This is a genomic window from Komagataeibacter xylinus (genome assembly GCF_031081985.1).
Classification (GTDB): domain Bacteria; phylum Pseudomonadota; class Alphaproteobacteria; order Acetobacterales; family Acetobacteraceae; genus Komagataeibacter; species Komagataeibacter xylinus_E.
The window spans coordinates 114,770-171,938 of the sequence record NZ_JARWSK010000007.1 but is presented as its reverse complement, the minus strand read 5'-3'; the positions used below and the strand labels follow the sequence as shown (position 1 = coordinate 171,938).

Here is a 57,169-nt window from a genome sequence, read left to right as displayed (position 1 = left end):
TGCCCGGCGTGGGGCTGTGCTGCTGCGCACTGTGGCTGATCTTTGCCAAGGTCACGCGCATTTCATCAGCAGGCGCGATCATCGCCTTCGCCGCCCTGCCGCTGCTCATGATCCGGCCCGGCCACATTGACTTCAACTCCCCCGCCTATCTGGCCGGGGTGCTGATTGCGGTGATGATCCTCATCCGCCACCATGCCAACATTACCCGCCTGCTCAAGGGCACCGAGCCCAGAATCGGCCAGAAAAGCACATGACCCGCCCCGATGCCGAAACGGCGCTGGCCTGCCTGCGGCTGGCGCGAACGGACGGCATCGGCCCGGTCAGCTACCGCAAGCTCATCCGCACCCATGGCAGCGTTGAAGCCGCCCTTGCCATGCTTGAGCGCGGCGCCACACGCATCAGCCGCACCATCGGCCCGCTCTATGCGCGTGATGACGGCCTGCGCGAGCTTGAGCGCCTGCAGGCGCTGGGCGGCACGCTGCTGGTGCATGGCCAGCCCGGCTACCCGGCCCTGCTGGCCGCCCTGCCTGACGCGCCGCCCGTGCTGTCGGTGCTGGGCGACGTGACCCTTCTGTCCGCCCGTATGGTGGGCGTCGTGGGTGGGCGCAATGCGTCATCAGGCGGGCTGCGCATGGCCGAAAGCCTGGCCGCCCTGCTCGCGGCCCAGGGCGTGCACACCGTATCGGGGCTGGCGCGCGGCATTGATGGCGCGGCCCATCGCGGCGCCATGACAGCAGGCCGCACGGTTGCCGCCATTGCAGGCGGGCTGGACTGCCCCTACCCGCCCGAACATGCCGCCCTGCAGGCCGAGATTGCCCGCACCGGCGCGGTCGTGACCGAGGCCGCGCCGGGCACGGTGCCGCAGGCCCGGCACTTTCCGCGCCGCAACCGGCTGATTGCGGGCCTTGGCCTGGGCTGCGTGGTGATCGAGGCTGCACTGCGCTCGGGCAGCCTGATTACCGCGCGCATGGCGCTTGACTACGGGCGCACCATCTTCGCCGTGCCCGGTTCGCCGCTTGATCCACGCTGCCGCGGCAGCAACGACCTGCTGCGCCAGGGCGCGATCGTGACTGAAACCGAGCGCGACATATTGCGCGAACTCCCTGAAACAATAGAGGAAAACGACCTGTTCTCCGCCCTGCCCCTCCGCGTGCGCCACAATGCTGCCCCATCGGGCGGGCAAGCCTTGGCCCCACCACGCGCAGACCCGGCCGCGCCCCCATCCGCCCAGGGCGACCTGCATGAAATGGTGGAAGGTTTTCTATCTTTCACGCCATCACCTGTTGACGATCTTGTACGGCGCTGCCAGTTCTCGACAGCAGCAGTCCTGACCGTCCTGTCGGAAATGGAGATTGCGGGCACGATCGAATTCCTTGCGGGGGATCTGGTCGTGCGGCGTCCACCCCCGGCCTGAGCGCGGGATAGAGCAAGGTTTTGAGAATCGTGATCCGGAGACAGAATGACTGACGTCGTGGTGGTCGAATCGCCAGCCAAGGCGAAAACGATCAATAAGTATCTGGGTGATAACTATACGGTTCTGGCCTCGTTCGGACATGTGCGCGACCTTCCGCCCAAGGATGGCAGCGTCAAGCCCGACGAGGGCTTTACCATGGTGTGGGAAACCGACGAGCGCGGCAGCCGCCAGATCGCGGCCATCGCCAAGGCGCTGCGCGGGGCGACACACCTGTATCTCGCCACTGACCCCGACCGCGAGGGGGAAGCCATTTCGTGGCATGTGCGCTCGATCCTGGAGGAGAAGAAGCTCCTAAAGGGCATCGAAGTGCAGCGCGTCACCTTCAACGAGATCACCAAAAGCGCCATCAAGGCCGCGATGGCCCATCCGCGTGAACTCGACTTTCCGCTGATCGAGGCCTATCTCGCCCGCCGCGCGCTCGACTACCTCGTGGGCTTCACGCTCTCGCCGGTGCTGTGGCGCAAGCTGCCCGGCTCGCGCAGCGCGGGGCGCGTGCAGTCGGTGGCACTGCGGCTGATCTGCGAGCGCGAAGCCGAGATCGAGATTTTCAAGCCGCGTGAATACTGGTCGGTGCTGGCCCGCATGACCACGCCGGCGGGGGCCGCCTTTACCGCGCGGCTCACGCATCTTGATGGCCACAAGCTCGAGCAGTTCGACCTCAACAACGAAGCCAGCGCCATGGCCGCCAAGGCCGCGGTCGAGGCCGGTGACTTCGCGGTGGACAAGGTCGAGCGCCGCAAGGTGCGCCGCAACCCGCCGCCGCCCTTCACCACATCGACCATGCAGCAGGAGGCCTCGCGCAAGCTGGGCATGGGCGCACAGGTAGCCATGCGCACGGCCCAGCAGCTTTATGAGGGCATCGACATCGGTGGCGAGACCGTGGGCCTCATCACCTATATGCGAACCGACGGCGTGCAGATGGCGGGCGAGGCGATCAGCGCCATCCGGGGCCATATCGGCCACAGCTTTGGCGCGGAATACGTGCCCGACAAGCCGCGCATATACTCCACCAAGGCCAAGAACGCGCAGGAAGCCCATGAGGCCATCCGCCCGACCGACGTGCGCCGCACGCCTGCCGACATGGCGCGCCATCTCTCGCCCGAGCAGAAGAAACTGTATGACCTGGTGTGGAAGCGCTCGGTCGCCAGCCAGATGCAGTCCGCCGAACTCGACCAGGTGGCGGTTGACATGGTGGACCGCCAGAAGCGTGTGATCCTGCGCGCCACCGGCTCCATGATCGCGTTTGACGGCTTCCTGAAGCTTTATAGCGAAGGCCGTGACGATTCGCCCGCAAAGGCGGAGGACGAGCAGGACCGCATGCTGCCCGCCATGAAGGAGCACGACGCCATCGGGCGTGGCGAGGTCACGGCGGACCAGCACTTCACCCAGCCGCCGCCGCGCTATTCGGAGGCCTCGCTGGTCAAGAAGATGGAAGAGATCGGCATTGGCCGCCCTTCCACCTATGCCTCCATCCTGACCGTGCTGCGCGACCGCAATTACGTGCAGCTTGAGAACCGCCGCTTCATCCCCGAGGATCGCGGGCGGCTGGTCACGGCCTTCCTCACCTCGTTCTTCGAGCGCTACGTAGACACGCAGTTCACCGCAGGGCTTGAGGAGCAGCTTGATGACATTTCAGGCGGGCGGGCCAACTGGCGCGATGTCATGTCCGCCTTCTGGTCCGACTTCTCGCACGCGGTGGACCAGACCAAGGACCTCAAGATATCCGACGTCATCACGGCGCTGGACGCGGACCTTTCGCCCTATTTCTTCCCCGCGCGTGAGGACGGGCAGGATCCGCGCCTTTGCACGGCGTGCAATACCGGCAGGCTGGGGCTGAAGCTGGGGCGGTATGGCGCCTTCATCGGCTGCTCGAACTACCCCACATGCCAGTACACCCGCAAACTCGTGGTGGACCCCAAGGAAGGCGATGACGCCGCCGCCCTGAAGGACGGCATGCGCGTGCTCGGCGCTGCGCCCACCGGCGAGGAAGTGACCGTGCGCCGTGGCCCGTGGGGGCTGTACGTGCAGCAGGGCGAACCGGACCCCGAGGACAAGAAGGCCAAGCCGAAACGCGCCACCATTCCGCGCGGGCTCGATGGCGACAAGATCACGCTCGAGCAGGCGGTTGGCCTGCTGTCGCTGCCGCGCATCGTGGGCATTCACCCCGAACTCGGCGAGCCGATCGAGGCGGGGCTGGGCCGCTTCGGGCCGTATGTGAAGATGGGCGCGGTCTATGGCTCGCTGGACAAGGATGACGATGTCCTGACCGTGGGGCTGAACCGCGCGGTCGATGCGCTGGCCAAGAAGCTGGCCTCCATCCGCACCATCGGTCCGCACCCCAAGGATGGCGAGCCGGTCATGGTGCGCAAGGGCCGCTTTGGCCCGTACGTTCAGCACGGTTCCATCGTGGCCACCGTGCCACGCGGGCAGGACATGAACGACGTGACCATGGAGGAAGCCCTGACGCTGCTGGCCGAAAAGGGCAAGCCGCTCAAGGCCAAGGGCAAGAAAGCCACCACCACCCGCAAGCCCGCAGCCCGCAAGACAAAGGCCAAGGCAGCGGAAGGCGAGGACGCCGCGCCCAAGAAGGCTGCACCGAAGAAAAAGGCAGCCCCCAAGAAGACGGCGGCCAAACCGGCGGCCAAAAAAACCACCACCCGCAAGAAGGCCACCCCGGCCAAGACTGAAAGCGAGACGGACTGATCATGAAGCGGCAGCGTCCAGCAACTCCCGAGATGCCGGACCGCCTGCCCACGGGCACGCCGCCAGCCCGTACGGGGGGCCTGCCCGATCGTGAGCAGCTCCGCGCGTTTATCGAAGGGGCGACAGGGCGCATCGGCAAGCGCGAGATCAGCCGCGAATTCGGCCTTGGGCCGGAGCACAAGGCGGCGTTGCGCGAGATGCTGCGCGACATGGCGCTTGATGGCACGCTGGCCCCTGCGGGCGCACGGCGCTTTCGCGTATCGGACCGGCTGCCCGAATCCATGGTGGTTCAGGTCACCGGCACCGATGCCGATGGCGACCCGATCGCAAAACCCGTGCAGTGGGATGGCGAAGGCCCGCCGCCGACCGTGTTCATGCACCCCGAACTGCGTGGCCGCGCGGCTTTGGCACCGGGCGAACGCGTGGTGGCCCGCCTGCGCCGGGTAGGGCCTGGCAGATATGAAGGCCGCACGCTGCGCCGCGTGAGTGATGCGCCCATACAGATCGTGGGCCTGTTCCGCACCCTGCCGCCTGATGACCCGGCAGCCAGCACGCCTGCCCGATTCCGCCCCGCAGGTCGCCTCACCCCCGCCGACCGCCGCGCCAAGGCCGAATGGGCCATCCCCGCGGGCGAGGATGACGGCACGCCGGATAACGAAATTGTCATCGCCACCCCCCTGCCCCAGTCCGGGCCGGGGCTGCACCCCGCGCGCATCATCGAGCGGCTTGGCCCGCAGGGCGATGCGCGGACCATCAGCATGGTGTCTGTCGCCATGCTGGGCATTCCCCACGTCTTCCCCACCGAGGCGCTGGCCCAGGCAAAAGCTGCCCGTGGCGTTGCCCCCACAGGCCGCACCGACCTGCGCGAGATGCCACTGGTCACCATTGATGGCGTGGACGCACGCGATTTTGATGATGCCATCTACGCCGAACCCGATGGCGAGGACTTCCGCATCACCATCGCCATTGCCGACGTGGCCTGGTACGTGCGCCCCGGCAGTGCACTCGACCGCGAGGCCCGGCTGCGTGGCAATTCGGTCTACTTCCCCGACCGGGTGATCCCGATGCTGCCCGAGGATCTCTCGAACGGGTGGTGCTCGCTCCGCCCCGATGAGGACCGGGGCTGCCTGTTCGTGACCATGACCGTGGCGCCTGATGGCGCGGTCAGCAATGCCCGCTTCGGGCGCGGCATCATGCGCAGCGCTGCCCGCCTGACCTACGAGCAGGTGCAGGCCGCGCGCGATGGTGCGCCCGACACCACCATGCAGGCCCTGCCACCGGGCCTGCTCGACAGCCTGTTTGGCGCGTGGACCTGCCTCACCCACGCCCGGCGCGCGCGCGGCACGCTGGACCTCGACCTGCCCGAGCGGCTGGTGCGGCTGGGCGATGGGGGCGAGATCACGGCCATTGCGCCACGAATCCGACTCGACAGCCACAGGCTGGTCGAGGAATTCATGATCGCGGCCAATGTCGCCGCCGCCCGCTGCCTTGAGGCGCGGCATATCCCGTGCCTGTACCGCATCCACGCGCCCCCCACGCCCGAGCGGCTGGAAAGCCTGCGCCGCACGCTCGACCTGATGGGCCTGAAACTGCCGCCGGTGGGCAGCCTGCGCGCCGCCGACCTTGACCGCGTGCTGGAGCAGGTGCGCGACACCGATCAGGCCGGTCTGGTCAATGAACTGATCCTGCGCGCGCAGAACCAGGCGGAATACAGCCCTGAGCCGGTTGGTCATTTTGGCCTCTCTCTTGCGGCCTACGCGCATTTCACCAGCCCCATCCGCCGCTATGCCGACCTGATGACCCACCGCGCGCTGCTCGTGGCGACCGGACTCGAACCCGGCCCGGCACCCGGCCATGAGGCACTGGAAGAAGTGGGCGAGGCCATTACCCGCACCGAGCGCCGCGCGGCCCAGGCCGAGCGCGAGACGCTGGAGCGCTACGGCGCGACCTGGCTTGGGGCGCGGATTGGCACCGAAATGGACGGGCATATTTCCAGCCTGTCCCGATTCGGTATTTTTGTCGTGCTGGATGCAACAGGAACCTCCGCCCTACTGCCCATGTCTGCCCTGCCGGAAGATCAATGGCATCACGATGAAAAAACGCAGACATTGCACGCACGCGACACGACCATGGCATTCCGCCCCGGTCAGGCTCTGCGCGTACGGATAGAAGAAGCATGCGCCATCCGGGGCACCGTCCTTCTGGCCCTGCCCGACGTGGCACCCCGCCTGCGGAAACGCAGGCCGTGAAACGCGCCCTGTTTCCCGTCATCATCGCCCGGCCCATGGGGCTGGCCGGCGAAGGGGCGGGCACGTGGCGGCGGCGCATGGCCACGCTGGGCCACCTCCCGCGTGATACGTTCATCCTGCTGCTCATCATCGCCCGGCTCACCACCGCCGCCTGCGCCGATGACCTGCCCGCCACCCCGCGCGCGCCCACGCCCCAGCCCCCACTGCATGAAGACAGCATGGAAAACCCGGACATGCCCGGCATGGACCTTGCCGTGCTGTCATCGGTCATGCAGGCGAGTCTGTCCTTTCTCCAGCCCCGCACGCTGGAAAGCCACACGATTCACGATTTCGCCCTGTGGGGGCTGAACGGGCTGAGCGCGCTCGACCCCTCGCTCAGCATTGACGAGCAGCACGGCTTCCTGCAACTCGCCGCCACCCAGAAAACGGTGCTCGCCCTGCCCGTGCCCGCACCGGATGATGTGGCGGGATGGAGTGGTGCCATCACCCGCATTCTCGACGTGGCGTGGCAGCACTCGTCCGCCATGCGCAACACCGGGCAGGAGGGCGTGCTGCAGGGTTTTTTTGATGAGCTGTTCAATCATCTCGATCCCTATTCACGCTATATCCCGCCCGGCGCCGCCGTATCGGACCGCAGCACCCGCACCGGCGGCGAGGCCACGGCAGGGCTGACCCTGGGGCTGGACCACCACGCCATCAGGATCACGGCGGTCAATGCCAACGGCCCGGCCTGGCCCACCAGCCTGGCGGCGGGGCAGATCGTGCGCGCGGTCAATGGCCGCTCCACCGAGTCCCGCACGGTCGATACCGTAACCTCATGGCTCGATGGCCCGGCTGGCAGCCTCGTGCGCATTACGGTGGAAGCCAAGGGGCGGCAGACCACGGTTAGCCTGCACCGCGCCTCCACCCCACCCGAGACGGTGTTCGCCTATACCAGCGGCAAGCATGTGGTGCTGCACATCACCGCCTTCTCCGCCAACACGGCGGAGGAAATGAGCCAGTACCTCGACGAGGCCATGAACGTGCCCGGCATTGCGGGCCTGATCCTTGACCTGCGCGGCAACCGGGGCGGCGTGCTGCAACAGGCGGTGACCACCTCGGCCCTCATGCTCGACCACGGGGTTGCCGCCATTACGCAGGGGCGCGACCCGCAGGCCAACCATGTCTGGGCCGTGCAGGGCGGTGACATGACCAATGGCCTGCCCATTATCGTGCTGGTTGATGGCCGGACCGCGAGTGCCGCCGAAATTCTCGCCGCCGCCCTGTCCGACCAGAAGCGCGGCGTGGTGGTTGGCAGCGCAACACTGGGCAAGGGGCTGGTGCAGACCATTGGCCAGATGCCCAACGGGGCCGAACTGTTTGTCACATGGAGTCGCGTGCTCGCACCGCTGGGCTGGCCGCTGCAGGGGCTGGGCGTGATGCCGCAGGTGTGCACCAGCCGGGGCGAAAGCGAACTCGAACGCCAGTTGCAGAACCTGGCCGAAGGCACGGCCGACAGCGCGCAGTGGGTGGTGGCGGCACGCCAGGTCCGCTCACCGGCCGATCTGGCGCATGTGCTGGCCATCCGCAAGGCCTGTCCTGCCGCCATCGGCACCGATAGCGACCTCGATGCCGCGCATTCCCTGCTCGACAACCCTGAGGAATACCGCGCCGCCCTGTCGGCCATACCGGAAGAAGACGCACCCCTCCCTAACGGGGGATGAGTCGCCCGCGCGGGTGCAAACTGTGCTATTCCTGCATGCCACCCTGTGTTTTTATGCATTACCGGAGAAACCAGACCCCATGGATGAACCCCGCCTGAAAACCGGCCTGTGGGTCCGGGCAATGCTGCGCCAGGCTGGACAGAAGGGAAATCCGGGCATGGTGCTGCACCATGGCGATGATGATGCGGGGGGCGTTCTGGTCGTGCTCATGGGGCGGCAGGGGCGGATGTGCGTGCTGGCCCAGACCCGTACCCCCGATGGACGCCGGGCATGGTTCCGCGCTACAGGGGAGACGGATGTTGATCAGGCTGGTGTTGACGCCTATGTCACACGGCAGATGGAACGCGACCCCGACTTGTGGGTTGTTGAGTTCGACGCCCCTGATCTGGCGCCGCCGTTTGAAGCAAGATTGATATGAAAGACGTGATTCCACGGGTTTGAAAGCAGGGAAACCGATCCGGCCGGCAAGGTGTGGCATCTGGCACACAGTCAGCCATGCCAGTGGGCCACACACCCCCAAGCGGCGGGTTAAGGTGGGGGCAATGGATTGTCAGGGGCGGTTTCTTTCAGCAAAAGAATGCGGATGCTGATCAGTCCAGGGAATATGGCACGTGCACCCGACCGGGCCTATATGCCGGAAGAGGCCCGTCGAAGGGAGAAAAAGAGTATGAATCTGCGGTACGGATTGCTTGCAGGGTCTTTATTGGCTGCCTCGGTTACCCTGGGCTCCGTGCTGGTCTCCGCCCCTGTATTCGCCCAGCCTGTCCAGGGCCTGTATATGAGCGGTGAAGGTGGTGCGACCTTCAACCAGGGCCAGGTCATACGGAATTCTTCGGCACGTGATCAGTTTCGCACCGGTGCCATCGGCCTCGGCGCGATTGGCTGGGGGCTTGGCAATGGCTTCCGCGTCGAACTTGAGGGCCATTATCGCAACAACGACCTGAAAACCGTGGGTGGCAATGCCGCCTATCATGCCCATGCCGATGGCCGGCAGCAGGAATCGGGGCTGATGGCCAATGCGCTGTTCGACCTTGATATCGGCAAAAGCTGGCTGTTCCCGTATTTTGGCGCGGGTATTGGCTATGGCTGGCAGAACATGAACACCACCATCACGGGCAACGTGAACGGGGCGAGCTACAACCAGCACGTGAGCGGCAGCTACGGCAACTTCGCCTATCAGGGCATATTCGGCCTCTCCTTCCCCATGCCATGGGTTGTGGGCCTGTCGGCTACGGCGGAATACCGGTTCTGGACCATGCTTGGCCCGCAGTCGCACCACTCGGTGGTAACAGGCAGCGAGACCACGCTTGCCGCCATGAACGGCGATTACGGCTTTCGCAACGGCAACCGCGACAGCCGCACCGACTTCAACCATTCGCTGATGCTCGGCCTGCGCTACGAGTTCAACCCGGCCCCCCCGCCGCCGCCGCCGCCGTCAACCAACGCCGTGCCCGCCCCCGCCGAGAACCGGACCTATCTCGTGTTCTTTGACTGGGACCGTAGCGACCTGACCGACCGCGCCCGTTCCATCGTGGCCGTCGCGGCCCAGGCCTCGACCAACACCCAGACCACGCGCATCGAGGTCAATGGCTATACCGACAACTCGGCGGCCCATCCCGGCCCGCAGGGGGAAAAGTATAACCAGGCCCTCTCGCTCAAGCGTGCGCAGGTCATCAAGGCCGAGCTGGTGCGTGACGGCGTGCCCGGCCCCGCCATCGACATTCACGGCTATGGTGACGCCAACCCGCTGGTGCAGACCGCCGCCAACACGCGCGAGGCCCAGAACCGCCGGGTAGAAATCATCCTGCACTGATTGGACATTTTCACGTCCGGGCATGAAAAAAAAGCGGCACCGCAAGGGAGCCGCTTTTTTCATAGGAAGGTGCCTGAACTAGACCAGTCCGGTGAACAGGGATGTGGACAGGTAGCGCTCGGCAAAGGAGGGCGCGATGGTCACGATGGTCTTGCCTGCATTCTCTGGCCGCCCTGCAAGCTGTATGGCCGCATGCAGCGCCGCCCCCGATGAGATGCCCACCGGCACCCCGTCCAGCCGCGCGCAGCGGCGGGCGGCGGCAATCGCCTCGCGCTCCGATACCGGCAGCACGCCCGCCAGCGCCGCAAGGTCGAGCGTGCGGGGGCAGAAACCCGGCCCGATTCCCTGAATGCCATGCGGCCCCGGCTCATCGCCGTTGAGGATGGCGCTTTCCATCGGCTCCACGCCATAGACCTCGATGCCTGGCTTGCGGAGTTTGAGCCCATGGGCAATGCCGCTCGCCGTGCCGCCCGTGCCCAGGCCCGCCACGACAATATCAACCTCACCCGCCGTATCGACCCAGATTTCCTCCGCCGTGGTGGCGGCATGGATTGCAGGATTGGCCGGGTTGTCGAACTGGCGCGGCATCCAGGCATTCGGGGTTTTTTTCAGGATTTCCTCAGCGCGGGCGATGGCGCCCGCCATGCCCAGGCGCGAGGGCGTAAGCTCAAGCTGGGCATCGAGCAGGCGCAGCATCTTGCGCCGCTCGATCGAGGCGCCCTCCGGCATGGTCACGATCAGCCTGTAGCCGCGTGCCGCCGCCACAAACGCCAGCGAAATGCCGGTATTGCCCGAAGTCGGTTCCACCAGCGTGGTTTTGCCGGGATGGATCTCGCCACGCGCCTCGGCATCCTCGATCATGGCAGCGCCAATCCGATCCTTGACCGAGGCGAGCGGATTGAAGAACTCCAGCTTCATCAGCACGCGGGCGGCCAGGCCATCCTCGCGGGTCAGATGCGGCAGCGCGACCAGAGGCGTACCCCCCACGGTCTCGACAATGGAGTCGTATATCCGCCCGCGCGGGGCGGCAAAACCGTACGTGCGATCGGGCGGGGTGGTTTTCGTCATCCGGTATCACTCCTTGGTGCGGTATGGCCTATTCACGCGTGCAGTCTGACATAATCCACCATCCTCCTGAACAGAAGCGTGGAACAATCACCCAATTACTGATAAATGGGGAGAAACCGGTTTTTCATCGAGGCAAGGCGAGGCTGAACGATATGCTGCTGCGGCGTGACAGGACCATGATTGCCATACTGATCATGCTTGACGTGGCCTTTCACGCAGGGCGGAACGGCACCATCAGTGCTGCCGACATCGCCGAGCGCGCGGGTCTGGCCCGGCGCGGGATCGAGCCACTGCTCCAGACCCTGTCACGCTCGGGCCTGCTGGAAAGCGTGCGCGGCCCCCGTGGCGGCTACCGCCTCGGCCGCCCGCGGCGCGATATCATGCTTGCGGATATCCTTGCGGTCATCACGGCGGAGGACAACACGGATGACGGCCCGATTGGCGGCCTGTTCCAGAAAGTTGTCGAGCCATGCTGGCAGGAATTCGATACGATGATCGATGAACAGTGCCGCAAGATCAGCCTTGATGACCTTGTGCGCCGGGCCGAGCATGCGGGCATGCGCCGCCCACTGCCCGAACCGATCACGTTTTCAATCTGATCTGACCCTACCTGCCAGCCCTGCCGCGGCAGGGCTGGCAGGCCGCCGGGTTATTTCGCGGCGGTGACGGTAGCGGTCACATCCATGTATTCACGCGGCTTGCCCCCACCGGGAATCAGCACCACACGGAACTTGTCCGGGCCGGAATAGGCGGTATTGGCCGTGTACGTCACATAAGTGTGATCGTTGTAGTTATAGATGAACACCTTGCCGTGATCGGGCGCCGGAGAGACGCCAAACGAGGCATAGGGGTGGCCAGCCGCGGCCCGCGTCTCGATGGCGCAATAGCCATCATCGCTACGCACCTGCATGGTGGTGGACTTCGTGTTCTTGCCCGCATCGGCAAGGCTGCCCACCTGACACTGGCCGGAGGCCTTCATGTAGTTGTAGGGATTGGGGGTTCCGGCAATGCCACCAAGGTTTACCGCCGGTTTGTTGTCACATCCGGCGAGCAGAATGCCCGTCGTCATCATGATTGCAGACAGTCGCAGTCGCACTCGTCAGCTCCGCTGTGTTTGATACATCACCCGTTAAGGACCATTGCGCCTGCGCCGCCCCGTAACGGTCAGGATTGGCGCACGGGCCAACCACCGTGGCATACGCTGTAGAACAACGCACCAACGCGGGAAAGCCCCACCCGCCAGCTTTTGCGCAGGCATGCACGCCCTGCCCGTGTGGCATACCCGGCTCACGGGGCGCTGTCATCCCATCGTGCATTCATAACGCATGTTTTTGAACGCGGGTCTGCCGCGCGCCCTTTTGGCCGCAGCCTGTTTGCGCTATAGACCTGATCCGGATTTCATCGTGCCGGAATATGCGGGGTCCGTGCATTACCCCCATTGGCAACCGCCCCACTACCTCTGGAGAACCCGTCCTGATGTCCATGTCGATCTGGCGCGCTGGCGCTGCAGCTCTTGCCCTTGTGGGGCTGGTTAATGGCGGGCAGGCACTGGCTGCCGGTCCGTGCTCCCCCTCGCCCGCGCATGAGGCGTTTGACGTGCAGGGGCTGAAGAGCCAGCTCATGGTCACCGCGCTGTCCTGTGGCGTGCAGGACAAGTACAACAACTTCGTCGGCAAGTTCCGCCCCAAGCTCGCGGCCGAGGAGCATGTGCTCAACGGGTATTTCTCCTCCACCTATGGCCGCAACGCCCAGCGCCAGCATGATGACTACATCACGCAGCTCGCCAACGTGCAGTCCGAGCGCGGCCTGCAGGCGGGCACGGCATTCTGCCAGCAGCATGTCTCCATGTTCGATGAAGTGCAGGAACTCGAAAGCACCGCCGACCTGTCCGCCTACGCCCAGGCCAAGGACATCATCCAGCCCGCTTCCTACCTGACCTGCACGGCCCCCAACCGCCCGGCCGCAGCCCCCGCCCGCCCGCGCACGCCCGCGCGCCGCACGGTGCGGAGCTGACGCCCGCGCCAGCCTGCACGGCAAAGAGCTGAAGAAAAATCGGGGCCGGGCTTTGTCCGGCCTTTTTCATGCCTGCAAGTGCGGGCATAGTCAGCGCTAAGGAGACAGGCCGCGCAGCTTGACAGGACGTGACCTGACAGAACAAAGAACGCTTCATGAACGACGATCTTTTTTCCACGCCTGCGCCCCCTGCCCGGCCCACCCCGCACAAGGTTCCCCCCGCCGCCATGCCAGACCCCGCAAAAAACGGTCCCGATTCCTATGACGCCAGCGCCATCGAGGTACTGGAAGGACTCGAACCCGTACGGCGGCGGCCGGGCATGTATATCGGCGGCACGGATGAGACAGCCTATCATCACCTCGCCTCCGAGATCCTCGATAACGCGATGGACGAGGCCGTGGCAGGCCATGCCACCACCATCGATGTAACCCTCGAGGCCGGTGACTACCTGACCATCCGTGATAACGGGCGCGGCATTCCGGTGGACGCGCATCCGCGCTTTCCCGACCGTTCGGCGCTGGAAGTGATCCTGACCACGCTGCATGCGGGCGGCAAGTTTTCGGGCAAGGCCTATGCCACGTCGGGCGGGTTGCACGGGGTTGGTTCATCGGTCGTCAACGCGCTGGCCTCACGCATGGAAGTCGAGATCGCGCGTGATCGCGCCCTGTGGCGGCAGGTCTATGAGCGCGGCCGCCCGCTTTCAGGCGTGGAGAAGGTTGGCCCGGTCAATAACCGGCGCGGCACCCAGATCCGCTTCACCCCTGACCCCGAGATTTTCGGGCGGCTGCATTTCTCGCCCGCGCGGCTGTACCGGCTGTGCCGCTCCAAGGCGTTCCTGTTCCGTGGCGTGACCATCCGCTGGTCGTGCGATCCGGCGCTGATCAAGGACCATGACATCCCCGCCGAGGCGGTGCTGCACTTCCCCGGTGGCCTGGCTGACAGCCTGCGCGATGAACTGGGCGAAAAAGCCGCCCTGCTGACCGACCTGTGGGCCGGTGATGCCGACCTGCCCACAGGGCCTGATGGGGCCGATACGGGGCGCATGGAATGGGCCATCGCCTTCCTTGAGCAGGGGCCTGCGGCGCTGGCGTCGTACTGCAACACCATTCCCACCCCCAATGGCGGCACGCACGAGACCGGGTTTCGCAACGCGCTGGTCAAGGGCCTGCGCAACTGGGGCGAGCAGCGCGCCAACAAGCGCGCGGCCAACATTACCGCCGATGACATCATGGGCTGCATCGCCGCCAAGCTCTCGGTATTCATCCGCGACCCGCAGTTCCAGGGCCAGACCAAGGAGAAGCTGACCAGCGGCGAGGCCAGCAAGCTGGTCGAGACCGCGCTGCGCGACCGCTTTGACCACTGGCTCGCGGGCAACCCGCCGCAGGCCGACAACCTGCTGGCCTTTGTGGTCGAACGCGCGGAAGAGCGCCTGCGCCGCAAGGAGCAGAAGGACACCCCGCGCAAGAGTGCCACCCGCCGCCTGCGCCTGCCCGGCAAGCTGACCGACTGCACGCGCGAGAACGCAGCCGAGACCGAGATCTTTCTCGTCGAGGGCGATTCGGCCGGCGGCTCCGCCAAGCAGGCCCGCAACCGCGAGACGCAGGCCGTGCTGCCGCTACGCGGCAAGATCCTGAACGTGGCCAGCGCCTCGAATGAAAAGCTGCGCGGCAATCAGGAACTGCGTGACCTTGTCGAGGCACTCGGCTGCGGCACGGGCGAGCGCTTTGATGCGAGCAAGCTGCGCTATGGCCGCATCATCATCATGACCGATGCCGATGTGGACGGCGCGCATATCGCCTCCCTGCTCATGACGTTCTTCTACCGCGAACTGCCCGGCCTGATCCGGGGCGGGCATCTGTATCTTGCCCAGCCGCCGCTCTACCGCCTGACACAGGGCAGCAAGAGCGTTTACGCCATGGATGACGCCGATCGCGAGCGCAAGCTGAAGAAGGTGTTCAAGCCCAACAGCAAGGTCGAGGTCTCACGCTTCAAGGGGCTTGGTGAAATGCCGCCCGCCGACCTCAAGCAGACCACGATGGACCCCAAGCACCGCACGCTGCTCAAGGTCATCACCCCACCCGAGGACCGGGCGTTTACGCTCGAGCGCGTGGAACACCTGATGGGCCGCAAGGCGGAACTGCGTTTCCGCTTCATTCAGGAACACGCCAATCAGGTCGATAACCTCGACGTATGAAAAAACCCGGCCTCCAGATGAGGGCCGGGCTTTAAAAACAGACGTTTTTGGTAAAGCTTTTTTCAAAAGCTTCAGAAGAGCGCCGCCTTAAAAAAGGCGGCGCCCAAAACCTTTATCCTGCCACATGCGTGATCTGCGTGGGCTCGACTGCCGCCACGGTAGCCAGCGGGTGCAGCAGGTAGGTCACGGCGGGGTCGAACACGCGCAGGAACGAGTTGGGATGCACCCCCATCCACACCGTAACGATCGCCAGCGGTACCAGCACGGCCAGTTCCTGCCCGGTCAGGTCGCGCAGCAGTGCCACGATGCCACCCCGATCCGCGCCAAACAGCACGCGGCGGTAGAGCACCAGCATATAGACCGCCCCCAGGATCATGCTCGTGCCGCCGAGGAAGGCCAGCCAGAACGAGACATGCAGCGCGCCGACCATGACCAGGAACTCACCCACGAACGCCCCTGTGCCCGGCAGGCCGATATTGGCCATGACAAACAGCATGGCCAGCGTAGCCAGCACCGGCATCTTGTGGGCAACACCTGAGAATGCGCTGATCTCGCGCGTTTCCGCCCGCCAAGACACGGCAGAGACACAGAAGAACAGCGCTGCAATCACGATGCCATGCGACAGCATCTGGAAAATCGCACCATCAATCCCCTCAGGCGTGAGCGTAAACAGCCCGATGGCGATCACCCCCATATGCGAGAACGAGGAATAGGCGATCACGCGCTTCATATCGGTCTGCGCCAGGGCGATGATGGCGGCATAGATCACCGCAATCACCCCCAGCGTCAGCACCACGGGGGCGAACAGCCGCGCCGCATCGGGGAACATCATCACCCCAAAGCGCAGCAGCCCGTATGCCCCCGCCTTTGACAGCACGCCAGAGAGCATGACCGAGGCCGGGGTCGGTGCCTCCGTATAGGCATCGGGCAGCCAGGCATGCAGCGGGAAGAGCGGCAGCTTGACGCCAAAGGCGATGATGAAGCCCGCCAGCAGCCAGCACTGCATGCCGTGGCCAAAACCGTGATGCTGCAGGGCCACGATGTCGGTGGTGCCGGTGGCGTTCCACATGGCCAGCAGTGCCAGCAGCATGAACAGCGAGCCGCCAAAGGTGAACAGGAAGAACTGCAGCGAGGCCCAGACCCGGCGCGGGCCGCCCCATACGCCAATCATGAGGCTGGCGGGCAGCAGCGTTGCTTCATAGAACACATAGAACAGCACCAGATCGAGCGCCGAGAACAGGCCGATCAGCGTGGTTTCCAGCACCAGCATGGCCACCATGTAGTCACGCACCCGCCCCGTGACCTGCCGCCACCCGCCAATGATGGCCAGCGGCGTGAGGAAGGCGGAGAGCAGCACGAACATGAGGCTGATGCCATCAACCCCCACATGGTAGGACATGCCCGCGCCACTGGCCCAGCCCACCTGCTGCTCGAACTGGATGCCGGGCCTTGCGGGGTTGAACTGCGCCCACATGACAACAGCCAGCACGAACACGATGCTGCTGGTCCACAACGCCACCCAGCGCGCGGCGGTCTCGATACTCTGGGCCGTGCCGCGCGTGAGCAGGATGGCCGCAGCCCCCACAAGGGGCAGATACGTAACTAGGGAGAGCAGGATCGGATGCACATTCGGTCTCACATCATCCATGAATGATGCGCTGACCCTAGGAGCGTTGGATGGAGAGAATCCAGCCACGCCCCGCTCACATTATGCCGAGGAACCCCGGCATGCCTGCCGCCGCCACACCCCTGCCCCTGTGCTTGCAGGCCCTGTTGCGCGGCCTAGCGGCGGCCGAACATCCGCTCAAGATCGGCCTTTTCCAGCTTCAGCCAGGTGGGGCGGCCATGCGAGCAGGTGCCCGCGCGCGGGGTGCGTTCCATGTCGCGCAGCAGGGCGTTCATTTCCTCGTGTGTGAGCCTGCGGCCCGCCCGCACACTGCCATGGCAGGCCATGCGGGCAATGATCGCATCCATGCGGCTGTCCAGCGCATCGGCCTGGGCGGGGGTGGAAAGCTCGTCCGCCTCCAGTTCCTCGGCCAAGTCGCGCAGCATGGAAGCCGGGTTTTCCTTGCCCAGCAGCGCAGGCAGGGCGCGCACCAGCACCGCCGTGCCGCCAAAGGGTTCGATCTCGATGCCCAGCCGCGCCAGCGCGGGCGCGAAAGGCAGCAGCACGTCCACCTGCCGGGCGGGCAGGTCCACCACCTCGGGCAGCAGGAGTCGCTGGGCGCGGATCTCGCCGCCCAGATACTGCGCGCGCAGGAGCTCATGCGTCAGGCGCTCATGGGCGGCATGCTGGTCCACCAGCACCAGCGCGCCATCCGCCGTCTGTGACAGGATATAGGTGCCCAGCACCTGCGCCACCGCCGCCCCCAGCGGATGCGCCATGGCGGCCGTGGTGTCCGTATGCTCAAGCACGGCGTCAGGCACCGCCTTGCGGGCGGCGGGCAGGGCCGCGAGCGGCAGCGACGACTCGGCAAAACCGGGAGGCAGGCCCGGATCGGCCTGCGGGGTAGGCACCAATGGCGCTGCCATGCGGGTGGACAGGTCCGCCGCGTCATTCCCACGCTCGGGCGGGTACCAGATGCGGGCGGAGGATGGCCCGCGCGACTGGAGCAGGTCGGGCCGCACGCCCGCAATACCCGCCCCGGTGCCCAGAACCCGCCCCAGCGTGCCAATGACCAGCGCCCGCACTGCAGCCGAGTCGGCATAGCGCAGTTCGGTCTTGGCGGGGTGCACGTTCACGTCCACCTGCTCGGGCGGAATTTCAAGCGACAGCGCCACCACCGCATGCCGCCCGTGCTCCATCACGTTGCGATAGGCCACGCGCACCGCCGTGCGCAGCACGGGATCGACCACGGGCCGCCCGTTGACCAGCAGCATCTGCCCGTTGGCCGTGGCCCGGTGCACCGAGGGCGCGCAGATATAGCCGCTCAGCTTCAGGTCGCCACGCTGACCTTCAACCAATAACAGGCCATCGGCCTGACCGGCCTCGAGAATGGCCGCGACGCGGGCGGCCCGGTCCTGCGCGGGCAGGTCAAGGACCACGCGCTGGTCGAATTCCAGCCGGAACGCCACATGCGGGGCAGATAGCGCCAGCCTGCGCACCACGTTCTCGGCATGGCTGGATTCGACACGCGGGCTCTTGAGGAATTTGCGCCGCGCGGGCGTGGCAAAGAACAGGTCTTCCACCAGCACGCGGGTACCCGCAGGCCCAGCACAGGGTTCAGGCTGGCCCACAGCCCCCCCTTCCACACGGATCGACCATGCCGAATCCGCTCCACGTTGCCGCGACATGACCGTAAGCCGCGCCGCAGCGCCAATGGAGGGCAGCGCCTCGCCCCTGAAACCAAGGGTGGAAATGCGCACCAGCGTCTCGTCACGCAGTTTGGAGGTGCAGTGCCGCTCCACAGCCAGGCACAGATCATCGGGCGACATGCCGCAGCCATCATCAGTCACTTCGATGCGGTCGATCCCGCCCCGGTCGAGGCGGATGCCGATGCGCCTTGCCCCCGAATCCAGCGCGTTTTCAACCAGTTCCTTCAGGGCTGCGGCCGGGCGCTCGATCACCTCGCCCGCGGCAATACGATTGACCACCTGCTCTGACAGGCGACGGATAACCGGCAATTCAGGCGTGGAAGACGTGTTCATGCGGATAAACCGGGGTTGTGGAATACGCGGATGCCGCACCCGTGCGGGCCAGCCCGCATGGGGCGGCCAGAAAAGCCCCTCCAGCAAACATCCCGTAACCATAAGGGACGTTGCCGGTGGCGCCATTTCAAAAAACTTCAGCGCGTGCCGCTTTTTAAAAAAACGGCAGCTGGAAATCTCTTATTTGGCCGGGCCGCTGACGGTGGGCGTAGCCCCCTGGGTCAGGTTGCGGCCAAGGGCCGAATCCTCGCGCAGGCGGGCGTTTTCCGCCTTGCCATTGACCAGGTTCCCCGCCCCGCCACCATGCCAGAACATCAGCTTGTCCACAAAGCTGGTGTCAGCCCGGCCCATCTCGCCCTTGTCGGGCTCGTTCGCGGCTTCCTGCGCCTGACCCACAAGGGCGGTCTGCCCTGCGCTGTCCGTGCCATCAGCCCCCTGCAGCGCCACGTTGGGCGAGAGGGTTTCAAGCGCCTGCATGCGCGGGTTGGTGTCCTGCGCGCGCTGGACCGCATTGCTGTTGGGCGCGCCGAGTTCATCCGATGGCGGCATGGACAGGGGCGCGCGGGTGGTGACGGTGTATTCGTCGGGCAGGCTGCGCTCGAGCCCGAAAGCGCGCGAAACATCGGCACCCGTGCACCCCGAGAGCATGAAGCCACTCGACACAAGCAATGCACATGAAAGGGGTCTGAGAGCTGAAATCGCCATATCTCGCCTATTACCGTGAGTGGAACGGTTCGGCAAGCATGTGCGCGCCGCGCCCGACCTAGTTTGCATCGCGATCACGCAGGTTGTCGATAATCAGGATCGCAACGCCACAATCTATCAGCGCATCGGCGATGTTGAACACCGGCCATGACCAGCCATGGGCGTGCAGATGGATGAAATCGACCACCGCGCCAAAGCGCAGCCGGTCGATCACGTTGCCAATCGCCCCCCCCATGACCATGCCCAGCGCCACCGCCACCCAGTGCCGCCGGGTGCGCGCCATCCATACGCCCAGTCCCGCCACGATCAGCAGGGCTGCGACCGAGAAAATGATGCGGCCAGCAGCCCCCGCGCCCCCCAGCATGCCAAAGGTGATGGCGTGGTTCCACACCATGGTCAGGTTCAGGCCGGGCAGCACCGGCACGCTTTCACGCACCGGCAGGTCGTAGATGTTGAGGACCCAGTATTTGCTGGCCTGATCGGCCACCAGCGCGCCGAGCAGGCAGCCAGCACCCAGAACGCGGTTGTTCATCGCGGCTATGCCTTGCCCTGCACCACATCGACACAGCGCAGGCACAGTTCGGGGTGGTTGGCGTCGCGCCCCACTTCATCGAGCACCTTCCAGCAGCGCGCGCATTTATGGCCCGTGGCCACGCTGATGGTGGGAATGCCGTGGGGTGTGCCTTCCTGGGCCTCGTCCTCGCCCAGATAGATCGAGCCGCTGCCCGCCACCACGGTCACATCCGCCTGCGAGACAATGCTGAGTTCCGCCCAGTCCACGCCCGCAAACCGCGCGGCTTCCGCCTCCGACAGGGGCAGTTCAAGCGCTGCCTGCAGCGAGGACTTGACCAGCCCGTCGCGCCGCGCGGTCTCGATCTCGGTGGTGATGATGCGACGCACGGCGCGCAGCATGGCCCAGCGCTCGCCCAGTTCGGGGTCGTTCCACTCGGTGGGCAGTTCCGCAAAGGATTGCAGGTGCACGCTCTCGGTATTGCCGGGGCGGGCCAGCCAGGCTTCCTCCGCCGTAAACACCAGCACCGGGGCCAGCCACGCGCACAGGTTGCGATGCAGGTGGTCGAGCACGGTGCGGGCCGCGCGGCGCTTGAGGCTGTGCGGGCCATCGCAGTAGATGGTGTCCTTGCGCACGTCGAAGTAGAAGGCCGAGAGGTCAGCCGCGCAGAAGCCATGCAGCGCGGGGTAAACACCCACCCATTCATGCGTTTCCACCGCGCGGGCCACGAGGCCACCGAGTTCGGTCATGCGGTGCAGCACCCAGCGCTCAAGCTCGGGCAGTTCGGCGTAGGGCACGCGCTCGGCCTCGGTAAAGCCGTCGAGTGCACCGAGCAGCCAGCGCAGCGTGTTGCGCAGGCGGCGGTAAAGCTCGCCCTGCTGCTTGAGGATTTCCTTGCCGATGCGCAGGTCCTCGTTGGTGTCCGAGTTCATGACCCACAGGCGCAGGATATCGGCGCCAAGGCTGTCATTGACATCCTGCGGCGCAATGACGTTGCCCAGCGACTTCGACATCTTGCGGCCCTGCTCATCAAGCACGAAACCGTTGGTCACCAGCGCCTTGTAAGGGGCTACGCCGCGCGTGCCGACACTTTCAAGCAGCGAGGACTGGAACCAGCCACGATGCTGGTCCGAGCCTTCAAGATACAGGTCGGCGGGGAAAGGCATGTCGCCATGGCCGAGCACGAAAGCATGGGTCGAGCCACTCTCGAACCACACATCCACGATGTCGAACACCTGCTCGTAATCATCGGGGTTGCGGCCCTCGCCCAAGAAGCGCGAGGCAGGCGAGCTGTACCACGCATCCGCCCCTTCAGCGCGGAAGGCGGCAACAACGCGCTCCATCACCTCCTTATCGCGCAGCACCTCGCCGGTGCGCTTTTCCACGAACACGGCAATCGGCACGCCCCAGGCGCGCTGGCGGCTGATGCACCAGTCGGGCCGCCCTGCCACCATAGAGGTCAGGCGGTTACGCGCCTGCGCGGGCACGAAGGTCACGTTCTCAAGCGCTGCCAGCGCACGGTCGCGCAGGTGGCCCTCGCCATCCATGCGAATGAACCATTGCGGCGTGGCGCGAAAGATGATCGGCGCGCGCGAGCGCCATGAATGCGGGTAGGAATGCACAAGCGTCGCCCGCGCCACCAGCCCGCACGGCGCGGTGCCCGCACTCACGGCACGCTGCATGGCCTCAAGCAGGGCCTGGCACACCGGCTCGGCGGCCTTGAACACATGCCCACCGGCAAAGAGCGGCACGTAATCGGCGTAGCGGCCATCATCCATCACCAGTTCGGTGATTTCCAGGCCATGGGCGCGGCCAAGGTTGAAGTCGTCCTCGCCATGGGCGGGGGCTGTGTGCACGAGGCCGGTGCCCGCCTCGGTCGTCACGTGCTCGCCGGGCAGCAGCGGCACGTCAAAATCGTAGCCCTGCCCGCGCAGCGGATGGGCGCAGATCGCGCCTTCCAGCGCACTGCCCGGCAGGGTGTAGAGAACGTGGTGGGCCGTAACGCCTGCAGCCTCGCAGAACGGGGCGATCAGATCCTCGGCCACCAGCACCTTTGCTTCGGGCTCCAGGGTCGCGTTCTCGCTCACGCCATCAACCCGCACCACGGCATAGGTGATGTCGGGGCCGTAAGCGATGGCGCGGTTGGCGGGGATGGTCCACGGCGTGGTGGTCCAGATCACGGCGCCCACGTCTTCGAGCGCCTTCGCAGGCGTCGGGTCGGTCACGAAGGGGAAGGCCACGTGGATGGCGGTAGACTCGTGATCGCGGTATTCGATCTCGGCCTCGGCCAGGGCGGTCTTTTCAACCGGGCTCCACATGACCGGGCGCAGGCCACGATACAGCAGGCCGTTGAGCAGGAACTTGCCGATCTCGCCCGCGATTGCCGCCTCTGACGAGAAATCCATGGTGGCGTAGCGGTTCGCCCACTCCGCCTGCACGCCCAGCCTGCGGAACTCGGCAGCCTGCGTGTCGAGCCATTTCTGGGCATAGGCGCGGCACTCGGCGCGGAACTGCAGCACGGGCACGCTGTCCTTGTCCTGCCCGCGCTTGCGGTATTCTTCCTCGATCTTCCATTCGATCGGCAGGCCGTGGCAGTCCCAGCCGGGCACGTAATGGATGCCGTAGCCCGCCATGCGGTGGGCGCGGTTGATCACGTCCTTGAGGATCTTGTTCAGCGCGTGGCCGATATGCAGGTGGCCGTTGGCGTAGGGCGGACCATCATGAAGCATGAACACGTCACGCCCCTTCGCCTGCTCGAACAGGCGCGCATCGAGCTTTTCGCCGTCCCACCCCGCCAGAATCTCGGGTTCCCGCCGGGGCAGGTTGCCACGCATGGGGAAGGAGGTCGTCGGCAGGAAGACCGTCTCCCGATAGAGATCCTGTGGTTTTGACTCGGACATGGCCTGTTCTGTTCTTCTGGCAGGGGAAAGTTCAACTGGCCCCCAGGGGCGCAATGTCAGGGGGCGCAACGTTATGGGTGCGGCGGCGCGGCGCGGTCAAGCCTTGGCAGGTGGGCCGCCTGTCTGGTGCAGGGCAAGCCAGGCGCTGGCCTGCGCGGAATCACGCGCGATCTGGGCCTTGAGCGCATCAAGCCCGTCAAACCGGCGCTCGGCGCGCAGCAGCGTGTGCAGCGCCACCGACAGGGTCTGGCCATACAGGTCGCCATCAAAGCCGAGCAGGTGCACTTCGAGCCGGCTTTCCTGCCCGTCATTGATGGTGGGCCTGCGGCCGATATTGGCAACGCCGGGGCAGACCCGGCCATCAGGCAGGCGCACGCTCACGGCATAGACCCCGCGCGCGGGTTCAAGGTGGCGGCCAAGGGCGATGTTGGCCGTGGGGAAGCCAAGCAGGCGGCCACGCTTGTCGCCATGCTGCACCACGCCGCGAATCGACCACGGCCGCCCGAGTTCCTCCGCCGCGCGCTCGGGGTAGCCATCCTGCAACAGTCTGCGGATGCGGCTTGAGGAATACGGCCCCAGCGAATCGGAAAGCGGCGGCACCACGGTCAGCCCGATGCCCAGCGCCTCGGTCTGCGCGGTCAGGAAATCGACATTGCCCTGCCTGCGGTGGCCAAAGGCGAAATCCATGCCACAGGCGACATGGCGCAGGCCCAGCCCTTCATGCAGCACGCGGGTGACGAAATGCTCGGCGCTCATGGCGCTGAATTCGGGGTCAAACCCGATCTGGAACACATGCCTGACCCCGAGGGCGGCAAGGGCGGCAAAGCGCTCCTCAGGCAGGGTCAGGCGAAAGGGCGGGTCCTGCGGGCGGAAGAGTTCGCGCGGGTGCGGCTCGAAGGTAACCACCGCCAGTTCGCGCTCGGGGCGGGCGGCATGCAGCGCATGGACCAGGTGGGCATGGCCCAGATGCACGCCATCAAAATTGCCCAGCGCCGCCACGCATCCCCGCGCGCTATCGGGGGTGTGCCGCCAGTCGGTATGCAGCCGCGCCTTCATGCCACCTCCGGGTGCGGCAGGCCGAAACGCTGCGCCACCTCGGCCAGCGAGCCTGCCACCGGGTGCGTGGTGCCGGGCTGCGTGCCGTCCTGCGCATGCACGATCTGGCAGGTGCGCAGGCCCGCTTGTGCCGCCGCGTCAAGCTCGGCCACCACATCGGACAGGAACAGGACATCGCCCGCCTGCCAGCGCGCGGCGTCAAGGATGCGGCGATAGCTTTCGGCATCGCGCTTGCCGCCCATCTGCAGGTCGTAAAACCCCACGAACACGCTGCTCAGGTCGCCTTCGGTCGTATGGCCATAGATCAGCTTCTGGGCTGCTACCGAGCCGGAGGAATAGACCGCAAGCGACAGCCCCGCCGCCGCCCAGCAGCGCAGGGCGGGCACCACGTCAGGGTAGAGGGTCGCCTTGAGCGCGCCCTCGGCATAGCCCTGCGCCCAGACCATGCCCTGCAACGCCTTGAGGGGGGCTACCTTGGCATCGGCGTCCATCCATGCCTCAAGCTGGTGCAGGGGGGGCACGCCGGGGGCAAGGCGCGCGATTTCCGCGATCTGGGCCTTGACCGCGGGGTCATCCGCATGGGTGCGCAGCAGGGCGGGCAGCGCCTTGCGGGCATAGGGAAACAGGGTCGCATGGACGAAGGAAACCGGAATGGTCGTCCCCTCGATATCCAGCAGCACCGCGCGTACTGGCGGCTGCGTGGCCTGGGTCACGGTCTTGTTCTCCTTCGGTGCGGCTCAGGCTTCGGCGGGGAAGCGGACGGCGATGTCACTGCCGGTATAGCACGCGATCCAACCATCGGGGTTGGTGAAGATGCGCAGCGTTACGAAATCGGGCGCCTCGCCACCATCAAACCAGTGCGGCGTGCCCGCGGGCACCGAGATCAGGTCGCCCGCCGTGCAGCGCACGTCATATACGCGGCCGTTTACATGCAGGATGAAATCACCCTGCCCGTGCACGAAAAACCGCACCTCGTCCTCGCCATGCGTGTGCTCGGACAGGTATTTGCGCCGCGCCTCTGCCCAGCCCTGCGTTTCCGGCCCCACGCGCAGCACATCGGCGGAACCTGCTCCCGTCTCGCCCATAAGCTGGTCAAGATAGGGGCGGTAGGCGGCCAGCACCTCGGCCTCGGGGGCTGCGCGGTCGGGGGTGACCGGGCTGTTCCAGCGCTCGAAGCGCACGCCGAGGGGGGCGAGTTCGGATGCGATGCGGGCGGGGTCGGTCAGGTGAATGATGGGCGTGCCGGGATTGTTATCGGCAAAAACGTTCAGGCGGCTCATGGGAGCTTCCTTTTTTCCAGTTCGCAGGCGAGCAGGAACTCAAGCCCTTCAAGCCGCGCAAGGGCCATGTCCATGTCCGCCCCCCACACATACACCCCGTGCCCACGGATGATGTAGCCCGCGCGCATGCCATCAAGATGCGGGGCCACCACGCGCGCGAGGCGGGCGATATCCTGGTCGTTGTCGAATATGGGCACGGTTACGCGGGCGGCATGCGTGTCCTGCCCGGCAAAGACCTTCTGCACCTCGTAGCCTTCAAGCACCAGCGCGTCGCCACCTGCCATCGACAGCACGGTGGAGGCGACGGAGTGGCCATGCAGCACGGCGCCTGCCGCGGGGTCATGCGCATAGACCTGGCAGTGCAGCAATGTCTCGGCGCTGGGCCGGTCGCCTGCCGTGAGCGGGCGCCCCTGCGGATCGACGCAGATCACCCCGTCGGACCCAAGCAGCCCCTTGTGCCCGCCCGAACGCGTGATGGCGAGATTGCCATCAGGCAGGCGGATGCTGATATTGCCCGCCGTGGCGGGCACCCAGCCAAAGCGGTCCATGCGCTGGCCCGCGGCAATGATGCGCCCTACCGCGCGGCAATAGGCCCCTGCGGGGAAAACGGCCTGCGTCATGCTTCAGCGCTTTCCACCCGCGTGATCGGAAAGCCGCGTCATTTCACGTTATTGGTGGAAGGCTGCGGCGCTTCGGTAAAGGTTGCGTCCTTTTCCTTGCCCGGCCCCTGGATGTGGCCGGAGGCCACGGGCTCGTGCGGCTCGTCATCGGCCATGTTCTTCTTGAACGACTTGATCCCGCGCGCCATGTCACCCATGAGCGAACTGATCTTGCCGCCGCCACCGAACAGTACCAGCACCACTGCCAGTACGATCAGCCAATGTCCCCAGCTCAAGCTACCCATCGCATCCCTCGATCCGCGTCCGTGACGCAAAATGCCGTGTTGGCCACCCTCCCGTATGGAAGCGGCCTGCCCTCCCCGCCTATGTGAGGGGAGAGCGCATGATATGCAAGCACCCCTGCCGCACGCCACTCAGCCCCGTGGCAGGATGAACCCGTAGGCAGGATAGACGGTTTTGCCCATCGCGTGAATGGGGGACCACCAGACCTTGACCTGCGACCAGTCATTGCGCCCCGATACATCGACCACCGGCTCGCCGCGGCCCACCTGTCCGGGCACCCAGTTGGCCTGGTCCACCAGCACCTCACGCGGGCTGCGCACCTGCCGCACGACCGAGACATGACCATCTGGCAGGCGGCCCGTAGCCCTGAACACCAGCACCGCGCCCAAATGGGGCACATGCGTGCGGGGGTAATGCCCCTGCGCCTGCCCCCACCATGAGGCCGCATCGCCACGCAACTGCACATGGGTGACCTGCCGCGCATAGGGCGCGCACTGCACCGCGCCGTGCCAGCCCTGCCCGCTGCCCCCCGCACAGGCCGCGAGCGACAGGAGCGACAGCCCTGCCGCCCCGCGCGCCAGCACGCGCCTCACGCCATCCTCATACGCATGATCCTGTCCTCCGCCTCGTCACGGTCCATATCCAGCGCCGTGCGCGCCGTATCGCGCGTAAAGCCCGCGCGCGCCATCGCATCCATTGCGCGGCGGTGGCGCAGGGCGGCCTCCTCTTCCCCGGCATCGGCCCGCAGGAAAGGCCCCGCCCGGCGCTTGCGGATGAACACAAGGGCGGCGGCAAGCTCCGTCTCGCGCCCCTCTCCATCGCGCGCGCCCAGCGCCTCCTCCACCGCAACCCCAGCCGTCGCCTCATCCACGCCGCGCGCGCTCAGATGGGCGGCAACCATGCGGCGCGAGCGCCCGGCGCGTGCCAGCGAGCGCGCCCGGAATTCGGCAAAACGGGCATCATCCACGGCACCGAGCCCCTCCATGTCCGCCACGATGCGCCCGATCAGCGCACGGGCGGGCTGCACGCTGCGCGCGGCCTCCTCGGCATCCATTCCGCCGTCAACCGCGCGGCGTGCCCAGCGCTCGACATGACGGGTCAGCACCCGCATCACCCCCGCCCGCGTGGCCGAGAAGCGGGCCAGATAAGCAAGTGCCACCGCGCGCAGCGCAGCACCATCGGGCGCGGGCGGCAGCGGGCGGGGTGCGGAACGGGAAGGACGGGCCACCATGATGCGCATAGTATGCCACAATCAGCCCGCGCGCGCCTATGGCCGTATGGCAGGCATGGCCTCAATGCGGGGTGGAAATGGCGCTGAAGGTTGCATTTTGGCCCATTGCGCCATATTCTTCCGCTTTTCCGGCCCCATCGCGCGGCGACGAAGGCCCCGCATGCGGACCGGGAAAAAGCAGGGACTGAAAAGATGCCCACCCCGAGCGGTGGGTTATTTTCGTTTCTGGACCATCATTCTTTTTCCTTTGACCCGAAATCACAAGGCCATTCCATGATTTCCGCCCTGATGCCGAATTACAATCGCGCCGACCTCGCTTTCGAGCGTGGCGAAGGTGCCTGGCTGTACACGGTGGACGGGCGACGATTCCTTGATTTCGGCTCCGGCATCGCCACCTCCTCGGTCGGGCACAACAACCCGCATCTGGTGCAGGCCATCGCACAGCAGGCGCAGCGCGTCATGCATGTCTCGAACCTGTATCGCGTGCCGCAGGCGGAAAGGCTGGCCGAGCGGCTGGTAGCCAACAGCTTTGCCGATAGCGCCTTCTTCTGCAATTCGGGTGCTGAAGCCAATGAGGGCATGATCAAGATGATCCGCCGCGCGCAGGCCAAGTCCGGCCACCCCGAGCGCACGCGCATCATCTGCTTCAACGGCGCCTTTCACGGGCGCACACTGGCAACCCTGTCCGCCACCGGCAACGCCAAATACCTTGATGGCTTTGGCCCGCGGGTGGAAGGCTTCGACCACGTACCGCTCAACAACATGAACGCCGTGCGCGACGCCATCGGCGCCGAGACGGCGGGCATCATGATCGAGCCTGTGCAGGGCGAGAGCGGCATCCATGTCGCCGACCAGCGCTTCATGCGCGAATTGCGGGCCGCGTGCGATGAATACGGCCTGTTCCTGGGCGTGGACGAGGTGCAGTGCGGCATGGGCCGGACCGGTCGCCTGTTCGCCTATGAATGGTCGGACATAACGCCTGACATCCTGTCCACCGCCAAGGGTATTGCGGGCGGCTTCCCCATGGGCGCGGTGCTGACCACCGAGACCATTGCAAAGCACATGACACCGGGCAGCCACGGCACCACCTTTGGCGGTAGCCCGCTGGCCTGCGCCGCCGCCAACGCGGTGCTCGACATCATCCTCGCCCCCGGCTTCCTTGAAGGCGTGCAGGCGCGGGCGGCACAGCTTGACGCGGGCTTCGACCGGCTGATCGCAACCCACCCCGATGTCTTCACCGCCCATCGGGGCCTCGGGCTGCTCATTGGCCTCAAATGCAGGCCCGACGTGGCGCTGGTGCAGAACGCCGCCATGGGCGAAGGCATGCTGTGCGTGACGGCGGGCGACAACGTGCTGCGCCTGCTCCCCCCCCTGACCGTGACCGAGGCCGACTGTGCCGCGGCCCTGTCCATGCTGGACCGGGCGGCCGCGCGCGTGCGCGCCCACCTCGCGGCCACCAATGCGGAGAATGTGGCATGAACGCGCTACGCACCCCCACCCATGTCACGCCCCGCCATTTCCTTGACCTCAAGGAAGTCGATGCCGCAACGCTGCGCGCCATCCTCGACGTGGCCACCGGCATCAAGCGCATGCAGGACCACCGGGCACGCCCCCTGCACCCCGCCCTGCCGCTGCGCGGCCGCGCGCTGGGGCTGATGCTCTCCAAGCCCTCCACGCGCACGCGCGTGTCGTTTGAAGTGGGCATGCAGCAGCTTGGCGGCAACGTGGTGCTGCTTGCGCCATCCGACATGCAGCTCGGGCGTGGCGAGAGCATTGCCGATACCGCCCGCGTGCTCTCGCGCTTTGTCGATGCCATCGTGCTGCGCACCGGCAAGACCGAGAACCTGCGCGAACTGGCGCGGTGGAGCAGCGTGCCGGTCATCAACGGCCTGACGCCGGATTCGCACCCCGTGCAGATCATGGCCGACATCATGACATTCGAGGAACATCGCGGCCCGATCAAAGGCCGCACGCTGGCCTGGGTGGGCGATGGCAACAATGTCGCCACCTCCTTCATCGAGGCGGCCGCCCTGTTCGGCTTCAGCCTGCGGCTGGCAACGCCGCCCACGCATGCGCCCGCAGTCGCGGCGGTGGCCTGGGCACGCGAACATGGCGCCGACATCACGGTCACGACCGACCCGGTTACGGCGGTCAAAGGGGCGGACGCGATCATTACCGATACCTGGGTCAGCATGTCCGACAAGGCATCCGACCAGCGGGTCAGCGCCTTCGAGCCCTACCGGGTTGATGCGGCGCTGATGGCGCATGCCGCCCCCGATGCCCTTTTCCTGCACTGCCTGCCTGCCCATATCGGGGAGGAAGTGACCGAAGACGTGTTTGAAGGCCCCCGCTCCGTCGTGTTCGATGAGGCGGAGAACCGCCTGCACGCGCAAAAGGGCATTCTGGTCTGGGCGCTGTGTGGCGCGGACTGGCAGCAATATGGAAAGGAACCCACCGCATGACCGGCCCCGCCGAACAGCCTGCCCTGCCCACCGGCACCGAAGACACGCCCGAGGTGCCCGGCTGGGCGGAAAAGAGCGCGCGCGACATTTTCGCGGCCCTGCCGGTGCATGACACCCGGCTTGACGCCATCCGCGATGCCTATCTGGACTGCCTTGCCGGTGCGGGCCGCACGCAGGACCTGGACATGGAGCATGACCGCTGCCGCCAGCAGGCCATAAGCGCCGTGCAGGAGGCGGGCCTGCTGCCTGCCACAACGCTTGAAGACCTCGACCAGCGCCTTGAAGCGCTGGAGGCGGATATTACCGCCAACCTCTGATTTCCCAGCGCCCCGCCGCCATGGCGGGGCGTGATGAAGCGGGTTTGTGCCATGACCTCCAATATTTCCTCCCCCGCCTTTCTCGACACCAGCCGCCCCGACACGCCCGATCTGGTCGTGCCGCAGGGCGTGGTGCCGTTCTATCTTGACAACCGGCCCGTGCGCGGCCGCCTCGTGCGGCCCGGCGTGCTGACCGACACGCTGCTGACCCGCCATGACAACCCCGACTGCGTGCTCCGCCTTGCGGGCGAGGCGCTGGCACTGGTGGCAGCACTGGCTTCGGCACTCAAATTTCAGGGGTCGTTCTCGCTACAGGCCAAGGGCGATGGCCCTTTGAGCCTGCTGCTGGCCGACTGCACCGATGCGGGCGCACTGCGCTTTCATGCCCGCTCCGATGACGAGGCGGTAGCCGAGCTGCTCAAGACCAATCCCAACCCCACGGCAAGCGACCTGCTGGGCAAGGGCTACATCGCCTTCAGCGTGGACCAGGGGCCTGATACCGACATCCATCAGGGCATTGTCGAGATCAGCGGGGAGAGCCTGTCGGAGATGGCGGCGCATTACTTCGCCACCTCCGAGCAGCATGCCTGCTGGGTCAAGCTGTTCTGTGACAAGACAGAAGCCGGCTGGCGCGCGGGCGCGCTGGTGATGGAAAAGATCGCCATGGGCGGCGGCATCGAAACCGACGTAACGCCCGAGGAAGGCGATGATGCGTGGGAGACGGCCACCACGCTCGCCACCACGCTAACCGCGCGTGAAGTGCTTGATGACCGGCTTGGCTCGGCTGACCTGCTGTACCGCCTGTTCCATGCCGAGGGGCTGATTACGGGCCAGCCCCGCGCGCTGGCCTTTGGCTGCCGCTGCTCGCGCGCGCGGCTGTCGAGCCTGCTGGAAACCTTTCCGCTTGATGACCTCGACCATATGGCCAAGGACGGCACGATCACCATGAACTGCCAGTTCTGCAACCATGACTTCCACTTCCAGCGCAGCGAGATCAGCGGCAAGACCGCCTGACAGCCCCTATGCGCCCGGCGCGGAACATGGCACGATCACACTCCTGATCGACCGACCGCGCCGCGTGCGCCAGCCGTTATCGGGATATATCCATGCGACCGAACCGTTCGCCGCTTAGCCCCCTGTCGTTCCGCCGCAGCCTGCGCGTGATGCTGGCCGCTGGCCTGCCCCTCATCGCGCTCACTGCGCTCAGCGCTCCCGCCTACAGCCGCCACCACCATGACGAGCCGACCACCTTTGCCGGGCCGCAATATGGTGACCAGCCACCGCTGAACCTGAATGTCGCCACCATATCGGTGGTGGACCGGGGCGGCCCGGGCCTGGTGCCGGGCGACCTGTCGGGCCGCGCGCCCAACCCGCCCGATGACCTGCTCAAGCAGCTTGCGCATGACCGGCTGGTTGCCGCAGGCAGCGGGGGCAGCGGCACGTTTACCATCGACCGGGTGTCCATCCTGCATGAGCCGGGTGGCATCCTTGACGGGCAACTGAACGTGCATCTCGACGTGACCTCCGCCGATGGCCGCCGCACCGGCTATGCCGTGGCCCAGGTCACCCGCTCGTTTGACCCCAAGAAGAAGCACGGCAACAGCGACACGCCCCAGAACCTGAACACCCTGACCAACCTCATGCTGCAGGACATGAACCAGGAGCTGGAAAACCAGATCCGCACCAACCTTGGCAACTGGCTGGTCACGCCGCAGGCACCGGGCAGCGTGGCCGCCGAACCGCTTGATGGCGATACGCCCGCCGTCACCACCACCCCTGCCAGCCCGGCCACCGGGGCGGATACCATGACCATTGGCGGCGGCCCGACCGATGACCACCCGGAGGCCACGGCCGCACCGGCAGCAGCCCCCGCACCCGCGCGGCCCAAGGCCATCCATGAGGAACCGGATGCGATCTTCCCCGAAGGATATTCATCCGAAGGTAGCGATACCGCCACACCAACACCGCAGTTGCGCTCACCGCCGCCGGGCAACCTGACCCTGCCGGGCGGCACGGGCCAGTAAGAAACATTTCCGGGCGCCGCCTTCTTTCAAAAAGGCGGCGTTCTTTCAAAACTTGTTGAAAGAAGCTTTACCAAAAACTTTTCTCTGTTCTGCCCGCGCGGGTCATTTACCCGCAGGCGCAATCGTGTCCAGCACGATGGCGGGGGTGAGGATTTCAGGCAGGATCACCTCCACCCCGTGGGCAGGGTAATAGGCGTAGAACGGCACCCCGTCGCGCCCGTGGGCGTGCAGGAAGGCAGTAATGGTCGCATCGCGCAGGGTCCAGTCGCCTTTCATGTACACGATGCCGCGTTTGGCAAAAGCCTTCTGCACGCTCTGGCTCGACAGGGCCACGCGCTCGTTGACCAGGCATGAGATGCACCACGCCGCCGTCATGTCCACGAAGACGGGCCGCCCCTGCCTGCGCAATTCGGCCAGGCGGGTGGGTGAATAGGCGGAACTGCCATCGGCCACGCGCGCGCTCCCGCGCTCATGCAGCGTGGCAGGCGGCAGCACGGCACCGCCGATGAAAGCACCCAGCAGGCTCAATGTGGCCACCGCGCGGTACAGCCCGGCCCGCCCCTCCATGGCATCACGCAGGTCCAGCCGGTTGGCGCGGCGCAGGCTCCAGCAGCCAATGCCAACAAGCACCAGCCCCACGCCCAGCACGGTAAGGGCATCCATGCCGCCTTCCAGCTTCGCCACCCAGCCCAGCCACACGCAGGTAGCCAGCACCGGCAAGGCCAGCAGGTTGCGCACCGTTTCCATCCACCGGCCCGGTTTGGGCAGCCACGCCAGCAGCCCGGGCATGGCGGCCAGCACAAGATAGGGGGCGGCAAGTCCCAGCCCAAGGGCGGCAAACACCACCACCCCGATCATGGGCGAAGCCGCAAGGGCGGCTGCCACCGCTGCCCCCATGAACGGTGCCGTGCATGGCGAGGCCAGCACCACCGCCAGCACCCCGGTCAGGAAATCACCGGCATGGGCGGGCAGGCTGCCCCCTACCCCCATCAGCCGCAGCCCGATGGTGAATACGCCCAGCAGGTTGAGGGCGACAGCAAACAGCAGCAGGCAGATGACGGTCACGAACCCCACGGACTGGAACTGGAACCCCCACCCCGCCTCGTGCCCCGCCACCCTTAAGGCCGCAATAGCGCCACCAAGGGCCACAAAGGACACGACAACACCTGCGCCATAGGCTGCAGCCCCCGCCAGCGCTGCCCCCCGCGCCCCGCGCGCCATGCGCTCAAGGGCGAGGATCTTCATGGCCAGCACGGGAAAGACGCAGGGCATGAGGTTCAGGATCACGCCACCCGCAAACGCCATGAGCAGCAGCACACCCACATTGGCCCGCGCGCTCGGTGCCGCCACAGGCGCTGCAAGGGCCTCGACCTTTCCCGGTTCCGGCCTGACCTGCAACCCGCGCTCGCGCCCCATGCCATCGCGCAGCACCACGATGCCGGACAGGTTGGCACCGCCATGGAATTCCGGCCCCGGATGGAGCGCAAGCTGCACCACGCCATCGCGCACCGTCACCGCCTGCGGGGTGTCCTGATCGATCGCGCCCGCCACCTCGGGCATGAACCAGGCATCGCGCACGCTGTCGGGCGAAAGTTCGCGCCCGCGCAACTGCATGATCCCTTCCGGCGAGACCCGTGCCGCAAACGGCGAGGCCACGGGCCGGGCGGCGGCCGCCTGCGCAAAGGCTGCGGCCTGCGCCGAAGCAAGGGATGCCCCACGCGGCAGGCTCAGGCTGAACGTGCCATGCTCGGGCACGCACACCTCGGCACAGACAAGCCAGTCCGCCACGGCATTGAGCGTGAGCGGGCCATCATTCTCGCCCGCCACGGGGGTGAGCGTGACCGGCAGCAGCACATCGCCGGTATAGGCATAGGATGTCAGCGGTCCGTCATGCAGCACGTGCGGCGTAGGCCATTCAATGGTGCTGGCCTGCCCGGTGGCGCCCCCCTGCGCATTCACCACAAGGGTAGGCGCATCGCCCGCATCACCGGGGTTGAGCCAGTAGGTGTGCCAGCCGGGGGCAAGTTGCAGGCGCAGCCCCACATGCAGGGCGCGGCCGGGGCTGTAGGTATCATCATCCGTGACCAGCGTGGCGGTGGCGCGGGTCGAGGTTACGGGGTCGCTCTGGGCTGCGCGGGCAACCGGCAGGGCCGTGACCAGCATGCACAGGATCGACACAAGCCACATAAACGGCACGGACAGTTACTCCACCAAAAACCGGGGATGAGGAAAAACGCCGCCACGCAGCACGGCAAGGATTGCCCCGCCACCATGCCCGACGCCATAAGATGAAGATATGGCTTTCGACCCAACCTTGCAAAACCGGCTGCACGCCCTTGTAGCCGACAATGCCGCCGCCCTGCCCGTGGCCCAGGCCCTGCCTGCCCTTCAGGCCGCACTGGACCGCACGCCCAACGCCGTTCTGGTCGCCCCGCCGGGTGCGGGCAAGACCACGCTGGTGCCGCTGGCCCTGCTCGATGCGCCATGGCGGGGCGATGGGCGCATCCTCATGCTTGAGCCGCGCAGGCTGGCCACGCGGGCGGCGGCCACCCGCATGGCGGAACTGGTGGATGAGCCGGTTGGCGGGCTGGTGGGCTACCGCACCCGGCTTGATGGCGCAACCTCGGAGCGCACGCGCATCGAGGTGATTACCGAGGGGCTGCTGGTACGCCGCCTGCTGTCCGACCCCACGCTTGATGGCGTGGCCTGCGTCATCTTTGATGAAATCCATGAACGCTCGGTCGATGCCGATGCAGCCCTTGCCTTCTGCCTTGACCTGCAACGCAGCCTGCGGCCGGAACTCAGGCTGGTGGCCATGTCCGCCACCATGGATGGCGCGGCGCTGGCAAAACGCATGAACGCCGGATTGGTGGAAAGCGAAGGCCGGATGTTCCCCGTGGAAATCCGCCACGCCACGCGCGACCTCGTGCACCGCCGCGACCTGCCCGATGCCATGGCCGCAGCCATCCGCACGGCCATTGCGCAGGATGAAGGCGACGTGCTGGCCTTCCTGCCCGGCGTGGCCGAGATCCACCGCGCCCGCACGGCCCTTGCGGGTATTGATGCCGACATGCTGCCGCTTTATGGCGAACTCCCCCCCGCCGAGCAGGACCTGGCGCTTACCCCACACCCTGCCGGGCGCAGGCGTGTGATCCTGTCCACCTCCATTGCCGAGACCTCGCTCACCGTGCCGGGCGTGCGCATTGTGGTTGATGGCGGGTTCCGCCGCGTGCCCCGGCTGGATGTGGGCACGGGGCTGACGCGACTCGATACGGTGCGCATCTCGCGCGCCGCCGCCCGGCAGCGCGCGGGCCGCGCGGGCCGCGTGGCGCCGGGCATCGCCATCCGGCTATGGACGGAAATGACCACCCGCGCCATGCCGCCCCACGACCAGCCGGAAATGATGGAAGCCGAACTGACCGGCCTGCGGCTTGATGCCGCCGCGTGGCAGGAGGCCATGGGCACGAAGCCTGCCGACCTGCCCTTTCCCGACACGCCCCCCAATGGCGCGTTCGAGGCAGGGCGCAGCCTGCTTGAAGCCCTCGGTGCGCTTGACGAGACAGGCCGCATAACAGTTGAGGGCACGCGCATGGCAGCCCTTGGCGCACACCCTCGCCTGGCCGCCATGATGCTGGCCGCCCGCACGCCCCCCGAACGCGCACTGGCCGCCGATATCGCCGCCCTGCTGGAGGAACGCGACCCGCTGCGCCCCCGCCGCCCGGCAGGCGGCAACCGGGGCGCGCCCCCCGCGGCACCGGCTGATATCCGCCTGCGCCTGGACCTGATTGCAGGTGGCGACCACCCCGATGCCGACCGGGCAGCACTCTCGCGCATCCGCCATGCCGCATGGCAGTATCGCAGGCGGCTGGGGCTGGGCCGGGATATCGAGGCTGCGGGCGATCCCGCCGTCCTGATTGCCGCCGCCTTCCCCGACCGGGTGGCGCAGGCGCGCGGTGATGTCGGTTCCTTCCGGCTGGCGGGCGGTGGCAGCGCACGACTTTCCAAAACCGATGAACTGGCCCGCAGCACCCTGCTTGCGGTGGCGGGCATGCATGTGCGCAAGGCGGCCGAGATCTGCCTGGCCGCCCCGCTGGAGCGCGACAACCTGCCGCAGACCCTGCTGGCGCGGGCCAAGGAACAGGTGGAAACCACGCTCGACACCACCACCGGCAGCGTGCTGGCACGGCGCAGGCTGCGGCTGGGCACCCTCGTGCTGCGCGACCGCACGGTCACCGCCAGCGCCGATGAGGTCTGCGCCCTGCTGTGCGCGCAGGCGGCGCAGAACCTTGCCGCCACGCTGACATGGTCCGATGCGTGCCGCCAGCTTCAGGCACGGGTGGAGATGGCCCGCACGCAGCTTGACCGCCCCGATCTGCCTGACCTGTCGGATGCAGCACTCGCCACCACAACCGAAACATGGCTCGCCCCGTGGCTGGCAGGGGTAAACCGCCTGTCCGCGCTGGCGGAGATGGACCTGCTGGCCATGCTGCGCGCCACCATGGACCATGCCAGCCTGAAATGGCTGGACCGCATGCTGCCCACCCATCTCGACCTGCCCGGTGGCCGTGCCTTGATCGACTACCTGCAACCCGTGCCGGTTGCCGCCGCACGCGCCCAGACCTTCTATGGCGTGACCCAGACCCCGCGCCTGGCCGATGGCAGGCTCGACCTGCGCATCGCCCTGCTCTCACCCGCGGGCAGGCCGCAGGCGATCACGGCGGACCTGGCCGGGTTCTGGGCCGGGTCATGGGCGGACATGCGGCGCGACATGCGTGGGCGCTACCCCCGCCATGACTGGCCCGAGAACCCGGCAACAGCCAGCCCGCCACCACCCCGCCCGCGCCGTGGGTCGTAGGATGCAGATTAAAATAATAAAAGGTTTCGGGTGCCCCTTTCCCCCAAAAAAACAGTATTCTTCCGGAGGTTTTTGAAAAAAGCCTTACCGGAAACATCATGTGGCTTTCAGGCCGTATGGCGCGGGCCTGTCAGGCCGCCCCTAAAAACGCATGCATCAGCCCCTACCATGCCATGCAGACATGGCATTGCCGCTTTTTTCGGATAACATGTCTCATCATGAACGCATTCCCCAGCCCCCCGGCATGACATGGATCGCCACGGCCCGTCCGGCTGCACGCCTGCTGCCGGTCCTGCTGCTGAGCATGACCGGCGCGGGCACGGAGGCGCTTGCACAGGACGCGACAGCCCCCGTGGCAGCCTCCGCGCCGGGCGTGCCCGCCAGTCCCTCACTGTTCGCGCCGCCGGTGCCGCCCGTGGTGCAGACCGGGCCGCTGACCTTTGCCCCCCTGGTGCGCCAGGTTGGCCCCGCCGTGGTGAACATCGCCGTATCGCAGGCGCAGGACAGCCATCAGGCCGCAACCCGCCAGCCCCTGCCCCCCAGCGTGAAGGGCACGCCGTTCGAGCATAAATTCCGCGAGCGCATGCGTGCCCATGGCGAGGAACTGCTCGGCGCGGGATCGGGCTTCCTGATCGACCCCGACGGCGTGATCGTGACCAATGCGCATGTGGTGGGGGGGGCCGACCAGATTACCGTCTCGCTCTCCGATGGCACGGAATTCCCCGCCCGCCTGGTAGGCAGCGATGACCTGACCGATATCGCGGTGATCCAGATCCACGCGCCCCACCCCATGCCCTTCGTGCCGTGGGGCGACAGCAGGCTGGTCAATATCGGTGACTGGATCATGGCGGCGGGCAACCCGTTCGGGCTGGGCTCGAGTGTGACGGCAGGCATCGTATCGGCACGCGGGCGCGATATCGGCACCAGCCCGTTCGATGACTTTTTCCAGATCGACGCACCCATCAATCCCGGCAATTCCGGCGGGCCATCGTTCAATCTGGGCGGGCAGGTGGTGGCGGTGAACACGGCCATCGTCTCGCCCACCGGCGGCTCGGTGGGCATAGGCTTTGGCCTCCCATCGGAGATCGTGGCCCCGATTGTGGAGGAGCTGCGCCTCAACGGGCATATAGACCGTGGCTGGCTTGGTGTTACACTGGCTGACGGCGCAGGTCATGGCGGCGTGCAGATCGTGGGAATCGACCGTGATGGCCCGGCCATGAAGGCGCATCTGCGCATTGGCGATGTCATTACGGCCGTCAATGACGAGCCGATCGACACCGCGCGCATGCTGATCCGCTCGATCGCGGCCAAGCGGCCGCATTCCACCGTAACGCTGCACATCCGCCGCCGCCACGATACCATGAGCCTGGAAGCCTGCGTGGGCCACCGCCCCGATGAAGACCTGGACGACTGACCGACCCCGCCCCAACCGACACGAGGCCGTTTTGCATATTCTTGTTGTTGAAGATGACCCCACCGTCCGCTCCTTCGTGGCCAAGGGCCTGAAGGAAGCCGGCCACCTGGTCGAGATGACCGATAACGGCAAGGACGGCCTGTTCATGGCCGTGAGCGAAAAGTTCGACCTGATCATACTCGACCGCATGCTGCCCGGCGGCATTGATGGCGTGCGCCTGCTCGAGACCATCCGCGCGCAGAACAACACCACCCCCGTGTTGCTGCTCTCGGCGCTGGCGGATGTGGATGACCGCGTGCAGGGCCTCAAGGCGGGCGGCGATGACTACGTGACCAAGCCGTTCGCCTTCAGCGAACTGCTGGCCCGCGTCGAGGCCCTTGGCCGCCGGGGCCGCACCGAAACCGCGCCCCAGACCAAGCTGGAAGTGGCTGATCTCGAGATCGACCTGCTCTCGCGCACGGTGCGCCGGGCGGGGCAGAAGATCGACCTCCAGCCGCGCGAATTCCGCCTTCTGGAATATCTCGCCCGCCATGCAGGCCAGGTCGTGACCCGCACCATGCTGCTCGAGGGCGTGTGGGACTACCATTTCGACCCGCAGACCAACGTGATCGACGTGCATGTCTCGCGCCTGCGCCAGAAGGTGGACAAGCCCTTTGGCACGCCGCTCATCCATACCATCCGCAATGCGGGGTACATGCTGCGTGCCGAGTAACCGGCCCCGCGCCGCGCCCTGTCAGGCGCAGGCCGCAGCCGCCCACGGCACGGCCCGCCCCCCGGCGGCAGGGATGCGCCTGCATGACGGGTGCCTGCGCGGGTGGCCATGACAGCGCCCGACCTGCCCCGCCGCTCCCGCTGGCGGGCGTGGCGGTCGGCCAGCCTGCGCTTTTCGCTGGCCTATGGCACCATGTTCGCGCTGTCTTCCATCCTGTTCATGTCGTTCATGTGGTGGGGCACGATCGGGTTCCTTGAACGCCAAGTGGAAACCGCCATCAACGCCGATGCGCGCGGCCTGGCCGAGCGATGGGTCATGGGCGGCCTGCCCACGCTGGCCCTGACCATCGAGGACCGGCTTGAACAGAACCTTGATGATGACGCGATCTATCTGGTCATCGACCCGCAGGGCAATTACCTGACCGGCAACGTCTCCGCCTGGCCCGGCAAGGTCGAGCATACCGACCGGTGGTACAACCTGCCCGATACCCGCGCCGGGCTGCGCGGCATGGCCCAGCTTCATGGCTACAACCTGCCCGGCACCGCCCAGACCCACACCGAAGGCCAGCTTGATAGCGGCTACCGCCTGCTTGTGGGACGCGACGTGCGCGCGCGCGGCATCCTGCGCCACCTGCTGACCGATTCGCTGTTGTGGGCGTGGGTCATGGTCACGCTGCTGGCCATCAGCGGGGCGGTACTGGTGCACCGCATCTTCCGCCGCATGGTCAAGACCGTGGCGCGCACCACCTCCGCCATTGCGCATGGCGACCTCAGTCGCCGCATGCCGCTTGTGGGCAATGGCGACGAGATGGACCAGGTGGCCGAAGCCATCAATGAAATGCTCGACCGGATCGTGCGCCTGATGGATGGCGTGCGGCAGGTGTCGAACGCTATTGCCCATGACCTGCGCACCCCCATCGCCCGCGCCCGCACCCAGCTTGAAGATGCCGCCCTCCATGCCAGCACGCCCGATGAACTGCGCGGCGCGATCGAGCGCGCGGTGGGCGACCTTGATAACGTGACCGCCGTTTTCGAGGCCCTGCTGCGCATTGCCCAGATCGAGGCGGGGGCGCGCCGCTCGGCGTTCATGACCTTTGACCTCGTGCCCGTGCTGCGCGACGTGGCCGACCTGTATGAAGCCGTGGCCGAAGAGCATGGCATTACCCTCGCACTCGACCTGCCCGGCCGCCTGTTCTTTTACGGCGACCGCTCGCTGGTGCAGCAGGCCGTGGCCAACATGCTCGATAACGCCATCAAATTCTCGCCCCCCGGCGGCACGGTCTTCCTGCGCGCGAAATTGCGCGAAATCGCGCCGGGGCGCCGTGCCGACCCTACGGGCGAGGGCATGCTCGACCTTTCGGTCAGTGACGAGGGCATCGGCATGAGTGCCGCGGACATGGCGCGCGCGACCGAGCGCTTCTTCCGCGCGGAGAAGGCCCGCCACACCCCCGGCTCGGGGCTGGGGCTGTCGATGGTGCGGGCCATCGTGCAACTGCATGGGGGGCAGATGCATCTCTCCTCGCATGCGCCGGGGCTTATGGTTTCGCTCGCCCTGCCCGTGGCCGCGAGCGCCCTGAGTGAAGCGGAGGAGGATCTGTCCTCATGCACGCACATATCAGGCATGACACAAACGTCACCATTACCCCATCAGCACGACACGAACAGTAGCGTAGAGTAACATGATGACCATGCAATCCTCCGTGACGCCCGTCATCGTCGTGATGAGTTTCTGCCTGTGCGGCGCGGCACCCGCGCCGACCGCGCCACCGGAGGATATGCCCCGGATCATGACCGCGCGTGATGGCGGCGGCGACAAGCCGGTCATCATCACAAGCGACACCAAGGCCTATTGCAACCGGCTGCTCAACATCATCGATGCCTATGGCCCCACCCTGCCGCAGGATGTGGACAGCCTGCGCATGCAGGGTGCGGACATGTGCCGCGAGGGGCGCATCCGCTCGGGCATCGTACGGCTGCGTCGCGCGTTGGTCGAACTCAAGGAGACCACGCATTCATGATCAGATCGCGTTTTTCGTTCCCCGCCCGCGCATGCCAGGCGGTAGCTCTTTGCGGCCTGCTGGCGGCGGCAGGGCTGCACCCGGCAGCAGGCATGGCCCAGACCCCCGACTCCACCCGCCCCGATGGCACCGAACTCGAACTCAGTGCCACCGGCACCGTGCAGGCCCCGCCTGATGAACTGACCGCCACCTTCGTGGCCGAGGCGCAGGCCGATACCGCCGCCGCAGCACAGGCGCAGCTCAATACGCTCATCAGCAAGGCCATCGCCGCCACCGCCCATACCGACGGGCTGGTGATCAATGCCGAATCCTATTTCGTGCATCATGATGAAGGCGACGTGCACCAGAACCGCAAGCCGCAATGGGTGGCGCGGCAGGGCCTGCGCCTGACAGCGGCCGACGGCAAGGTGCTGCTGCCACTCGTGGGCCGCATCCAGGCCGAGAATCTGGCGCTGACCCGGCTGGACTGGTCGCTTTCGCGCACCAGGCGCGCGGAACTGACCCGCAAGGCCGAAACCCTGGCGCTGGAAGACATGCAGGCCCGCGCGCAGGCAGCGGCGGCAACGCTGAAGCTCAGGGTGGCCTCCATCCGCTCGGTCGCGCTGGAGGAGCAGAACTTCCCCCGCCCCATGCCCATGATGATGATGGCCCGCATGGCCTCGGCTGACGTAGCCGCCCCCGAGGCCCCCACCGGGCAGCAGGATGTGACCGCAACAGCGCGGGCAACGGTGATTTTGAAACCCTGAAAAGTCTTGAGGGCTGCCTTTTTTCAAAAAGGTAGCGTTCTTCTCAAGCTTTCCGAAAAAAGCTTCACCAGAAACGTTTATCCATAAAAAAAGCCCGGAGGGTGATCCCTCCGGGCTTTTGCGTCCTATCCCCGTAAAGGGATCAACGCGGTGCCAGCACCATGATCATCTGGCGGTTTTCAAGCTTGGGCATATGCTCAACCTTGGCCAGTTCATCCATCTCGGCGCGGATCCGCTCAAGAACCTTCACACCCAGATCCTGATGCGCCATTTCGCGGCCACGGAAGCGAAGGGTCACCTTCACCTTGTCGCCCTCGCCGATGAAGCTCTTCATGGCACGCATTTTCACCTGATAGTCATTTTCATCAATGTTCGGGCGAACCTTGACTTCCTTGATTTCAATGACTTTCTGCTTCTTGCGCGCTTCGTTGCGCTTCTTCTGCTGCTCGTATTTGAACTTGCCGTAATCGAGCACCTTGGCCACCGGCGGCTCGGCGTTCGGGCTGATTTCAAGCAGGTCAAGACCGGCGGCATAGGCGCGTGCCAGCGCATCACGCGTGGACATGATGCCGAGCATCTCGCCCTCTTCATCGATCAGACGCACCTGCGGCACGCGGATCTCTTCATTGACGCGGGGGCCCTCTCGATTTGGCGGAGTGGGCATCGGGGGTCTGGCTATGGTCAGCTCCTGTAACTGTTGCATTCAAACGGCAGGCAAGGCCATTCCCGCTGCCCGCGCACCCTGACCGGAGCCATGGAAAACACGCGGGCAAGGAATGACCTTACATTATGGAAAGATATGTGACGCAAAGACGCGCCCCAGATCAAGTACTGTCTTGCCCCGTGCCTGCGAAAACAGCCATGCAGTTCCGGCACACGACAGAGGCAATCAGCCGCGCTTGCGACGGATATCGGGTGGCAGGGCCTCATATGCAAGGGCCGAGACCGCTTCTTCCAGCGGCAGCACCTCCTGCGTCTTGCCACCCAGGCGGCGCATGGCCACCGTGTTTTCCTCCGCCTCCTTGCGGCCCACCACCAGAATGACCGGCACGCGCGCCAGGCTGTGCTCGCGAATCTTGGCGTTGATCTTTTCGTTGCGCAGGTCGGCTTCCACCACCAGCCCGGCCTCACGCAGGCTATCGGTCACGTGCTGGGCGTAATCGGCCGCATCGGTCACGATCGAGGCCACGACCACCTGCGTAGGGGCGAGCCACAGCGGGAAGCGCCCGGCATGCTGCTCGATCAGGATGCCGAGGAATCGCTCGAACGAGCCAAGAATGGCCCGGTGCAGCATGACGGGGCGATGGCGCGCGCTGTCCTCGCCCACATAAGAGGCATCGAGCCGCTCGGGCAACACGTAATCAACCTGCAGCGTGCCGCACTGCCAGTCACGGCCGATGGCGTCACGCAGCACGAATTCCAGCTTGGGGCCATAGAACGCGCCCTCGCCCGGATTGTGCTCGTAGGTGACACCCGCCATGTCGCAGGCCACTTTCAGGGCGTTCTCGGCGCGGTCCCATGTTGCGTCATCGCCCGCGCGCTGCTCGGGGCGATCCGCAAACTTTACGCGGAAATGCTCGAAGCCGAGATCCTGATATACATCGGCCAGCATGCGCACGAAACGCGCGGTCTCGTCAGCAATCTGGTCCTCGGTGCAGAAGATATGCGCATCATCCTGCGTAAAGCCGCGCACGCGCATGATGCCATGCAGCGCACCGGACGGCTCGTAGCGGTGGCACGCCCCGAATTCCGCCATGCGCAGCGGCAGTTCGCGATACGAGCGCAGCCCGTGGCGGAAGATCTGCACATGGCACGGGCAGTTCATCGGCTTCAGCGCAAGGGTCTTGTCCTCGTCCTCCACGGTGGCGATGAACATGTGCTCGCGATATTTGTCCCAGTGGCCCGAGGCTTCCCACAGGGCGCGATCGACAAGCTGCGGGGTGCGCACTTCCTGGTAGTCATTGGCCGTCTGCGCGCGGCGCATGTAGTCCTGCAGCACGGTGTAAAGCCGCCAGCCCTTGGGGTGCCAGAAGATCTGGCCCACGGCTTCTTCCTGAATGTGGAACAGGTCCATCTCGCGGCCAATGCGGCGGTGGTCGCGGCGCTCGGCTTCCTCAAGCTGGTGCAGGTGCGCCTCAAGCTCCTTGCGGTCGCGCCAGGCGGTGCCGTAGATGCGCGTGAGCATGGGGTTGCGGTGGTCGCCACGCCAGTACGCACCCGCCACCTTCATCAGCTTGAAGGCATGGCCCACATCGGCCGTGCCGCGCAAATGCGGGCCACGGCACAGGTCCAGCCATTCGCCCTGGCGGTAGATCGAGATTTCCTCATCCGCCGGCAGGTCGCGGATCAGCTCGGCCTTGAAGCGCTCGCCCTTGTTCTCGAAGAATTCGATGGCCTTGTTCCGCGGCCACGCCTCGCGCACGAAGGGCTCGTTGGCGGCCACGATCTCGCCCATGCGCTTTTCAATGGCGGCGAAATCCTCCGGGCTGAACGGCTCGTTGCGATAGAAATCGTAATAGAAGCCATTCTCGATCGACGGGCCAATGGTGACCTGCGTGCCGGGAAAGAGCGACTGCACCGCCTCGGCCAGCACGTGGGCGGCGTCGTGGCGGATCATTTCCAGCGCCTCGGGGTCCTTGCGCGTGATGAAACGCAGGCTGGCGTCGTGGTCGATCTCGCGGCCGATATCCATGAGCCTGCCATCCACTTCCATGGCAAGGGCGGCGCGCGCGAGACCGGCGCCGATGGACTGCGCCACAGTAGTGCCCGTCACTGCCCCGTCAAAGCGGCGAACGGATCCGTCAGGCAGGGTTATGGCAGGCATGGTTTATTGCTCCGGTAAGAATATACTGCGCTGTAATGGCGTTACACGCGCGTTGCCGCAACCCTGTCAACGCGCACGGTGGCCAGATCATGCACATAAATCACCTGTACCTGCCCTGCCCGCCCCCCCACCGGGGCGGTAAGTGCGGGGTTGCTGTCGGCGGAAAACAGCACGGTACACTTCACCCCAAGGGCTGCGGCCATGTGCATGGGGCCGGTATCATTGCCCACCGCCCAGGCCGCACGCGCCAGCACGCCGCCGAGTTCGAGCAAGGTGGTGCGCCCGGTCAGGTCCACCGCATCGGGGCAGGTGTTGCGGATGATGCGGGCCAGCCCGGCCTCGCCCTTCCCGCCCACGATCACGGGCAGCAGCCCCTGCACGTGCAGGCGCACGGCAAGGGCGGCGTAGCGCTCCACCGGCCAGCGCTTGGCCGGGCGGTGGGCGGCGGCACCGGGCACGAGCACCGCGTAGGGCGCGGGCAGCACGGGACCACCCTGTGCCAGCCATGACAGGTCGGGGTCGGGCAGGTGGTCGAGTCCCGCCTGCCTGAGCTGGTCGCGCTGGCGCGCGCGGGTGTGCATGAAGCGCCGCTGGGGGTTGTCATGCGCCGCCTGCGCGCCCCGGCCGATTCCCGACCACGCCCTGCGCCCCGAAAGATGAAAGTAGCGCGTGCTGCGCCCCGAGGTCTGCAGGTCGTAAACGAAATCATACCCGCGCAGCATGCGCCGCAGCGCCATGATGGCGGCAATATCGCGCCATGGCGGCCTGCGGTCGAGCAGCACGTGGTCGAACCACGGGCAGGCGCTGCCGAGTTCAGCGAAGGGTGGCTGGGTCAGCAGGTCCACCTCATCATGGGCATGATGGGCGCGGATGGCGGCGAAAGGTGCAAAGGACTGCACAAAATCGCCCAGCGCGCCCAGGCGGATGACAAGAATGCGGGCCATCGGTCAGGGTGCCTCGGGATCGGTTTCCAGCAACGCGAGATCCTGGCGCGCAAGATCGGCCTCATCCGAATCCGGGGCCTGCTTCACCACGTCGAGCCAGTCAGCGCGGGCCTGTTCCATATGTCCCTGGCGCTGGTACAGAATGCCGCGCTCGAGCAGGGCAGCGCCGTTATGAGGCATGTCGTGCAGGGCAGCGTTGATATCATCCATGCCCTGGGCAATGCGCCCGAGCTTGCGCCACGCCCCCGCCCGCGCCACCAGCGCCTCGTCACGCGCGGCAGGTGCGGATGGCAGTGGCGTAAGCATGTCGATGGCGCGCTGGGGCTGGCCAAGCTCCACCGCCACCCGCGCATAGACCAGCTTCAGCGCCGGATCATCAGGGGCCAGCGTCAGGCCATAGGTTGCGCTGTCAAAAGCCTGTTGCGGGCTGTCATCGGCCTGCCAGGCGCGGGCCGCCGCCTCCGCAACACTGGCACGGCGCAGGCGGGAGGCCGGTGTTTCGGCCACTTCCTGCCTGCTGCCCCGTCGGTTCGCGGGCGGGCCTTCGGGCCAGTCAGGCACGTGGGCCAGACGGTCGAGTTCCGTGGCGGCGGTGGCCACATCGCCCAGTTCCATCTGGGCCAGGGCCGCGCATTGCCCGGCCTCAAGCCCGCCGCCATGGCTGCGCCAGTCCTCGGCATAATCGCGGGCGCCATCGGGGTCATCGGCCAGGGTGGCGGTGCAGTGGCTGAAATCCCAGCTCTCTGGCACTGCGGGCGCGGGCGGGGTGGATGAGGGCGTGGCGACGGGGGGCGGCACTTCTTTTACGGGCGGGGTTTCATCGGCCCGGGCGCGCCCGCATGCAAGGCCCGCGGCCAGCACGAGGCCAAAAGCCATGAAACCCGTATGCCGGGCGCACGAAAGCACCGGCACCGGCCCTACGGCAGGGCTGCGCCATGCGGCAGGCGCGCAGAAGGATGGCTGGGCAAAAGGTCTCATTAGCGCATTCGTCGGCCTGCCTGCGGCCAAGGTCAAGGCCAAAGCCCCATTGACCCGCAGACCGTGCAGTTCCATTGCGTTCGTGGTATGGTGAAATGTGATGCAAACCGTTACTGACCGACCCGTCATCCTGCAGGTGCTGCCAGCACTCGAATCCGGCGGGATAGAACATGGCACGCTGGAAATGGCGCAGGCCATCGTACAAGCTGGCGGCACGGCGCTGGTGGCCAGTGCGGGCGGGCGCCTCGTGCCACGCCTGAAATATATTGGCGCAACCCCCATCGCACTCGAACTCGGGGCCAAGAACCCCTTCTCCATCATGCGCAACGCCAGCAGGCTGCGCCATGTCATGGCCGAGCACGGCGTCAACCTGGTGCATGCCCGCTCACGCGCGCCCGCCTGGGCGGCGTCGCTTGCCTGCCGCAGGGCGGGCGTGCCGCTGGTCACCACGTGGCATGGGGTGCATGCGGCCAACCTGCCGGGCAAGAAGCGCTATAACAGCGTGCTGGCCTCGGGCGCGCGGGTCATTGCCATCAGCCAGTACATCGCCACCCGCCTGCGCGATGAATACAAGGTGGGCGACGACCGCCTGCGCCTGATCCCGCGCGGGGCGGACATGCTGCGCTTCGACCCGCACAACGTGCGCGGCAACCGGGTGCAGAAGCTTATGGGGCTGTGGCAGATCCCCGATGACGCCACGGTCATCATGCTGCCCGCGCGCGTGACCGGGTGGAAAGGCCACGCCGTGCTGATCGAGGCGCTGGCCCATCTTGCCCGCACGGAAGGCTTCAGCCAGGACTGGGTGTGCATTTTCGTGGGCGAGGCCAACGCGAAGGAAGGCCGCGCGCTCGTGGCGCAGGCCGAGCGCAGCGGCATTGCGGCCAACCTGCGCTTTGCAGGCCACTGTGCCGACATGCCCGCCGCCATGATGCTGGCCGACATGATCGTGGTGCCCTCACGCAGGCCCGAGCCGTTTGGCCGCGTGGTGGTGGAGGCGCAGGCCATGGGCCGCCCCGTGATCGTGGCCGCCCATGGCGCCGCACTGGAAACGGTGGAGAATGGCGTGACCGGCTTTGCCTTCCCCCCCGATGACGCGCAGGCGCTCGCCGCATGCATCCACCACGTGGCCGGGCTGTCGGCTCAGGAACGCGCCGAGCTTGCCGTGCACGCGCGCGAAAATGTGCTGCTGCATTATTCCACCGGGGCCATGCAATATGCGACCCTGTGCGTTTATGATGAACTCCTGCACACCCGGCTGGCGGATACGTTCTATCACGCCACCATGATGGGCAGCCCGGAATGGGATGAGGGCGCCCTGACCGAGGCAGGCTGAAGGATGGCGCGCCGCAATTATGTCATATGCGGCGCAACAATACCTTGATCTGCCTCATGGCCGCCCCAAAACCATGGCTGAGCATCCAGCCCGGAGCATGGGCCATATGCAAGGGGCGGTTTTACAGTCGACAACCCGGCTGAAATTCTTCACCCATGCACATTCTGATTCCTGGCGGACGGGGATGCCCGCTGACCGCCGTTTAACGTGAACACTTCGGGACTGCACCACATGAACCAGATTTCCCCCGTCCAGACAGACACCGCCACCACGGCAGCCACGCCCGACCTGCGGCGGGTCAATTCCAACCCGGATTTCTGGTATCCGGTCGCGTGGTCGGCCGACCTGCGCCGCAACAAGACGCTGGCCGTCAGCTTTGCGGGCATTCCCATGGTGCTCGTCCGCCCCGAGGAAGGTAGCGTCTTCGCCCTGTTCGACCGCTGCCCCCACCGCCAGGTGCCGCTGAGCAAGGGCACCGTCAATGGCCAGACCGTGCGCTGCTGCTATCATGGCTGGGCGTTTGGCCGCTCGGGCCGCTGCATCGATGTGCCCTATCTGGGCAAGGGCAAGATGCCCAACGGCGTGCGCACCTTCCCCGTGCGTGAGGCAGGCGGGCTGATCTTTGTCTTCCCCGGCGATGCATCCAAGGCGGACAGCACCCCCTTCCCCAAACTCGCGCAGACCGACAACCCCAAATACAAGACCAAGCATTTCAGCCCGCGCGTGAACTGCCACTACACCTTCATGCACGAGAACCTGATGGACATGAACCATCAGTTCCTGCACCGCCGCCAGATGGGCCAGATCAAGGCGCGCTTCCTTGGCCAGGACAAGGGCGAGGACTTCATCGAGGCCCGCTACAGCTTCATGCGCTGCGCAGGCCAGCAGCCCCTGGCCGAGCGCCTGATCTTTGGCAAGCACAAGGACCTCAACGGCCGCGAGCAGCCCGTCGAGGAAGTCGTGACCATCCGCACCGAATACCCGTACCAGACCCTGCGCATCACCGACAAGGATGGTGACCTGATCATGGATCTGTGGACGGCCTACGTGCCGGTGGACAAGGACGAGCGCATCACGCAGTCCTTCGGGCTGCTGTCCATCCTGCGCCCGCAGACTCCGCTGCTGATCGACCTGATCTGGCCCGCGCTGGGCTGGTTCACCAACCGCATCTTCCTTGAAGACAAGGAAATCGTGGAACTCGAGCAGGCAGCGTGGAACGAGGTTGGCCACGACCGCAATGTCGAGATCTTCCCCGTGGTGAAGGCGCTGCGCGAGCTGCTCACGCGCTGCGGCATTCCGCAGGATGCGGCACCGCAGGCGGAAGCGGCCGCAGCACCCGCTTCCTGCCCCACCGAACCCGAAACCACGGCCTGAGTGCTGCGCCAGCCACGCCCCGATGGCGTGGCTGGCCATGCCCTTTGAACGAAACACCGCCATGACCGACCGGCCTGACACCCCCCGCCTGACCGACAGGGCCGAAGCCGCCCGCCTTGCCCGCCTCGAGCGTGAGGCCGAAGCCCTGCGCGCCAACCTGCGGCGGCGCAAGCAGCAGAGCCGTGCGCGCACCGCGCCACCCGAGGCCGCACCGCAGGACACATCCGGCAACGAAGCGTGATTTTGCCGGTTGCGGTTGGCCGATCACTTCGTTAGTGGTCGCGCAAGCTGCGGGGCACGCCCTGCGCGCAATCCATGCCGGAGGAACGGACACCATGCCCATAATGCCTGATACGTGGATTCGCCGCATGGCCACGGAACACGGCATGATCGAGCCGTTCGTGGAAAAACAGAGCCGTGAAGGCGTGATTTCCTTCGGCCTGTCCTCCTATGGCTACGATGCGCGCATCGCCAACGAATTCAAGATTTTCACCGACGTGGACAACGCGGTGGTCGACCCCAAGAACTTTGCCGAGAACAGCTTCGTCACCCGCCATGGCGACTGCTGCACCATCCCGCCGCACAGCTTCGTGCTGGCGCATACGGTCGAGTATTTCCGCATCCCGCGCGACACGCTGGTGGTGTGCCTTGGCAAGTCCACCTATGCGCGCTGCGGCATCATTGTGAACGTGACGCCGCTGGAGCCGGAATGGGAGGGCCAGGTCACGATCGAGATCAGCAACACCACGCCGCTGCCCGCGCGCATCTATGCCAATGAGGGCATCTGCCAGTTTCTGTTCTTTCAGGGGGCCTCGCCGTGCGAGGTCAGCTACGCCGACCGCAAGGGCAAATACATGGGGCAGGTCGGCGTCGCCCCACCGCGCATGTAAGCAGGGACTGCAAGCCTATGGACCGTTTCATCATCCACGGCGGCCACCCGCTGCGTGGCGACATCGTTATTGGCGGGGCCAAGAACTCCGCCCTCAAGCTGCTGGTGGCCGGCCTGCTCACGCCCGAGAAGCTGGTGCTCGAAAACGTGCCCCGCATTGCCGATATCCGCACCATGCGCCGCCTGCTCGCGCAGCACGGGCTGAGCGTGGAAGACGTGAGCGGTGACGGCGGCACGCTTTCGGTAGGCGGCGAGATCACCAATACGGAAGCGCCGTACGACATCGTCTCCATGATGCGCGCCTCGATTCTGGTGCTCGGCCCGCTGCTGGCCCGCTGTGGCGAGGCGCGCGTGTCGCTGCCCGGCGGCTGCGCCATCGGCACCCGCCCCGTTGACCTGCACCTCAAGGCGCTGGAAACGCTGGGAGCGAAGATCACGCTCGAGAACGGCTACATCCATGCCGAGGCGCCCAACGGGCTGAAGGGCGAGCGGGTCATCCTGCCTTTCGCCTCGGTGGGGGCGACAGAGAACCTGCTCATGGCGGCCTCGCTGGCCAAGGGCCGCACCGAGATTATCAATGCCGCGCGCGAGCCTGAAATTGGTGACCTGGTGGGCTGCCTCAACGCCATGGGCGCGCGCATCAGCGGCGTCGGCACCGGCAAGCTGGTCATTGACGGGGTCGAGGGACTGCACGGCGCGCGCTACCGCGTCATGCCCGACCGCATCGAATGCGGCACCTATGCCTGTGCCGCCGCCATTACGGGGGGCGAGCTGCGCCTTGTGGGCGGTCAGGTCGAGCATCTCGGCGCCGTGGTGCGCGCGCTGGAGGAAGCGGGCGTGGAAATGGTGCAGGAGGAGGGTGCCGTGCGCGTGCAGCGCACCGGCGCGCTGCGCGGGGTCGATATCATGACCGAGCCCTATCCCGGCTTCCCCACCGACATGCAGGCGCAGTTCATGGCCCTGCTCTCGGTGGCGGAAGGCGCGTCGATGGTGACCGAAACCATTTTCGAGAACCGCTTCATGCATGTGCCCGAACTCAACCGCATGGGCGCGCGCATCAACGTGCATGGCTCATCGGCCATCATCCGCGGCGTGCATTCGCTCTCGGGCGCGCCGGTCATGGCGACCGACCTGCGGGCCTCGTTCTCGCTCATCCTGGCCGGGCTTGCCGCCCATGGCGAGACGATCCTGAGCCGGGTCTATCACCTTGACCGTGGCTATGAGGCGGTCGAGCGCAAGCTGGCACAGGTGGGCGCCCATATCGAGCGCGTTTCAGGCTGAGGCTGCTGCCCTGACAAAAGGGCGCTTCCTGCATGATGGCGGAATGTGGTATGCGCGCATGTCACTTACAGCCCGCCCGCGATTGCGGCGGGCCTGCCTTCACGCGCGGAGAATGCATTGACCGTCCTGTCACCGGCCCAGACCGCCATTCCGGAAACGGATAGCCCGCTGGTACTCGCCCTGCCCAAGGGCCGTATCCTCAAAGCCGCGGCGCCGCTTCTGCATTTGGCGGGCATCGTGCCCGGCCCGGACTTCAACGACGACAAGAGCCGCCTGCTGCGTTTCGAGACCAACGACCCCGGCATTGACGTGGTGCGCGTGCGCTCGTTCGATGTGGCGACCTTCGTGGCCTTTGGCGGCGCGCAGATCGGTATCTGCGGCGCCGATGTGCTGATGGAGTTCGACTACCCCGAAATCTATGCCCCGCTTGACCTGGGCATTGGTGGGTGCCGTATTTCCATCGCCCGGCCCCGCGATCGCAGCGGGCAGGAAGATAACCCCAACCGCCTCTCGCAGGTGCGGGTGGCGACCAAGTATCCCTCGCTCACGCGGCGGCATTTCGCGGCACGCGGCATCAATGCCTCCATCGTGCACCTGCATGGCGCGATGGAACTGGCCCCGGTGCTCGACCTTTCGCACCTGATCGTTGATCTGGTTGATACCGGCTCCACGCTGCGCGCCAACGGGCTGGAGGAAACCCAGACCATCGCCCACATCACCAGCCGCCTGATCGTGAACCGCACGGCGCTGAAAACCCAGCCCGAGCGCATTACCGCGATCATCAACCGTTTCCGCGCGGCTCTGGCCAAGGAGCACAAGGCATGAAGCGCCTGACAAGCACCCAGGCGGATTTCCGCACCGAGTTCAAACGCCTGCTGGCCGACCGCGATAGCGACACCGCCCGCGTCGATGGCCCCGTGACCGAGATCCTCGCCGCCGTGCGCAAGCGCGGGGACGAAGCGCTGTGCGAATTCACCAACAGATTTGACCGCACCAACGTCACCCCCGCCACCCTGCGCATCACTCCCGCAGAAGTCGAGGCCGCCTGCGCCGACGTATCCCCTGAACTGCTTGAGGCGCTGGAAGTCGCGGCCACCCGCATCGAATCCTTCCACAAGGCGCAGATGCCCACCGACATGAAATATGTCGACGGCGCAGGCGTGACGCTGGGCATGCGCTGGACGGCGCTGGACTCGGTGGGGCTTTACGTGCCCGGCGGCAAGGCAGCCTACCCCTCCTCCGTGCTGATGAACGCCATCCCCGCCCATGTGGCGGGTGTCGGGCGCATTGCCATGTGCGTGCCCACGCCCGATGGCGTGCTCAACCCGCTCGTGCTCGCCGCCGCCCGCCGCGCTGGCGTGACCGAGATCTACCGCGTGGGCGGGGCGCAGGCCGTTGGCGCCATGGCTTACGGCACTGCCACCATCGCCCCGGTTGACCGCGTGGTGGGGCCGGGCAACGCCTATGTGGCCGAAGCCAAGCGGCAGGTGTTCGGCACGGTGGGCATCGACAGCATTGCAGGCCCGTCGGAAGTGGTGGTGATTGCCGATGGCAACAACGACCCCCGCGCCATCGCCCTTGACCTGCTGGCCCAGGCCGAGCACGACCCCATGGCCCAGTCCATCCTGATCACGCCCGATGCGGGCATGGCGGCGCAGGTGGAACAGGCGGTGGCCAAGGAACTCGAGACCCTGCCACGCGCCGAGATCGCCCGCACAAGCTGGGATGCGCATGGCGCGATCATTACCGTGCGCGACCTTGATGAAGCGGCTGACCTTGTAAACGAGATCGCGCCGGAGCATCTGGAACTCATGATCGACAATCCGCAGCCGGTTTTTGACCGGGTGCGGCATGCAGGCGCGATCTTCGTGGGGCGCTACTGCCCCGAGGCGATCGGTGATTACGTGGGCGGGCCGAACCATGTGCTGCCCACCAGCCGCACGGCACGGTTCTCATCGGGGCTTTCGGTGTTCGACTTCATCAAGCGCACCACGTTCATCGAGGCGCAGGCCGATTCGCTGCGTAAGATCGGGCCTGCCGCCGTAAGCCTTGCCGAGGCCGAAGGGCTTGATGCCCATGCCCTGAGTGTGGCCGTACGGCTGGCAAAGCTTGACGGCGCGCCATAACGGAACTTGACCCCGGCGGCGAGTCTCCCCACATAAACCAACCGTACTGCGCCGCGGGCCCGCGGCAGGACGGCACTTTTGATGATTGAAGGACACGATGTCTAAAGAAGACATGATCGAATTCAGCGGCACGGTTACCGAACTGCTGCCCAATGCCATGTTCCGCGTTACACTGGACAACGAGCACACCATCCTCGCGCATACCAGCGGCAAGATGCGCAAGAACCGCATCCGCGTGCTCGCCGGTGACCGCGTGAATGTGGAAATGACGCCTTATGACCTGACAAAGGGTCGCATCACCTTCCGCTTCAAGTAAGCCGCCCTTGTCGGTCATGACCGGAACCACCGCGCCCGGCGGCGCGGCGGCGGAGGTGCGGCTTGTCCTTGCCTCGGCTTCACCCCGCAGGCTTGACCTGCTGCGCCAGATCGGGCTTGTGCCCGGTCAGGTCTTTCCTGCCAATATCGATGAAACGCCCGGCCGTGATGAACTGCCGCGCCCCTATGCCGAGCGCCTTGCCGCTCAAAAGGCGGCGCATGTGGCGGGTCAGATCGAAGGCCCGGCCCTCGTGCTCGCTGCCGATACGGTCGTGGCCCTTGGCCGCCGCATCCTGCCCAAGGCGGAAGATGAGCAGACGGCACGCGCCTGCCTTGAACGGCTTTCGGGCCGCCGCCATACCGTCTTTACCGCCATCGCCATTCGCCCCACCGCCGCATGGGCGGCAGGGCGTGCGGGCAACCGCATAGTTGCCAGCACGGTCACGTTCTCGCGCCTCACCCCCGCGCAGATCGATGCGCTCATTGCCGCAGGCGACTGGCAGGGCAAGGCGGGCGGCTACGCCATACAGGGCCATGCGGCGGCGTTCGTGCGCTTCATATCGGGCAGCTACACCGGCATTGTGGGCCTGCCCCTGTTCGAGACAGCCCAGTTGCTGCGCGGGCAGAAGGGAAGCTGGCTTTCGTGAGCGCGCGCATCTGCGCCAGCAGCAGCCCCGGTGAAATCCGCATTGCCGTAACCCTAGATGGGCTGATGCAGGAATTCGCCCTGTGGCGGCCTGACATGCCCGATGGCGTGGGCGATATTTACCGCGCCCGCGTCAGCGCGCATGCGCCCGCGCTTGGTGGCACGTTCGTGACCCTGCCGGGGCAGGAGCAGGCGGGCTTTCTGCCCGATTCGGAAGGGCTTGGCCCGTTGACGCAGGGGCAGACGGTGCTTGTGACCATCACCCGCAGCGCACAGGGCGGCAAGGGCGTGCGGCTTGGCGCGCGCAACCTGCCCCCCGACCTGCCCGGCGGTGCCGACCCCCGGCTGCTGCGGCGTGGCCCCACCCCGCTGGAGCGGCTGGCCGCGCGCTACCCCGATGCGCCCATCGTCATTGATGACGCGGCCATTGCCACGCTTTTGCCTGCCAGCCTGCACCCGCGCCTGTCACGCGCCAGTTCCGCCTTTGACAGCGACCTGCGCGCCCAAGCCGATGCGCTGGAGGAAGCCGCCGTGCCCCTGCCCGGCGGCATGTCGGCCAGCATTACGCCCACCCCGGCCCTGGTTGCGATCGACATGGATGGCGGCACTGCCACCAGCATGGACCGCCGCCCCAAGCAGACCGCGCAGTTTGCCGCCAACCGCGATGCCCTGCCCGACCTGATGCGCCAGTTGCGGCTGCGCAACCTGTCGGGCGCGATCGTGGTTGACGTGGCGGGGCTTGCCATCCGCAAGCGCCGCGCGCTGGGCGATACGATCGAGACCGTGCTGCGCGATGACCCGCTGCGCCCGCGCTTTCTGGGCTTTACGGCGCTGGGCCTGGCCGAGATCGTGCGCCCGCGCGTGCACCCGCCGCTGCATGAACTGTTTCATTCGCGCGAGGGCCGCATGCTGCATGCCCTGCGCGGGCAGATGCAGGCCTATCGCGGCATGCCGCCCAACGGGCAGCCCGTGCGGCTGGCCTGCGGCCATGCTATCATGCAGATGATGCAGGACCATCCGGCCTGGGCGGAGGATTTCATGCGCCTGACCGGGCGCGTGCTTGCGCCCGTTGCCGATACGGCCCTGCCCGCCCATGGCTGGAGATTTGAACCATGACCACGCAGCAGCCGCCCAAAGCCACCCCCTGCCCCATCTGTGGCCAGCCTGCCAGCCCGCGCTACCGGCCGTTCTGTTCCCGGCGTTGCGCGGATGTGGACCTTGGCCGCTGGTTCTCCGGGCAGTATCGCGTGCCCTCGACTGAAATTCCCTCCGAAATGGATGAAAAATACACAAGACGGGTTGATCCCGATGATGAGGTGGAGTAAACGCTTGTCCAACGTCATGACGGCCCAGCCCCATGACCTAGCCGGACTAACGGCCCGGTGCCCAAGTAGCTCAGTTGGTAGAGCATGCGACTGAAAATCGCAGTGTCACTGGTTCGATCCCGGTCTTGGGCACCATTCAATCCAATAAATTTATCATAGTAAGCTGATAACCAACTGCATATGCAGAGTGGATGCAACTTTGTGCGTCCGCAATTGGCTGTCATCTGGCCTGATGCAGGCCCACCCTGCGGTTTGCCACAAAAAGGGCAACCCATGCACTGACCCCATATCCCCACAGCAGCCATGCCGCGCCAAGACGTGCAGTCCGTTCATCGGTTGTATAGACTGCATGAAACCAGCGTAGTGCGATGCCATCAATCAGCATGGCATCGGCCAGTACGAGCAGGCAGCCCGCAACGATCTGCTGCGGCGCGAGCCTGGCGAGGCGGACGGTCAGCCAGATACAGAGCCAGCAGACCGGAATGCTGGTAATGAACCCGATATCCCCACGCAGGGGATCAGTCACAAACACGGGCATGAAGCGAATATAGAGTGTCGCCAGCAACCAGAAGGAAACGGCAAGCGATGTGCAGATCACGATCTGCCTTGGGCGCAACATCATGGTTCGTCCTTTCATATGTAGCACCCACTACATATCAGAACCATGTAGCATGCGCTACATTTTCTGCATGAAACCGTCAACTGACCGCACGCGTACCGCCCGGGGCGACAAAGCGGCCCGCCATACGGCCCTGACCGCCGAGATCGCGACGATTGTCCTGCATGAAGGGCTGGGGGATATGAGCGTGCGCGCGCTGGCGGCCCGGCTCGGCACAAGCGATCGCATGCTGCTTTATTATTTCACGACCCGTGAGCAGATGATCCTGGCCGTGCTGCACGAAATCAGTGATCGTCTGAGCCATCTGCTGGCGGGGCATAGTACGGGGCCACGCCTGTCGCCGGGGCAGTTTCTGACGCGCGTGCTCGCGCTTGCCCATGAGGCGGACGTTGCCCCCTTCATGCAGGTATGGACCGATGTCATCGCTCGTGGTGCCAGAGGGATGCAACCCTATGACAGCGTCGCGCGCGATGTGGTCCGGGCCTGGATGGCATGGATCGATTCACGCCTGACTCCA

Annotated in this window: 53 protein-coding genes and 1 tRNA gene (2 of these 54 cut by a window edge); 34 read left to right on the top strand and 20 right to left on the bottom strand. The window is 66.1% G+C overall.

All coding sequences use genetic code 11. The features are described 5' to 3' along the window. From plsY to QEG70_RS14005, 7 genes are all read left to right on the top strand, one after another. On the top strand, positions 1 to 254 hold the 3' end of the coding sequence (plsY, locus tag QEG70_RS14035) for a glycerol-3-phosphate 1-O-acyltransferase PlsY (protein WP_308721234.1). Its footprint begins 385 nt before the window's first position; 254 of the gene's 639 nt are visible here — the last part of the coding sequence; its start codon lies off the left edge, out of view; its stop codon occupies positions 252 to 254. Continuing rightward, positions 251 to 1,414 carry a DNA-processing protein DprA gene (dprA, locus tag QEG70_RS14030; protein WP_308721233.1) on the top strand — a complete coding sequence of 388 codons (1,164 nt, stop codon included), beginning with the start codon at positions 251 to 253 and terminating at the stop codon, positions 1,412 to 1,414. The genes plsY and dprA overlap by 4 nt, the downstream gene beginning before the upstream one ends. Positions 1,415 to 1,459: 45 nt before the next feature. Further along, positions 1,460 to 4,177, top strand: a complete 2,718-nt coding sequence (topA, locus tag QEG70_RS14025; RefSeq protein ID WP_308721232.1) for a type I DNA topoisomerase — start codon at positions 1,460 to 1,462, stop codon at positions 4,175 to 4,177. Positions 4,178 to 4,209: 32 nt separating this feature from the next. After that, on the top strand, positions 4,210 to 6,426 hold the full coding sequence (locus QEG70_RS14020) for a ribonuclease R family protein (protein ID WP_308721257.1): 2,217 nt from the start codon (positions 4,210 to 4,212) through the stop codon (positions 6,424 to 6,426). Next, positions 6,423 to 8,129, top strand: a complete 1,707-nt coding sequence (locus tag QEG70_RS14015) for a S41 family peptidase (protein ID WP_374762610.1) — start codon at positions 6,423 to 6,425, stop codon at positions 8,127 to 8,129. The genes QEG70_RS14020 and QEG70_RS14015 overlap by 4 nt, the downstream gene beginning before the upstream one ends. Before the next feature lie 79 nt (positions 8,130 to 8,208). Further along, positions 8,209 to 8,547, top strand: coding sequence for a DUF1491 family protein (locus tag QEG70_RS14010; RefSeq protein ID WP_308721231.1), 339 nt, complete (start codon positions 8,209 to 8,211; stop codon positions 8,545 to 8,547). A gap of 249 nt (positions 8,548 to 8,796) precedes the next feature. After that, positions 8,797 to 9,942, top strand: coding sequence for an OmpA family protein (locus QEG70_RS14005; RefSeq protein WP_308721230.1), 1,146 nt, complete (start codon positions 8,797 to 8,799; stop codon positions 9,940 to 9,942). 78 nt (positions 9,943 to 10,020) lie between these two features. Here the strand turns inward: QEG70_RS14005 and cysK are convergent, their stop codons facing one another. Continuing rightward, entirely contained in the window at positions 10,021 to 11,010 is a 990-nt protein-coding gene (cysK, locus tag QEG70_RS14000; protein WP_308721229.1) for a cysteine synthase A, read from the bottom strand. A 152-nt stretch (positions 11,011 to 11,162) separates the two neighbouring features. On the opposite strand from cysK, the gene QEG70_RS13995 reads away from it, so the two are divergent. Beyond that, positions 11,163 to 11,609, top strand: coding sequence for an RrF2 family transcriptional regulator (locus tag QEG70_RS13995; protein ID WP_061273344.1), 447 nt, complete (start codon positions 11,163 to 11,165; stop codon positions 11,607 to 11,609). A 50-nt stretch (positions 11,610 to 11,659) separates the two neighbouring features. Here the strand turns inward: QEG70_RS13995 and QEG70_RS13990 are convergent, their stop codons facing one another. After that, on the bottom strand, positions 11,660 to 12,082 hold the full coding sequence (locus QEG70_RS13990) for a hypothetical protein (protein WP_308721228.1): 423 nt from the start codon (positions 12,080 to 12,082) through the stop codon (positions 11,660 to 11,662). A 404-nt stretch (positions 12,083 to 12,486) separates the two neighbouring features. On the opposite strand from QEG70_RS13990, the gene QEG70_RS13985 reads away from it, so the two are divergent. Further along, positions 12,487 to 13,023 carry a hypothetical protein gene (locus QEG70_RS13985; protein ID WP_130730629.1) on the top strand — a complete coding sequence of 179 codons (537 nt, stop codon included), beginning with the start codon at positions 12,487 to 12,489 and terminating at the stop codon, positions 13,021 to 13,023. 155 nt (positions 13,024 to 13,178) lie between these two features. Next, positions 13,179 to 15,218: a DNA topoisomerase IV subunit B gene (gene parE / locus QEG70_RS13980; protein ID WP_308721227.1), complete on the top strand. Its 2,040-nt coding sequence runs from the start codon at positions 13,179 to 13,181 to the stop codon at positions 15,216 to 15,218. A gap of 112 nt (positions 15,219 to 15,330) precedes the next feature. Here the strand turns inward: parE and QEG70_RS13975 are convergent, their stop codons facing one another. The 12 genes from QEG70_RS13975 to QEG70_RS13920 form a co-directional block, all read right to left on the bottom strand. After that, on the bottom strand, positions 15,331 to 16,866 hold the full coding sequence (locus QEG70_RS13975; RefSeq protein WP_308721226.1) for an NADH-quinone oxidoreductase subunit M: 1,536 nt from the start codon (positions 16,864 to 16,866) through the stop codon (positions 15,331 to 15,333). A gap of 134 nt (positions 16,867 to 17,000) precedes the next feature. Then, positions 17,001 to 18,866 carry a DNA mismatch repair endonuclease MutL gene (mutL, locus tag QEG70_RS13970; protein WP_308721225.1) on the bottom strand — a complete coding sequence of 622 codons (1,866 nt, stop codon included), beginning with the start codon at positions 18,864 to 18,866 and terminating at the stop codon, positions 17,001 to 17,003. Positions 18,867 to 19,046: 180 nt separating this feature from the next. Continuing rightward, positions 19,047 to 19,535: a DUF3035 domain-containing protein gene (locus tag QEG70_RS13965; protein WP_308721255.1), complete on the bottom strand. Its 489-nt coding sequence runs from the start codon at positions 19,533 to 19,535 to the stop codon at positions 19,047 to 19,049. A gap of 94 nt (positions 19,536 to 19,629) precedes the next feature. Continuing rightward, on the bottom strand, positions 19,630 to 20,103 hold the full coding sequence (gene lspA / locus QEG70_RS13960) for a signal peptidase II (RefSeq protein WP_308721224.1): 474 nt from the start codon (positions 20,101 to 20,103) through the stop codon (positions 19,630 to 19,632). 5 nt (positions 20,104 to 20,108) lie between these two features. After that, positions 20,109 to 22,982, bottom strand: coding sequence for an isoleucine--tRNA ligase (ileS, locus tag QEG70_RS13955; protein ID WP_308721223.1), 2,874 nt, complete (start codon positions 22,980 to 22,982; stop codon positions 20,109 to 20,111). 96 nt (positions 22,983 to 23,078) lie between these two features. Further along, the gene (locus tag QEG70_RS13950) at positions 23,079 to 24,038 is read right to left on the bottom strand and encodes a bifunctional riboflavin kinase/FAD synthetase (RefSeq protein ID WP_308721222.1); all 960 of its coding nucleotides are present in this window, start codon (positions 24,036 to 24,038) and stop codon (positions 23,079 to 23,081) included. After that, entirely contained in the window at positions 24,035 to 24,751 is a 717-nt protein-coding gene (gene mtnC, locus QEG70_RS13945) for an acireductone synthase (protein ID WP_308721221.1), read from the bottom strand. Before mtnC ends, QEG70_RS13950 begins: the two co-directional genes overlap by 4 nt. Before the next feature lie 24 nt (positions 24,752 to 24,775). Continuing rightward, positions 24,776 to 25,318: a 1,2-dihydroxy-3-keto-5-methylthiopentene dioxygenase gene (locus tag QEG70_RS13940; RefSeq protein ID WP_308721220.1), complete on the bottom strand. Its 543-nt coding sequence runs from the start codon at positions 25,316 to 25,318 to the stop codon at positions 24,776 to 24,778. Further along, a complete protein-coding gene (locus QEG70_RS13935) occupies positions 25,315 to 25,938 on the bottom strand; it encodes a methylthioribulose 1-phosphate dehydratase (RefSeq protein WP_308721219.1) in 624 nt (207 codons plus the stop codon). The genes QEG70_RS13940 and QEG70_RS13935 overlap by 4 nt, the downstream gene beginning before the upstream one ends. Positions 25,939 to 25,976: 38 nt before the next feature. Further along, complete coding sequence (locus QEG70_RS13930) at positions 25,977 to 26,222, bottom strand: twin-arginine translocase TatA/TatE family subunit (RefSeq protein ID WP_061273365.1); 246 nt, start codon at positions 26,220 to 26,222, stop codon at positions 25,977 to 25,979. 129 nt (positions 26,223 to 26,351) lie between these two features. Beyond that, on the bottom strand, positions 26,352 to 26,813 hold the full coding sequence (locus tag QEG70_RS13925) for a CHAP domain-containing protein (protein ID WP_308721218.1): 462 nt from the start codon (positions 26,811 to 26,813) through the stop codon (positions 26,352 to 26,354). Beyond that, positions 26,810 to 27,451, bottom strand: a complete 642-nt coding sequence (locus tag QEG70_RS13920) for a regulatory protein RecX (protein ID WP_308721217.1) — start codon at positions 27,449 to 27,451, stop codon at positions 26,810 to 26,812. The genes QEG70_RS13925 and QEG70_RS13920 overlap by 4 nt, the downstream gene beginning before the upstream one ends. A 273-nt stretch (positions 27,452 to 27,724) precedes the next feature. Here QEG70_RS13920 and QEG70_RS13915 point away from each other — a divergent pair, with 273 nt between their 5' ends. From QEG70_RS13915 to QEG70_RS13895, 5 genes are all read left to right on the top strand, one after another. Next, complete coding sequence (locus QEG70_RS13915; protein WP_308721216.1) at positions 27,725 to 28,930, top strand: aspartate aminotransferase family protein; 1,206 nt, start codon at positions 27,725 to 27,727, stop codon at positions 28,928 to 28,930. Next, positions 28,927 to 29,913 (top strand): ornithine carbamoyltransferase, encoded by a 987-nt coding sequence (gene argF / locus QEG70_RS13910; RefSeq protein ID WP_308721215.1) that lies wholly within the window; start codon positions 28,927 to 28,929, stop codon positions 29,911 to 29,913. Before QEG70_RS13915 ends, argF begins: the two co-directional genes overlap by 4 nt. Beyond that, positions 29,910 to 30,230, top strand: a complete 321-nt coding sequence (locus QEG70_RS13905; RefSeq protein ID WP_308721214.1) for a hypothetical protein — start codon at positions 29,910 to 29,912, stop codon at positions 30,228 to 30,230. The genes argF and QEG70_RS13905 overlap by 4 nt, the downstream gene beginning before the upstream one ends. Before the next feature lie 33 nt (positions 30,231 to 30,263). Beyond that, a complete protein-coding gene (hslO, locus tag QEG70_RS13900) occupies positions 30,264 to 31,244 on the top strand; it encodes an Hsp33 family molecular chaperone HslO (RefSeq protein WP_308721213.1) in 981 nt (326 codons plus the stop codon). 92 nt (positions 31,245 to 31,336) lie between these two features. After that, positions 31,337 to 32,254: a hypothetical protein gene (locus QEG70_RS13895; RefSeq protein WP_308721212.1), complete on the top strand. Its 918-nt coding sequence runs from the start codon at positions 31,337 to 31,339 to the stop codon at positions 32,252 to 32,254. A gap of 102 nt (positions 32,255 to 32,356) precedes the next feature. Here QEG70_RS13895 and QEG70_RS13890 read toward each other — a convergent pair whose 3' ends face one another. Beyond that, on the bottom strand, positions 32,357 to 34,456 hold the full coding sequence (locus QEG70_RS13890) for a protein-disulfide reductase DsbD family protein (RefSeq protein WP_308721254.1): 2,100 nt from the start codon (positions 34,454 to 34,456) through the stop codon (positions 32,357 to 32,359). 94 nt (positions 34,457 to 34,550) lie between these two features. Between QEG70_RS13890 and hrpB the strand changes: the two genes are divergently transcribed. The 6 genes from hrpB (at position 34,551) to QEG70_RS13860 (ending at position 41,998) form a co-directional block, all read left to right on the top strand. After that, positions 34,551 to 37,109 carry an ATP-dependent helicase HrpB gene (gene hrpB, locus QEG70_RS13885; RefSeq protein WP_308721211.1) on the top strand — a complete coding sequence of 853 codons (2,559 nt, stop codon included), beginning with the start codon at positions 34,551 to 34,553 and terminating at the stop codon, positions 37,107 to 37,109. A 181-nt stretch (positions 37,110 to 37,290) separates the two neighbouring features. After that, entirely contained in the window at positions 37,291 to 38,523 is a 1,233-nt protein-coding gene (locus QEG70_RS13880) for a S1C family serine protease (RefSeq protein WP_308721210.1), read from the top strand. 31 nt (positions 38,524 to 38,554) lie between these two features. Beyond that, positions 38,555 to 39,235 (top strand): response regulator transcription factor, encoded by a 681-nt coding sequence (locus QEG70_RS13875; RefSeq protein ID WP_130730648.1) that lies wholly within the window; start codon positions 38,555 to 38,557, stop codon positions 39,233 to 39,235. Positions 39,236 to 39,343: 108 nt separating this feature from the next. Then, positions 39,344 to 40,912 (top strand): sensor histidine kinase, encoded by a 1,569-nt coding sequence (locus tag QEG70_RS13870; RefSeq protein WP_308721209.1) that lies wholly within the window; start codon positions 39,344 to 39,346, stop codon positions 40,910 to 40,912. A 10-nt stretch (positions 40,913 to 40,922) separates the two neighbouring features. Next, entirely contained in the window at positions 40,923 to 41,252 is a 330-nt protein-coding gene (locus tag QEG70_RS13865; RefSeq protein ID WP_374762612.1) for a hypothetical protein, read from the top strand. Continuing rightward, positions 41,249 to 41,998: an SIMPL domain-containing protein gene (locus QEG70_RS13860; RefSeq protein ID WP_308721208.1), complete on the top strand. Its 750-nt coding sequence runs from the start codon at positions 41,249 to 41,251 to the stop codon at positions 41,996 to 41,998. The genes QEG70_RS13865 and QEG70_RS13860 overlap by 4 nt, the downstream gene beginning before the upstream one ends. A gap of 142 nt (positions 41,999 to 42,140) precedes the next feature. Here the strand turns inward: QEG70_RS13860 and infC are convergent, their stop codons facing one another. From infC to QEG70_RS13840, 4 genes are all read right to left on the bottom strand, one after another. Continuing rightward, the gene (gene infC / locus QEG70_RS13855; protein ID WP_172157625.1) at positions 42,141 to 42,662 is read right to left on the bottom strand and encodes a translation initiation factor IF-3; all 522 of its coding nucleotides are present in this window, start codon (positions 42,660 to 42,662) and stop codon (positions 42,141 to 42,143) included. Positions 42,663 to 42,887: 225 nt separating this feature from the next. Continuing rightward, positions 42,888 to 44,822: a threonine--tRNA ligase gene (gene thrS, locus QEG70_RS13850; protein ID WP_308721207.1), complete on the bottom strand. Its 1,935-nt coding sequence runs from the start codon at positions 44,820 to 44,822 to the stop codon at positions 42,888 to 42,890. 41 nt (positions 44,823 to 44,863) lie between these two features. Continuing rightward, positions 44,864 to 45,766 carry a glycosyltransferase family 9 protein gene (locus QEG70_RS13845; protein ID WP_308721206.1) on the bottom strand — a complete coding sequence of 301 codons (903 nt, stop codon included), beginning with the start codon at positions 45,764 to 45,766 and terminating at the stop codon, positions 44,864 to 44,866. Positions 45,767 to 45,769: 3 nt separating this feature from the next. Beyond that, positions 45,770 to 46,744 (bottom strand): tetratricopeptide repeat protein, encoded by a 975-nt coding sequence (locus QEG70_RS13840; RefSeq protein WP_308721205.1) that lies wholly within the window; start codon positions 46,742 to 46,744, stop codon positions 45,770 to 45,772. A 100-nt stretch (positions 46,745 to 46,844) separates the two neighbouring features. On the opposite strand from QEG70_RS13840, the gene QEG70_RS13835 reads away from it, so the two are divergent. The 12 genes from QEG70_RS13835 to QEG70_RS13780 all read left to right on the top strand — a co-directional run bounded on the left by QEG70_RS13835 (position 46,845) and on the right by QEG70_RS13780 (position 56,168). Beyond that, the gene (locus tag QEG70_RS13835; protein ID WP_308721204.1) at positions 46,845 to 48,077 is read left to right on the top strand and encodes a glycosyltransferase family 4 protein; all 1,233 of its coding nucleotides are present in this window, start codon (positions 46,845 to 46,847) and stop codon (positions 48,075 to 48,077) included. 231 nt (positions 48,078 to 48,308) lie between these two features. Continuing rightward, complete coding sequence (locus QEG70_RS13830) at positions 48,309 to 49,451, top strand: aromatic ring-hydroxylating dioxygenase subunit alpha (protein WP_308721203.1); 1,143 nt, start codon at positions 48,309 to 48,311, stop codon at positions 49,449 to 49,451. A 37-nt stretch (positions 49,452 to 49,488) separates the two neighbouring features. Then, positions 49,489 to 49,692: a hypothetical protein gene (locus QEG70_RS13825; protein ID WP_408887019.1), complete on the top strand. Its 204-nt coding sequence runs from the start codon at positions 49,489 to 49,491 to the stop codon at positions 49,690 to 49,692. 94 nt (positions 49,693 to 49,786) lie between these two features. After that, entirely contained in the window at positions 49,787 to 50,341 is a 555-nt protein-coding gene (gene dcd / locus QEG70_RS13820; protein ID WP_061273403.1) for a dCTP deaminase, read from the top strand. A gap of 17 nt (positions 50,342 to 50,358) precedes the next feature. Continuing rightward, positions 50,359 to 51,621 carry a UDP-N-acetylglucosamine 1-carboxyvinyltransferase gene (gene murA, locus QEG70_RS13815; RefSeq protein ID WP_308721202.1) on the top strand — a complete coding sequence of 421 codons (1,263 nt, stop codon included), beginning with the start codon at positions 50,359 to 50,361 and terminating at the stop codon, positions 51,619 to 51,621. A gap of 45 nt (positions 51,622 to 51,666) precedes the next feature. Beyond that, positions 51,667 to 52,446 carry an ATP phosphoribosyltransferase gene (hisG, locus tag QEG70_RS13810; RefSeq protein WP_308721201.1) on the top strand — a complete coding sequence of 260 codons (780 nt, stop codon included), beginning with the start codon at positions 51,667 to 51,669 and terminating at the stop codon, positions 52,444 to 52,446. Beyond that, positions 52,443 to 53,747, top strand: coding sequence for a histidinol dehydrogenase (gene hisD, locus QEG70_RS13805; RefSeq protein ID WP_308721200.1), 1,305 nt, complete (start codon positions 52,443 to 52,445; stop codon positions 53,745 to 53,747). Before hisG ends, hisD begins: the two co-directional genes overlap by 4 nt. A gap of 97 nt (positions 53,748 to 53,844) precedes the next feature. Further along, positions 53,845 to 54,063 (top strand): translation initiation factor IF-1, encoded by a 219-nt coding sequence (gene infA, locus QEG70_RS13800; RefSeq protein ID WP_010508114.1) that lies wholly within the window; start codon positions 53,845 to 53,847, stop codon positions 54,061 to 54,063. A 16-nt stretch (positions 54,064 to 54,079) separates the two neighbouring features. Next, positions 54,080 to 54,709 (top strand): Maf family protein, encoded by a 630-nt coding sequence (locus QEG70_RS13795; protein WP_308721199.1) that lies wholly within the window; start codon positions 54,080 to 54,082, stop codon positions 54,707 to 54,709. Beyond that, positions 54,706 to 55,824, top strand: a complete 1,119-nt coding sequence (locus tag QEG70_RS13790) for a ribonuclease E/G (protein ID WP_308721198.1) — start codon at positions 54,706 to 54,708, stop codon at positions 55,822 to 55,824. Before QEG70_RS13795 ends, QEG70_RS13790 begins: the two co-directional genes overlap by 4 nt. Then, complete coding sequence (locus tag QEG70_RS13785; protein WP_308721197.1) at positions 55,821 to 56,033, top strand: DNA gyrase inhibitor YacG; 213 nt, start codon at positions 55,821 to 55,823, stop codon at positions 56,031 to 56,033. The genes QEG70_RS13790 and QEG70_RS13785 overlap by 4 nt, the downstream gene beginning before the upstream one ends. Positions 56,034 to 56,092: 59 nt before the next feature. Next, positions 56,093 to 56,168, top strand: a tRNA-Phe gene (locus QEG70_RS13780). A gap of 85 nt (positions 56,169 to 56,253) precedes the next feature. Here QEG70_RS13780 and QEG70_RS13775 read toward each other — a convergent pair. Next, positions 56,254 to 56,655, bottom strand: coding sequence for a DUF5367 family protein (locus tag QEG70_RS13775; protein WP_308721196.1), 402 nt, complete (start codon positions 56,653 to 56,655; stop codon positions 56,254 to 56,256). A gap of 67 nt (positions 56,656 to 56,722) precedes the next feature. Here QEG70_RS13775 and QEG70_RS13770 point away from each other — a divergent pair, with 67 nt between their 5' ends. Next, on the top strand, positions 56,723 to 57,169 hold the 5' portion of the coding sequence (locus tag QEG70_RS13770) for a TetR/AcrR family transcriptional regulator (protein WP_308721195.1). 159 nt of this gene lie beyond the right edge of the window; only the first 447 of its 606 coding nucleotides appear in the window; its start codon is at positions 56,723 to 56,725; its stop codon lies off the right edge, out of view.

Excerpts from the sequence above, each read along its gene's own strand:
- dprA (WP_308721233.1), top strand. The coding sequence starts at position 251 with ATGACCCGCCCCGATGCCGAAACGGCGCTGGCCTGCCTGCGGCTGGCG.
- topA (WP_308721232.1), top strand. The coding sequence starts at position 1,460 with ATGACTGACGTCGTGGTGGTCGAATCGCCAGCCAAGGCGAAAACGATC.
- QEG70_RS14020 (WP_308721257.1), top strand. The coding sequence starts at position 4,210 with ATGCCGGACCGCCTGCCCACGGGCACGCCGCCAGCCCGTACGGGGGGC.
- QEG70_RS14010 (WP_308721231.1), top strand. The coding sequence starts at position 8,209 with ATGGATGAACCCCGCCTGAAAACCGGCCTGTGGGTCCGGGCAATGCTG.
- QEG70_RS14005 (WP_308721230.1), top strand. The coding sequence starts at position 8,797 with ATGAATCTGCGGTACGGATTGCTTGCAGGGTCTTTATTGGCTGCCTCG.
- cysK (WP_308721229.1), bottom strand. The coding sequence starts at position 11,010 with ATGACGAAAACCACCCCGCCCGATCGCACGTACGGTTTTGCCGCCCCG.
- QEG70_RS13995 (WP_061273344.1), top strand. The coding sequence starts at position 11,163 with ATGCTGCTGCGGCGTGACAGGACCATGATTGCCATACTGATCATGCTT.
- QEG70_RS13990 (WP_308721228.1), bottom strand. The coding sequence starts at position 12,082 with ATGATGACGACGGGCATTCTGCTCGCCGGATGTGACAACAAACCGGCG.
- QEG70_RS13985 (WP_130730629.1), top strand. The coding sequence starts at position 12,487 with ATGTCCATGTCGATCTGGCGCGCTGGCGCTGCAGCTCTTGCCCTTGTG.
- parE (WP_308721227.1), top strand. The coding sequence starts at position 13,179 with ATGAACGACGATCTTTTTTCCACGCCTGCGCCCCCTGCCCGGCCCACC.
- QEG70_RS13975 (WP_308721226.1), bottom strand. The coding sequence starts at position 16,866 with ATGGATGATGTGAGACCGAATGTGCATCCGATCCTGCTCTCCCTAGTT.
- mutL (WP_308721225.1), bottom strand. The coding sequence starts at position 18,866 with ATGAACACGTCTTCCACGCCTGAATTGCCGGTTATCCGTCGCCTGTCA.
- lspA (WP_308721224.1), bottom strand. The coding sequence starts at position 20,103 with ATGAACAACCGCGTTCTGGGTGCTGGCTGCCTGCTCGGCGCGCTGGTG.
- ileS (WP_308721223.1), bottom strand. The coding sequence starts at position 22,982 with ATGTCCGAGTCAAAACCACAGGATCTCTATCGGGAGACGGTCTTCCTG.
- QEG70_RS13950 (WP_308721222.1), bottom strand. The coding sequence starts at position 24,038 with ATGAAGGCGCGGCTGCATACCGACTGGCGGCACACCCCCGATAGCGCG.
- QEG70_RS13940 (WP_308721220.1), bottom strand. The coding sequence starts at position 25,318 with ATGAGCCGCCTGAACGTTTTTGCCGATAACAATCCCGGCACGCCCATC.
- QEG70_RS13935 (WP_308721219.1), bottom strand. The coding sequence starts at position 25,938 with ATGACGCAGGCCGTTTTCCCCGCAGGGGCCTATTGCCGCGCGGTAGGG.
- QEG70_RS13930 (WP_061273365.1), bottom strand. The coding sequence starts at position 26,222 with ATGGGTAGCTTGAGCTGGGGACATTGGCTGATCGTACTGGCAGTGGTG.
- QEG70_RS13920 (WP_308721217.1), bottom strand. The coding sequence starts at position 27,451 with ATGGTGGCCCGTCCTTCCCGTTCCGCACCCCGCCCGCTGCCGCCCGCG.
- QEG70_RS13915 (WP_308721216.1), top strand. The coding sequence starts at position 27,725 with ATGATTTCCGCCCTGATGCCGAATTACAATCGCGCCGACCTCGCTTTC.
- argF (WP_308721215.1), top strand. The coding sequence starts at position 28,927 with ATGAACGCGCTACGCACCCCCACCCATGTCACGCCCCGCCATTTCCTT.
- QEG70_RS13905 (WP_308721214.1), top strand. The coding sequence starts at position 29,910 with ATGACCGGCCCCGCCGAACAGCCTGCCCTGCCCACCGGCACCGAAGAC.
- hslO (WP_308721213.1), top strand. The coding sequence starts at position 30,264 with ATGAAGCGGGTTTGTGCCATGACCTCCAATATTTCCTCCCCCGCCTTT.
- QEG70_RS13895 (WP_308721212.1), top strand. The coding sequence starts at position 31,337 with ATGCGACCGAACCGTTCGCCGCTTAGCCCCCTGTCGTTCCGCCGCAGC.
- hrpB (WP_308721211.1), top strand. The coding sequence starts at position 34,551 with ATGGCTTTCGACCCAACCTTGCAAAACCGGCTGCACGCCCTTGTAGCC.
- QEG70_RS13880 (WP_308721210.1), top strand. The coding sequence starts at position 37,291 with ATGGCATTGCCGCTTTTTTCGGATAACATGTCTCATCATGAACGCATT.
- QEG70_RS13870 (WP_308721209.1), top strand. The coding sequence starts at position 39,344 with ATGACAGCGCCCGACCTGCCCCGCCGCTCCCGCTGGCGGGCGTGGCGG.
- QEG70_RS13865 (WP_374762612.1), top strand. The coding sequence starts at position 40,923 with ATGCAATCCTCCGTGACGCCCGTCATCGTCGTGATGAGTTTCTGCCTG.
- QEG70_RS13860 (WP_308721208.1), top strand. The coding sequence starts at position 41,249 with ATGATCAGATCGCGTTTTTCGTTCCCCGCCCGCGCATGCCAGGCGGTA.
- infC (WP_172157625.1), bottom strand. The coding sequence starts at position 42,662 with ATGCCCACTCCGCCAAATCGAGAGGGCCCCCGCGTCAATGAAGAGATC.
- thrS (WP_308721207.1), bottom strand. The coding sequence starts at position 44,822 with ATGCCTGCCATAACCCTGCCTGACGGATCCGTTCGCCGCTTTGACGGG.
- QEG70_RS13845 (WP_308721206.1), bottom strand. The coding sequence starts at position 45,766 with ATGGCCCGCATTCTTGTCATCCGCCTGGGCGCGCTGGGCGATTTTGTG.
- QEG70_RS13840 (WP_308721205.1), bottom strand. The coding sequence starts at position 46,744 with ATGAGACCTTTTGCCCAGCCATCCTTCTGCGCGCCTGCCGCATGGCGC.
- QEG70_RS13835 (WP_308721204.1), top strand. The coding sequence starts at position 46,845 with ATGCAAACCGTTACTGACCGACCCGTCATCCTGCAGGTGCTGCCAGCA.
- QEG70_RS13830 (WP_308721203.1), top strand. The coding sequence starts at position 48,309 with ATGAACCAGATTTCCCCCGTCCAGACAGACACCGCCACCACGGCAGCC.
- QEG70_RS13825 (WP_408887019.1), top strand. The coding sequence starts at position 49,489 with ATGCCCTTTGAACGAAACACCGCCATGACCGACCGGCCTGACACCCCC.
- dcd (WP_061273403.1), top strand. The coding sequence starts at position 49,787 with ATGCCCATAATGCCTGATACGTGGATTCGCCGCATGGCCACGGAACAC.
- murA (WP_308721202.1), top strand. The coding sequence starts at position 50,359 with ATGGACCGTTTCATCATCCACGGCGGCCACCCGCTGCGTGGCGACATC.
- hisD (WP_308721200.1), top strand. The coding sequence starts at position 52,443 with ATGAAGCGCCTGACAAGCACCCAGGCGGATTTCCGCACCGAGTTCAAA.
- infA (WP_010508114.1), top strand. The coding sequence starts at position 53,845 with ATGTCTAAAGAAGACATGATCGAATTCAGCGGCACGGTTACCGAACTG.
- QEG70_RS13795 (WP_308721199.1), top strand. The coding sequence starts at position 54,080 with ATGACCGGAACCACCGCGCCCGGCGGCGCGGCGGCGGAGGTGCGGCTT.
- QEG70_RS13785 (WP_308721197.1), top strand. The coding sequence starts at position 55,821 with ATGACCACGCAGCAGCCGCCCAAAGCCACCCCCTGCCCCATCTGTGGC.
- QEG70_RS13775 (WP_308721196.1), bottom strand. The coding sequence starts at position 56,655 with ATGATGTTGCGCCCAAGGCAGATCGTGATCTGCACATCGCTTGCCGTT.